At 35.0% G+C, this 57,671-nt stretch carries 41 protein-coding genes (2 of these 41 cut by a window edge); 25 read left to right on the top strand and 16 right to left on the bottom strand.

Translation table 11 applies throughout. The annotated features are described in order from the left end of the window. Positions 1–1,239: the 5' portion of a T9SS type A sorting domain-containing protein gene (locus GQ40_RS12305; protein ID WP_047548809.1), read on the bottom strand. 570 nt of this gene lie to the left of the window's left edge; only the first 1,239 of its 1,809 coding nucleotides appear in the window; the start codon lies at positions 1,237–1,239; the stop codon falls past the left edge of the window. 206 nt (positions 1,240–1,445) lie between these two features. Here GQ40_RS12305 and GQ40_RS12300 point away from each other — a divergent pair, with 206 nt between their 5' ends. Further along, positions 1,446–2,738, top strand: a complete 1,293-nt coding sequence (locus tag GQ40_RS12300; protein ID WP_047548806.1) for an aminopeptidase P family protein — start codon at positions 1,446–1,448, stop codon at positions 2,736–2,738. 42 nt (positions 2,739–2,780) lie between these two features. Here the strand turns inward: GQ40_RS12300 and brnQ are convergent, their stop codons facing one another. Together brnQ and GQ40_RS12290 are read right to left on the bottom strand one after the other, a co-directional pair. Continuing rightward, complete coding sequence (brnQ, locus tag GQ40_RS12295; RefSeq protein WP_047548804.1) at positions 2,781–4,076, bottom strand: branched-chain amino acid transport system II carrier protein; 1,296 nt, start codon at positions 4,074–4,076, stop codon at positions 2,781–2,783. After that, positions 4,077–5,627 carry a serine hydrolase gene (locus GQ40_RS12290; protein ID WP_047548801.1) on the bottom strand — a complete coding sequence of 517 codons (1,551 nt, stop codon included), beginning with the start codon at positions 5,625–5,627 and terminating at the stop codon, positions 4,077–4,079. A gap of 83 nt (positions 5,628–5,710) precedes the next feature. On the opposite strand from GQ40_RS12290, the gene GQ40_RS12285 reads away from it, so the two are divergent. The 3 genes from GQ40_RS12285 to GQ40_RS17470 all read left to right on the top strand — a co-directional run bounded on the left by GQ40_RS12285 (position 5,711) and on the right by GQ40_RS17470 (position 7,178). Then, positions 5,711–6,481: an alpha/beta hydrolase gene (locus GQ40_RS12285; protein ID WP_047548798.1), complete on the top strand. Its 771-nt coding sequence runs from the start codon at positions 5,711–5,713 to the stop codon at positions 6,479–6,481. Between the two features lie 66 nt (positions 6,482–6,547). Next, positions 6,548–6,817, top strand: a complete 270-nt coding sequence (locus tag GQ40_RS12280) for a hypothetical protein (protein ID WP_047548793.1) — start codon at positions 6,548–6,550, stop codon at positions 6,815–6,817. Between the two features lie 76 nt (positions 6,818–6,893). Further along, positions 6,894–7,178, top strand: coding sequence for a hypothetical protein (locus GQ40_RS17470; RefSeq protein ID WP_081990210.1), 285 nt, complete (start codon positions 6,894–6,896; stop codon positions 7,176–7,178). Positions 7,179–7,521: 343 nt separating this feature from the next. Here the strand turns inward: GQ40_RS17470 and thiL are convergent, their stop codons facing one another. Continuing rightward, positions 7,522–8,574, bottom strand: coding sequence for a thiamine-phosphate kinase (gene thiL / locus GQ40_RS12275; RefSeq protein ID WP_047548791.1), 1,053 nt, complete (start codon positions 8,572–8,574; stop codon positions 7,522–7,524). 162 nt (positions 8,575–8,736) lie between these two features. Here thiL and GQ40_RS12270 point away from each other — a divergent pair, with 162 nt between their 5' ends. The 6 genes from GQ40_RS12270 to sufD all read left to right on the top strand — a co-directional run bounded on the left by GQ40_RS12270 (position 8,737) and on the right by sufD (position 13,684). After that, entirely contained in the window at positions 8,737–8,976 is a 240-nt protein-coding gene (locus GQ40_RS12270; protein WP_047548789.1) for a hypothetical protein, read from the top strand. 159 nt (positions 8,977–9,135) lie between these two features. Then, positions 9,136–9,465: a HesB/IscA family protein gene (locus GQ40_RS12265; protein WP_047548784.1), complete on the top strand. Its 330-nt coding sequence runs from the start codon at positions 9,136–9,138 to the stop codon at positions 9,463–9,465. A 50-nt stretch (positions 9,466–9,515) separates the two neighbouring features. Beyond that, a complete protein-coding gene (gene sufB / locus GQ40_RS12260; RefSeq protein WP_047548782.1) occupies positions 9,516–10,964 on the top strand; it encodes a Fe-S cluster assembly protein SufB in 1,449 nt (482 codons plus the stop codon). A gap of 86 nt (positions 10,965–11,050) precedes the next feature. Then, on the top strand, positions 11,051–11,476 hold the full coding sequence (locus GQ40_RS12255; protein ID WP_047548781.1) for a hypothetical protein: 426 nt from the start codon (positions 11,051–11,053) through the stop codon (positions 11,474–11,476). Position 11,477: 1 nt separating this feature from the next. Next, positions 11,478–12,230, top strand: coding sequence for a Fe-S cluster assembly ATPase SufC (gene sufC / locus GQ40_RS12250; protein ID WP_047548778.1), 753 nt, complete (start codon positions 11,478–11,480; stop codon positions 12,228–12,230). 140 nt (positions 12,231–12,370) lie between these two features. After that, positions 12,371–13,684: a Fe-S cluster assembly protein SufD gene (gene sufD, locus GQ40_RS12245; RefSeq protein ID WP_047548775.1), complete on the top strand. Its 1,314-nt coding sequence runs from the start codon at positions 12,371–12,373 to the stop codon at positions 13,682–13,684. Here sufD and GQ40_RS12240 read toward each other — a convergent pair. The 3 genes from GQ40_RS12240 to GQ40_RS12225 all read right to left on the bottom strand — a co-directional run bounded on the left by GQ40_RS12240 (position 13,662) and on the right by GQ40_RS12225 (position 16,269). Continuing rightward, positions 13,662–15,317 (bottom strand): serine hydrolase domain-containing protein, encoded by a 1,656-nt coding sequence (locus GQ40_RS12240; protein WP_197052677.1) that lies wholly within the window; start codon positions 15,315–15,317, stop codon positions 13,662–13,664. The two genes, sufD and GQ40_RS12240, sit on opposite strands and share 23 nt — an antisense overlap. A 188-nt stretch (positions 15,318–15,505) precedes the next feature. Further along, complete coding sequence (locus GQ40_RS12230; RefSeq protein WP_047548766.1) at positions 15,506–15,934, bottom strand: hypothetical protein; 429 nt, start codon at positions 15,932–15,934, stop codon at positions 15,506–15,508. Next, positions 15,931–16,269: a PadR family transcriptional regulator gene (locus GQ40_RS12225; RefSeq protein ID WP_047548763.1), complete on the bottom strand. Its 339-nt coding sequence runs from the start codon at positions 16,267–16,269 to the stop codon at positions 15,931–15,933. The genes GQ40_RS12230 and GQ40_RS12225 overlap by 4 nt, the downstream gene beginning before the upstream one ends. Positions 16,270–16,377: 108 nt before the next feature. On the opposite strand from GQ40_RS12225, the gene GQ40_RS12220 reads away from it, so the two are divergent. The 7 genes from GQ40_RS12220 to GQ40_RS12190 all read left to right on the top strand — a co-directional run bounded on the left by GQ40_RS12220 (position 16,378) and on the right by GQ40_RS12190 (position 22,478). After that, positions 16,378–17,592: an aminotransferase class V-fold PLP-dependent enzyme gene (locus tag GQ40_RS12220; protein WP_047548760.1), complete on the top strand. Its 1,215-nt coding sequence runs from the start codon at positions 16,378–16,380 to the stop codon at positions 17,590–17,592. A gap of 53 nt (positions 17,593–17,645) precedes the next feature. After that, positions 17,646–18,146 carry a hypothetical protein gene (locus GQ40_RS12215; RefSeq protein WP_047548755.1) on the top strand — a complete coding sequence of 167 codons (501 nt, stop codon included), beginning with the start codon at positions 17,646–17,648 and terminating at the stop codon, positions 18,144–18,146. A 58-nt stretch (positions 18,147–18,204) separates the two neighbouring features. Further along, positions 18,205–18,627, top strand: coding sequence for a SufE family protein (locus tag GQ40_RS12210; RefSeq protein ID WP_047548753.1), 423 nt, complete (start codon positions 18,205–18,207; stop codon positions 18,625–18,627). Positions 18,628–18,671: 44 nt separating this feature from the next. After that, a complete protein-coding gene (locus tag GQ40_RS12205; RefSeq protein ID WP_047548750.1) occupies positions 18,672–18,998 on the top strand; it encodes a DUF59 domain-containing protein in 327 nt (108 codons plus the stop codon). 24 nt (positions 18,999–19,022) lie between these two features. After that, positions 19,023–20,858 carry an ABC transporter ATP-binding protein gene (locus tag GQ40_RS12200; protein ID WP_047548748.1) on the top strand — a complete coding sequence of 612 codons (1,836 nt, stop codon included), beginning with the start codon at positions 19,023–19,025 and terminating at the stop codon, positions 20,856–20,858. A 21-nt stretch (positions 20,859–20,879) separates the two neighbouring features. Next, positions 20,880–21,386 carry a DUF2480 family protein gene (locus GQ40_RS12195; RefSeq protein ID WP_047548746.1) on the top strand — a complete coding sequence of 169 codons (507 nt, stop codon included), beginning with the start codon at positions 20,880–20,882 and terminating at the stop codon, positions 21,384–21,386. A gap of 150 nt (positions 21,387–21,536) precedes the next feature. Then, positions 21,537–22,478, top strand: coding sequence for a DUF3078 domain-containing protein (locus GQ40_RS12190; protein ID WP_047548739.1), 942 nt, complete (start codon positions 21,537–21,539; stop codon positions 22,476–22,478). 78 nt (positions 22,479–22,556) lie between these two features. Here the strand turns inward: GQ40_RS12190 and hflX are convergent, their stop codons facing one another. Beyond that, entirely contained in the window at positions 22,557–23,768 is a 1,212-nt protein-coding gene (gene hflX, locus GQ40_RS12185) for a GTPase HflX (RefSeq protein WP_047548737.1), read from the bottom strand. A 72-nt stretch (positions 23,769–23,840) separates the two neighbouring features. Here hflX and GQ40_RS12180 point away from each other — a divergent pair, with 72 nt between their 5' ends. The 5 genes from GQ40_RS12180 to GQ40_RS17225 all read left to right on the top strand — a co-directional run bounded on the left by GQ40_RS12180 (position 23,841) and on the right by GQ40_RS17225 (position 38,184). Continuing rightward, the gene (locus GQ40_RS12180) at positions 23,841–24,806 is read left to right on the top strand and encodes an endonuclease/exonuclease/phosphatase family protein (protein ID WP_047548734.1); all 966 of its coding nucleotides are present in this window, start codon (positions 23,841–23,843) and stop codon (positions 24,804–24,806) included. Positions 24,807–25,013: 207 nt separating this feature from the next. Further along, positions 25,014–29,618: a gliding motility-associated C-terminal domain-containing protein gene (locus tag GQ40_RS12175; protein ID WP_047548731.1), complete on the top strand. Its 4,605-nt coding sequence runs from the start codon at positions 25,014–25,016 to the stop codon at positions 29,616–29,618. Between the two features lie 74 nt (positions 29,619–29,692). Beyond that, complete coding sequence (locus tag GQ40_RS12170) at positions 29,693–30,598, top strand: type IX secretion system membrane protein PorP/SprF (RefSeq protein WP_047548729.1); 906 nt, start codon at positions 29,693–29,695, stop codon at positions 30,596–30,598. 18 nt (positions 30,599–30,616) lie between these two features. Next, the gene (locus tag GQ40_RS12165; protein ID WP_047548726.1) at positions 30,617–32,530 is read left to right on the top strand and encodes an OmpA family protein; all 1,914 of its coding nucleotides are present in this window, start codon (positions 30,617–30,619) and stop codon (positions 32,528–32,530) included. Between the two features lie 107 nt (positions 32,531–32,637). Then, entirely contained in the window at positions 32,638–38,184 is a 5,547-nt protein-coding gene (locus GQ40_RS17225) for a choice-of-anchor L domain-containing protein (protein ID WP_052184247.1), read from the top strand. Positions 38,185–38,259: 75 nt separating this feature from the next. On the opposite strand, the gene GQ40_RS17465 is transcribed toward GQ40_RS17225, so the two are convergent. The 3 genes from GQ40_RS17465 to GQ40_RS12150 form a co-directional block, all read right to left on the bottom strand. Further along, positions 38,260–38,640 carry a hypothetical protein gene (locus tag GQ40_RS17465; RefSeq protein WP_081990209.1) on the bottom strand — a complete coding sequence of 127 codons (381 nt, stop codon included), beginning with the start codon at positions 38,638–38,640 and terminating at the stop codon, positions 38,260–38,262. A gap of 71 nt (positions 38,641–38,711) precedes the next feature. Then, complete coding sequence (locus GQ40_RS12155) at positions 38,712–40,106, bottom strand: DUF5689 domain-containing protein (RefSeq protein WP_231565572.1); 1,395 nt, start codon at positions 40,104–40,106, stop codon at positions 38,712–38,714. Positions 40,107–40,201: 95 nt separating this feature from the next. Next, complete coding sequence (locus GQ40_RS12150; protein ID WP_047548719.1) at positions 40,202–43,054, bottom strand: carboxypeptidase regulatory-like domain-containing protein; 2,853 nt, start codon at positions 43,052–43,054, stop codon at positions 40,202–40,204. 139 nt (positions 43,055–43,193) lie between these two features. Between GQ40_RS12150 and GQ40_RS12145 the strand changes: the two genes are divergently transcribed. Further along, complete coding sequence (locus GQ40_RS12145; RefSeq protein ID WP_047548718.1) at positions 43,194–44,264, top strand: endonuclease; 1,071 nt, start codon at positions 43,194–43,196, stop codon at positions 44,262–44,264. A gap of 61 nt (positions 44,265–44,325) precedes the next feature. Here the strand turns inward: GQ40_RS12145 and GQ40_RS12140 are convergent, their stop codons facing one another. After that, a complete protein-coding gene (locus tag GQ40_RS12140; protein WP_047548716.1) occupies positions 44,326–44,760 on the bottom strand; it encodes a hypothetical protein in 435 nt (144 codons plus the stop codon). 53 nt (positions 44,761–44,813) lie between these two features. After that, positions 44,814–47,165, bottom strand: a complete 2,352-nt coding sequence (pbpC, locus tag GQ40_RS12135) for a penicillin-binding protein 1C (RefSeq protein ID WP_047548714.1) — start codon at positions 47,163–47,165, stop codon at positions 44,814–44,816. 88 nt (positions 47,166–47,253) lie between these two features. Here pbpC and GQ40_RS17220 point away from each other — a divergent pair, with 88 nt between their 5' ends. Further along, positions 47,254–49,728, top strand: a complete 2,475-nt coding sequence (locus tag GQ40_RS17220; RefSeq protein WP_156115582.1) for a T9SS type B sorting domain-containing protein — start codon at positions 47,254–47,256, stop codon at positions 49,726–49,728. Positions 49,729–49,730: 2 nt separating this feature from the next. On the opposite strand, the gene GQ40_RS12125 is transcribed toward GQ40_RS17220, so the two are convergent. The 3 genes from GQ40_RS12125 to GQ40_RS12115 form a co-directional block, all read right to left on the bottom strand. Further along, on the bottom strand, positions 49,731–50,039 hold the full coding sequence (locus GQ40_RS12125) for an antibiotic biosynthesis monooxygenase family protein (RefSeq protein WP_047548711.1): 309 nt from the start codon (positions 50,037–50,039) through the stop codon (positions 49,731–49,733). Positions 50,040–50,138: 99 nt separating this feature from the next. Next, entirely contained in the window at positions 50,139–55,727 is a 5,589-nt protein-coding gene (locus tag GQ40_RS12120; RefSeq protein ID WP_047548708.1) for an alpha-2-macroglobulin family protein, read from the bottom strand. A 212-nt stretch (positions 55,728–55,939) separates the two neighbouring features. Further along, positions 55,940–57,034: an isoaspartyl peptidase/L-asparaginase family protein gene (locus GQ40_RS12115; protein ID WP_047548705.1), complete on the bottom strand. Its 1,095-nt coding sequence runs from the start codon at positions 57,032–57,034 to the stop codon at positions 55,940–55,942. A 118-nt stretch (positions 57,035–57,152) separates the two neighbouring features. On the opposite strand from GQ40_RS12115, the gene GQ40_RS12110 reads away from it, so the two are divergent. Continuing rightward, a protein-coding gene (locus GQ40_RS12110; RefSeq protein WP_047548702.1) for an aldehyde dehydrogenase family protein crosses the window boundary here: on the top strand, positions 57,153–57,671 show its start. Its footprint extends 1,035 nt past the window's final position; only the first 519 of its 1,554 coding nucleotides appear in the window; the start codon lies at positions 57,153–57,155; its stop codon lies beyond the right edge, outside the window.

The raw sequence follows: 57,671 nt of genomic DNA, 5'->3' as shown, positions 1-57,671 counted from the left end.
ATCCAATTCTGTAACTACAATATCAATTCCTCCTGGAGATGATGGGTTATTGCATGACCCAAAGCGTGACGTACATCTTCCTAACACACCATCTGGTAATTCTGACCCATTATCAAAACGAATAATGTTTATATCATCATCTGCAATAATATCTACTGTAGTAACTGCTCCAATTTCCCAATTGATACCTGTACTACAAACCCATGTATCAAAAGCTCTAACAAAAGAAGCATTTGCTGCAGTATTGTTATCAAATTCTGTATGCATTTGCCATGTGTAACCACCAGATCCATTTAAATCAAAATGTTGTGATTGAAAATCTGCTATTCCATTTCCTGGATTTATTTGAGAGTAAAAAACAGTAAGATTATTGGAGGAAGTTACAGTTGTAGATGTTGATGTCACCACTTGAATATCTCCGGTACCTGCTCTAGAAGGCACTTCTAAAACAATTTGAGAATCACTCCAGCTTTGAATTTGACTGTCTAAAGCAGTGTAGTATTGAGAACCTCCAGAGTTAGCATCCCTAAAATTAACGTTACCTTGAGTGTTTCCAAAACCAGCACCAGAAATTACGAGAATATCTCTCACACCTCCATTTACTATGGTTGGAGCAAAACTTGTGATCTCTATTGACCCTGTTGTATTTCTGTTTGCAATATTGGTATTGTAAATATCCAAGACATCAAAATTTGAAACTTTGATAAAATTAGGCGTATTTGATACTGCTTTAATAGCATTATAAAATGAAGTTGTAATTCCTTTTTTGTTTACAAAGGGATTAAAAACTTCATTTGACAGCAAATTATATTTATAAAAACCTTGTGATGATGCAAAAGGCATAAATTTATTTTGAGGTGATTGGTTTGTTATGGCTACGTTATTGTCTTTAAGCATGAACATACCAATGTCGCCAATATTTAAAGTAAGGCTTGGAGTAACAATTTCAGAATCATTGCCAACCGTTCCTCCCGGAGTTACTATTTCTATAGTTTCTGAAACATTTTCACCCTTAAAAATTTTGTAAACCTCAATCGTATTTACGGTATAGATATTATAGTGATTATTATCCCAAAAAGATGCTTTAGAGATTACCTTACCTTCAATTATCTCTGTGGAAGATTGAATTTGAGTATCAAAAGGAACTTCTATCATCAGCTCTTGAGCAGATGAATTTAAAGAAAATGCCATTGTAAAAAACAATGACAAAAACAGTGTAGATTTTATTATTTTTTTCATATTTTAAATTTGAAATATCGTCTAAAAAGTGTAATTCAACCGACAAATATAACAATTTATCGATAATTTGAAATAATTATTTAATCTAATTACCTTTACACTATAAAATAAGATCAATAGTTCAAGCATAATAAATTACTTCAAACAAAGAAAATTTTTAATCTTGAATAACATAATTTCTATAATTAAACACTAAAAATAGCTGAATGAAATATCACAAAATCAATAGCAATCTCTTTATTAAAAACCGCAAAAACTTTATGTCAAAAATGAAACCTAGCAGTCTAGCGGTTTTCAATTCTAACGACATTTATCCCATAAGTGCAGATAGTACAATGCCTTTTCAGCAGCATCGCGATATTTTTTATTTAAGTGGAGTGGATCAGGAGGAAAGTATTCTGGTATTATTCCCAGATTGTCCAAAAGAAAAACACAGGGAAATTCTATTTTTAAAAGAAACCAACGAGCATATCGCAGTTTGGGAAGGCGAGAAACTAACCAAAGAAGCAGCTCTGGAAACTAGCGGAATCAAAACCGTCTATTGGCTCAAAGACATGGAAAAAATCATGTTTGAACTCATGACACAGTGCGATACCGTCTATATAAATACCAACGAACATTACAGAGCATCTGTAGAGACTGAAACCCGGGAAGACCGTTTTACCAAATGGCTAAAAGATAAATATCCAGCTCACAGTGTCGCAAAAAGTAACCCCATTTTACAAAGGTTACGCTCTGTAAAAGATCCAATTGAGATTGAATTAATGCAAAAAGCGTGTGACATTACAGAGAAGGGATTTCGTCGCATACTAAACTTTGTAAAACCAGATGTGTGGGAATATAATCTTGAAGCCGAATTCATGCACGAATTTTTAAATAACCGCTCCAAAGGATTTGCTTATACACCAATAATTGGATCAGGTAAAAATGCCAATGTGTTGCATTATGTAGAAAACAACCAACAATGCAAAGCAGGCGAACTCATCTTAATTGATGCAGGTGCAGAATATGCAAACTACGCCAGTGATATGACGAGAACCATACCAGTATCTGGTCGTTTTTCAAAACGTCAACGAGAAGTTTATGATGCGGTGAATCGTGTAAAAAATGATGCCACTAAAATGTTGGTGCCTGGAACCGATTGGGCTGAGTATCACGTTGAGGTTGGAAAATTAATGACTTCGGAATTAATAGGACTTGGATTATTAGACAAAGCCGATGTACAAAACGAAGATAAAGATTGGCCAGCTTACAAGAAATATTTTATGCACGGAACATCTCATCACATAGGATTAGATACGCATGATTACGGAATTCTCACCGAACCTATGCAAGCCAACAACGTATTCACGGTAGAACCTGGAATTTATATTCCTGCGGAAGGTTTCGGGATTCGATTAGAAGACGATCTCGTGATTCAAGAAAAAGGAGAACCATTTAATTTAATGCGTAATATCCCAATTGAAGCTGAAGAAATTGAGGAGATTATGAATTCTTAGTAAACCTAAAAGTAATATAGATAAAGAGCCTAAAATTAATTTTTAGGCTTCTTGCATTTTATTTGGAATTAACCCAACGACCAAACAAGTCACTATAGAAGGCAAAACCCAGCCCAAATTATATTGAGCTAAAGGGATGAATTTTGTGATGCTTTGCAATCCTTCCGAAGGTCTAATAAAACCAATCACATCTGGAATACTAAATATGAGCGTTACAATCACAACTGCTCTAAATACCAACGGTGTTGAAAATTGTTTTGGTAACACATTGAGTAAAATAAGTATGATTGTTATTGGGTAAATGAATAACAGTACTGGTACTGCAACGATAATAATAGAGTTAAAATCCAATTGTCCAACGATCACACCAAGTAAGCTGGCTAAAATTGCTGTAACAATATATACGAGTTGAGAATTACCCAGCAAGCCCTTAAAATAATCTGCGGTTCCTGCAACAATACCAATTGCAGTCGTGAAACACGCTAGAGAAATTAAGATGCTTAATATGGTATTACCAAAAGCACCAAGCGAAGACAAATTAATTTTACGAAGTAAATTGGCACGTTGCATGTCACTTGGTAAGGTTTCGTTGATACTAATTTCTGAACCGTAGTAAGCACCAACCGAAATCAATCCTGTATAAATAACAAATAACCCAAATCCTGCAATCCAACCAGATTTGGCGATGAGCTTTCGTTTGTCTTCAAAACTTCCGTTGTGTCTTAAATTTATTGAAATTATTATCACTGCTCCAACAACGACTGCGCCAATGGCATCAAAGGTTTGATAGCCTTCGAGAATACCTTTAACGATTGGCGTTTCAAATTGTGAGGTGGATGTGGTCATTTCCGAAGAAAAAAGTCCGATGCCAATCACTAAAAGCAACATGATCACAATTAAGGGTGTCAGGAATTTACCAATGAATCCCAGTATTTTTGAGCGGTTGAGTACAAAAAGCAATACGAGTGAAAAATAAACTGTGCTCGTCCATATCGGGCTTGTGCCAAAAACGGGAAAGATGGCGATTTCATGAGTGGCAGCAGCTGTTCTTGGAGAAGGCAACGCTACTGCAATGACGTAAATTAAAATGCAATAAATGAGACTAAATTTTGGAGACACTTTTTTCCCAAAGTCATACAGGGTACCTTGTAATCGTGCATGTGCTAAAATCCCAATAATGGGAATGACGACCGCAGTAATCATAAAACCAATGGCTACCCAAAACCAATTTTCTCCAGCATTATAGCCTAAAAGTGGTGGTAGCAATAGGTTTCCTGCCCCAAAAAATAAAGAGAATAACCCAAAACTAGTGATGAAAAGTTCTTTTTTAGAATTCAATTAGTTGGTCTTTTTAAGATTGAGATCGTGAAAATCGAAACTAAAATCTGTTATTGGTGCAATGTAACTCATTGTTGCTCCCGTGGCATTTCCGGTTTCGTCGAATGAAAAATGAACAAAAACATCTGCATCGTAACTTCTATTATCCCATTTCGCTACAAACGTCGTTGTATTATAAGGTAATAGTCTGCCTTTAAGATTTGATGAGCGCTCGCTTTTTATGGTGTAATTGTCACCTTTGTTTGAAATAGTGATATTACCAAACCAATCGTCTGTGTAGGTTCCTGTAATTTGAGAGGGTTTAGGTAAGTATTTGTCTTTTTTAACGATTTCAACCTTAGTGTATACTGCTTTTTTGATGCTGTCGTTATAGGCAATATATGTTGTGTTTCTATCTCCATATTGTTGCAGCCAATTTCGGTCTTCATAACCTAGATAGCTGTCTTTTATAGTATTTGTGATGGTATTAAAGGCAGAGCCAACCATTTGATTGGTAAGTACCACAATAGCTAAATCTAAATCTGGGATCATTGTAAATTGGGTGACCGTACCTAATAGACCTCCAGTATGGTAAACTTGCTTATGGCCACCTTTTACATCTGTCAAAAACCAGCCTAATCCATAACCTCTAAAATTTGAGTCATACCAATCCCCTTTGCCAACTCTTAGAGGAGTCTGTAACTGCCAGAGCTCATGAAATTGTGCTTCACTCAATAAACGTTCTCCGTTTTTTGTAACAGCGTCATTCATTAAAAACTCTGCCCAAGTTAGCATATCTGGAACATTACTCACAATACCACCAGCAGGATTTGCAGTTGCACTCCAATCATGCGGAATTTGGATTACCTCACCATCTGCTCTAGTATGGGCATCTATGATATTTGTTTTATCGGTCACACGATCATAAGATGCTTTGCTATTGTTCATCCCAACCGGTTTCATAATTTTGGTCTCAATAAATTCCTCCCAAGACAAACCACTAACACGTTTTAAAACCTCGCCAGCAATAATGAACATATTATTGTTGTATTTAAATTCACTTCGGAAAGAACTCTCTGGTTCCAAATATTTCACATTTGAAATTACATCGTCAACATCAAAATCATTGCCTTCTGGAAAAAACATTAAATCGCCAGCACCCAATCCCATACCACTGCGATGAGTAACCAAATCCCTTACAGTAAACTCTTGAGTCACCCAAGGATCGTGTAATTGAAATTCTGGGATATGTTTACGAACTTTATCATCCCAATTAAGTTTTCCTTCATCTACCATCATTGCCAATGCAAAACAAGTAAAGCCTTTACTATTTGAAGCCACACCAACTAAGGTATTTTCGTTCATATCCTTTTTATTGGTTATTGATCGCACACCATAACCTTTGGCATAAACAATTTCTCCATCTTTTAAGATACCAACAGAAATTCCTGGCACATCAAAAGTTGTCAAAGTTTCCTTTATGAGATTATCTAATTCCTTTTCTGCTATCTGTGATTGCGCTATTGTAAAAGAAACAAGCGCTATAATTAAGAGGTGTTTTTTAATGAGCATATCAATTTTTTAGGCTATTCAATATTAATCAAATATAGCAAATACTTATTTGCACGCGTTAGACAAACTGTATCTTTGTAAACATGATTTTACATTACAAACATATTGACGTATACTACGAAGATGAAGGTCAAGGTGATGCCATCGTTTTGTTGCATGGTTTTTTGGAAAATTCTTCAATGTGGTCCAATATTAAACCTCATTTATTATCAAATCACAGAATAATATCAATAGATCTCTTGGGCCATGGTAAAACACCATGCTTAGGGTATATTCATACCATGAAGGATATGGCAGATATGGTATTGGTAGTGATAGAACATTTACAGTTAAAAACCTACAAGCTCATTGGGCACTCAATGGGAGGATATGTAGCTTTAAGTGTAGCAGAGAAAAATCCAAATGCGGTTTTGGGTTTGTGTTTAATGAATTCTACTTATGAGGCAGACGATAAAGAGCGAAAAGCATTGAGAAAGCGAGCTAATAAAATGGTCCAGAACAATTTTGAACAAATGGTACGCATGTCTTTTACAAATTTATTTTCTTCGGAAAGTAGGGAAAACCACAAAGATAAGATTGCAATTGCATTGAAAGAAGCTTTGGAAACACCGCTCCAAGGTTATATCGCAGCTCAGGAAGGCATGCGAGTTAGAGATAATAAATTTAATTTCTTAAAGGACTTAAAAGCAAAAAAACTAATAATAATAGCCAAGGACGATCCCGTTATTAGTGGTGAAGCTATAATAAGTGATACAAATGGAACAGATATACAATGTGAGGAAATAGCACATGGACATATGAGTTATATTGAAAATATATCAGAATTAACTTACTTATTTTTACGTTTTATCTAATAATAACATCTTTTTAACCCTAATTGATTATTTTTTAATAAGTTAGCTTTAGCAAATCTAACAACCATGAAAAATCCAACTACCACAAAGACCTCAAGTCCTTTAAAATTTTATTGTGATATTTTTGGGCATAATTATGAAATGACCAAAAAAGTGACATCACATGTTAAGGAATATACATGCAAATGCTGTAAGCGTCAATTGACAACAAATAGTAATGGAAAACTTACAGAGCTCACACCAAAATATCAAGAGATTAATAGAATTTTAGAAGACATTTATTCTAGGAGAATGTCACGTTTAAAGAACAAAACGCTCAGTTCATCGATATACTAGAGTAAAATCGTACGTTATTAATTGATTTTCATATATTTAGAAATCCTCTAAAATTAATAATTAATAGCGCAATAAATTGAAAAGTCTCTACTGCTCATTTTTTGGACATCAATACGAAGTCTCAAAAAAAGTCACCTATCATGTAAAAGAATACAAATGTATTCATTGTAACTCTCAAGTTACAACAAGCGGAAATGGTAATCTAATACCATTAACGCCAAAATTCCAAGAAATAAATTCTGTCTTATCTCGTATTCACAACAAAAGACTATCAAGAATTGAACAACGCAAACAGGAAAAAATAGAACACCAAATAGAAGATGAAGAATTCATTTTAAATTTCATCCCTCATTTTTCTTAATTCCCATATTAAATAGGGTTTATTTCCATGCCATATGTTGCTAATCTATACACTTAGCACAACTTTAACACCATAAGTTTTTAAGTTTTGTTGCTTTTGAGTACTATGGTATCGTACCTAAAAATTATGAAGTCTTGAAACATTTATTCTGTAAACTTTTTAACCATCAACTTGTTATCAAAGAAAACGTAACAAGCGTTGTCAAAGAATTTGAGTGCGTCAACTGCCAAAAGGAATTTACTACAAGTGATACAGGTGAAACGATACCCTTAACAAATAAGCGTAGAGAGATTAACAAGACTTTAAAACGACTTTACAAAAGGCGATTAAAATTCAAGAATGCCTATTCTTGATTATTTAAGGCATTCCAACCTTTTGCAATTATTGGTATAGCTTGTTCGCCACGAGTGATTAAGTGCATACCACGAGATTTATCGGTAATGTAACCAATAACGGTTAAGTTTGGGTTTCCTTTTATCTTCGGAAAATCCTTTTGTGAAACCGTCATCAACAATTCATAATCCTCACCACCATTTAGTGCAATAGTTGTACTGTCTATTTTAAATTCCTCACAAGTAGAAATCACTTCTGGATCTAAAGGGATTTTATTTTCATAAATCTCAACGCCTACATCACTTTGTTTACAGATGTGGATGATTTCCGAAGAAAGTCCATCGCTAATATCAATCATAGACGTTGGTCGCACATCTAATTTCTCAAGTAATTCTACGATGTCCTTTCTAGCTTCTGGTTTTAATTGTCGCTCAATGATATAAGTGTACATATCCAGATCTGGTTGGCTTTGCGGATTCACTTTAAACACTTCCTTTTCACGCTCTAAAACCTGCAATCCCATATAAGCTGCACCAATATCTCCAGTGACCACCAATAAATCGTTCGGCTTTGCTCCATTTCTATAAACCACTTTCTTTTTATCAACTTCACCAATTGCAGTAACCGAAATAATTAGTCCCGTTGTTGATGAGGTCGTATCACCGCCAACAACGTCGATATTATAAATATTTGCTGCAGTTTCAATTCCTGCATATAGTTCTTCTAAAGCTTCTAAAGGAAAACGATTTGATACAGCAATAGACACCGTGATTTGCGTAGCATGTGCATTCATTGCATAGACATCGCTCAAATTTACAACAACAGCCTTGTAGCCTAAATGCTTGAGTGGCACATACGATAAGTCAAAATGTACATTCTCTACCAATAAATCTGTTGTTACTACAATTTGCTTTGACTTAGCATCCAACACCGCAGCGTCGTCGCCAATGCCTTTGACCGTAGATTTATGTTTAATATCAAAATTTTTGGTAAGATGGTCAATAAGACCAAATTCTCCAAGTTGATCTAATGAGGTGCGTGATTGGTTTTTATCTTCTATCATAATGCAAAAATAGTTAGCTTTTTTAAAGCAGAGAATTGATTTAAGTTATTTTTAAGGTCTTCGGAAACATTAGAAAATGCATTTCAGCGAAAAAATTAGTATTTAGTCGGTAATTTTAAAAATTTATTTTAAATTAGTCATCCCAAATCATTGCAACCTACTATGAAAACGACAATCAACGACAAATTGTTATGTTCTGTTTTTGGACATAACTTAAAATACACTTCAAAAAAAGCAAAAAAAGCACATGTGTTGTCCTGTGCGACATGCCAATCTAAGCAATACGATAGCGATCTTGAAAATTTAAACATGTATCCGTTTGAAAATAAAGAAATTAGAACCGCTTTACAAGAGCTTTTTATTTTGCAAAGCCAATATTCCCGTAGGCACATTTCAGTATAAAAAAATATAACACAAATTATCTTCTTTGATTGATGCTGATTTTACGTTTGGCATTGCAATTTGTTATAGAGTCATATGCTAATATAATGTTATGTTGTATGGTAAAAATATAGTTATGTCGTATATTTGCAATCTATTTAGACAATATCTATATAACAAATGATAAAAGTATCAGAAACAGCTAAAAAGAAGGTCATTGAATTAATGAAAGATGATGGCTTCAACACAACTACCGACTTTGTTAGAGTGGGTGTTAAAAGTGGTGGATGCTCTGGTCTATCTTATGATTTAAAGTTTGATAATGAGCAAAAGGACGATGATAAGATTTTTGAAGACAATGGTGTAAAAATCATTGTTGATAAGAAAAGCTTTTTGTACCTTATTGGAACTACCTTAGAGTATTCGGGAGGTCTAAATGGTGCAGGGTTCGTTTTCAACAATCCTAATGCTAATAGAACTTGTGGTTGCGGAGAATCATTCTCGCTATAAATCCTTGCTAATCCTTCAAATAAAGAAGGAATTAAAACGTAAAAACAATTATGTCAAAATATACTGAAGATGATTTAAGGGAAGAATTAAAAACCAAAGAGTACGAATATGGTTTTTATACTGACATTGAATCTGAAACATTTCCAATTGGTTTAAATGAAGACATCGTTCGCGCTATTTCCAAAAAGAAACAAGAGCCAGAATGGATGACAGAGTGGCGATTGGAAGCTTTCAAGGCTTGGAAAGAGATGGCTGAGCCTGAATGGGCGAATGTAAAATATAAAAAACCAGATTTTCAAGCGATTGCCTATTATTCTGCTCCCACAAAAATAGATCCCAATAAAACTTTAGACGATGTCGATCCAGATTTGTTAGCGATGTACAAAAAGCTGGGTATTTCGGTTGATGAACAAAAAAAGATGAATAATGTGGCGATGGATATCGTTGTAGATTCCGTTTCTGTAGCAACAACCTTTAAAAAGACTTTAGGTGAAAAGGGAATCATTTTTATGAGTATTTCTGAAGCCATTAAAGAACATCCAGAATTAGTTAAAAAACACTTAGGTACCGTTGTTCCGCAGAAAGATAATTTCTACGCTGCATTAAACAGTGCAGTTTTTAGTGATGGTAGCTTTTGCTATATCCCAAAAGGTGTGCGTTGCCCAATGGAGCTTTCAACCTATTTTAGAATCAATCAAGCTGGAACTGGTCAATTTGAAAGAACATTGGTAGTTGCAGACGAAGGTAGTTATGTCTCCTACCTTGAAGGTTGTACAGCACCAAGTCGTGATGAAAATCAATTACACGCAGCAGTAGTAGAATTAATTGCTTTGGATGATGCAGAGATAAAATACTCTACAGTTCAAAACTGGTATCCAGGAAATGCCGAAGGTAAAGGCGGAGTTTACAATTTTGTAACTAAAAGAGGTTTGTGTGAGAAAAATGCAAAAATCTCTTGGACCCAAGTAGAAACAGGAAGTGCTGTTACTTGGAAATATCCATCATGTATTTTGAAAGGTGATAACTCTGTAGGTGAGTTTTATTCAATTGCTGTGACCAACAATCACCAGCAGGCAGATACAGGTACCAAAATGATTCACTTGGGTAAAAATACCAGATCAACAATTATATCAAAAGGAATTTCCGCAGGAAAATCCCAAAATTCATATAGAGGGTTAGTGCAAATAAGCTCACGAGCAGATAACGCTCGTAACTTTTCACAATGTGATAGTTTGTTAATGGGCAATGAATGTGGTGCACATACATTCCCGTATATAGAAGCAAAAAATAAATCGGCTCAAATAGAGCACGAGGCAACAACCAGTAAAATTGGTGAAGATCAAATTTTCTATTGTAATCAAAGGGGGATTGACACTGAAAAAGCAATCGCTTTAATCGTAAACGGATTCAGTAAAGAAGTACTTAACAAATTACCTATGGAATTTGCTGTAGAAGCACAAAAGCTGCTGGAGATTAGTTTAGAAGGCTCTGTAGGGTAAATTTTTATGTCTTCGGAAACAAGAATCTGAACATTTATAGATTTAAGTTTAATGAAATAGCACTTCCAATTTTAAGGAAGATAATTATGAAAAACACATTTATAATTTTAATGACACTTACCTTTCTTGTAGGTTGTAAAAATGATAAGACCACTGAAGAAAATGTGACTTCCAAAACTACTGTTTTAGAGGATGGCAAAACTGAAAAGCAAAGCGATGGTCTAATAGCCATTCAAGGTGAGTTTATTTATTATGCAGATGCAGCTGTCTTAAAAACATCAAATAAAATATTTGGTGTGGTCCTCAATGATAAAGTAAATGAATTACAAGATCAAGTCAAAGCTTATAAAAAAGAGGATACAGATATGGTTCCTGTTACCGTAAGAGGTCGCATATTCAAAAAAGATTCTAATGAAGAAGGCTGGGAAGATAAAATAGAAATAAAAGAAATTTTAAACGTTTCGCCACCTAAACCAGAGGCAAACGATGTTATAAAAATTGGAAACAAATAGTATGTTAGAAATAAAAGATTTGCACGCAAGTGTCGAAGATAAAAGTATTTTAAACGGTATCAACCTAAATGTAAAAGCTGGAGAGGTTCATGCTATCATGGGACCTAATGGCTCTGGAAAAAGTACGTTGGCATCTGTTATTGCAGGGAAAGAAGAGTATGAAGTAGATAAAGGACAGATTCTCTTAAACGGAGAAGATATCGAGGAATTATCTGCGGAAGAACGCGCACACAAAGGTGTATTCTTATCATTTCAATATCCTGTAGAGATTCCAGGAGTTAGTGTGACTAACTTTATGAAAACAGCTATCAACGAAACTAGAAAAGCTAAAGGATTGGAAGACATGCCCGCAAAGGATATGTTAAAAATGATCAGAGAGAAAGCAGAACTTTTAGAAATTGACCGTAAGTTCTTATCCCGATCACTTAACCAAGGATTTTCTGGAGGAGAGAAAAAGCGTAATGAAATTTTCCAAATGGCAATGTTAGAGCCAAAATTGGCAATTTTAGATGAAACCGATTCTGGACTTGATATTGATGCGTTGCGTATCGTTGCAAACGGAGTTAACAAGCTTAAAAGTAAGGATAATGCTGTTATTGTAATAACGCACTATCAACGTTTGTTAGATCATATCGTACCAGATTTTGTTCACGTATTGTACAATGGTAAAATTGTAAAATCTGGAGGTAAAGAATTAGCACATCAGCTAGAAGAAAAAGGTTACGATTGGATTAAAGAAGAAGTGAACGCTTAACAAGTTAAAAGTGTTTAGTTTTCTGTAAGCAGTGGCTTACTCCAATGAAAAAATGAAATAAAATGGTAATCATTTAAAAAGTTTTGGTTTATGATTAAGTAAACTTAAAACTGAAAGCTGATTACTGAAGATTGAAAAGAATGGAATTAAAAGATAAATTAGTATCGTCATTTATGGCTTTTGAAAATACAGTAGATGTAGATGCTCCTGTGCACGATTTACGTAATGAAGCGATAAAGATTTTTGAAGATCAAGGCTTTCCGTCAAAGCGTGATGAAAATTGGAAATACACATCTTTAAATAGCCTATTAAAAACAGATTACAGTGTTTTTCCGAAGCAAGAAAACGCCATAGAGTATAGAGATGTAAAAAAGTATTTTATCCACGATATAGATTGCTACAACTTAGTGTTTATAGATGGTAAATTCTCCTCAAACCTTTCACAAACAACACACGATAGTATTGATGTATGCTTGATGTCATCTGCATTGAACAAGCCAAAATATCAACTTATTACTGAGAACTATTTTAATAAAGTGGCTTCAAAAGATGGGATTTCATCTTTAAATACTGCATTCTCAAAAGAAGGTGCATATATTCATATTCCGAAGAACAAACTAGTAGAGAAACCAATTCAAATCATTAATTTCTCAACCGGAAATGAGTCTGCTTTAATGTTACAACCACGTAACCTAATTGTAGTAGATGAGAATTCACATGTGCAAATTATAGAACGTCACCAAAGTTTGACAGATAATCCTGTTTTAACAAATAGCGTTACCGAAATATTTGCCAATAAAAGAGCGATTGTAGATTACTATAAAATTCAAAATGATAAGCAAACTGCTTCATTAATTGACAATACGAGTATCAATCAAAAAAGAGAAAGTCATGTATCTGTACATACGTTTTCTTTTGGAGGAAAATTAACGAGAAATAATCTCAATTTCTACCAAAACGGTCAACACATGGATTCTACCTTAAATGGTGTGACCATTATTGGTGATAACCAACATGTAGATCACAATACATTGGTGCATCATATTGAGCCAAATTGTGAAAGCCATCAAGATTACAAAGGTATTTTTTCAGATAAATCTACAGGTGTGTTCAATGGTAAGGTTATCGTGAACAAAGAAGCACAAAAAACCAATGCGTTTCAATCTAATAATAACATTTTATTAAGCGATAAAGCCTCGATAAATAGCAAGCCTCAATTAGAGATCTTTGCAGATGATGTAAAATGCTCTCACGGTTGTACCATTGGTCAACTAGACGAAAGTGCTATGTTTTACATGCGCTCGCGTGGTATTCCAGAAAAAGAAGCAAAAGCCCTTTTAATGTTTGCGTTTAGTAATAACGTTTTAGATTCAGTAAAAATTCCTGAAATTAAGCAACGCATCACAAAGATTATTGCGAATAAATTGGGTGTTAGTCTTGGGTTTGATCTTTAGTAAACTCAATGTTGCTTACTTGTCCGTCACAGGATAAAAACATTCCTGTTATTTCAGAACTGTCTTTTGTTTTTACAAACTGATAGAGTGTTCTGTCTTTATTTCCAAATGCATCTATTTCAATAGGATACAAGGCTATAGCTGTATTATTTTTGTACGATAATTTTAATTGATCTTTGTCTATATAAAAATGATAAGTGGTTTGTAATTCTTCAGAATAAAATTCACCACAATAGTCTATTAAATTTTCAGGATTTGTGTTTATTAGGTTGGCACGTTTAAAGTAAAACGGAGTTCCTCCAAATGATATAACCATATCATAATGGGATGTTTTTTCAAAATTATATTTTACATTTTGAGCATCACGTCTCACAAATTCATTGGTGTTATTTTGTAGTAGCGGTATCTTGCTATTTCCCATAGATCCTTGAGCTTTAAGCGTATCGTTTTCTTCGGAAATTCGCATCGTCATATCGCTGTTGATTTCTCGGTAATCTCCAGTAAAGAGTATCAAATCTTGTGGTTCAAACGAAATTTTATCTTCTATCAAATTTGGTTTTATGTTTTCTTCGGAAACGAGCAGCAAGTCCAAAATTTCATAAGATATTGGAGTTGGGTTAATCGATTCCAAATTTGTGAGAATTACGATGCCAATCTTTTCTTTTGGAACGGTAATGATATGAGATTGATTTCCAAAGCCATATCCACTATGGCTCAATGTTTTATAACCTTTGTAATCGTCTACCATAATTCCTCTTGCATATTTGGCTTTTTGTTTACTGGTCAGTACTTCGGTTGTTTTAAGAAATTGAGCTAATGTTTTGAACTCAAGGATATCTCCATTAAGCATTCTCATCCAAATATTCATATCTTTTATATGGCTTCCCATACTTCCAGCGCCATAACTCAACTGATTTGATGAATTAAATACATAAGTATCTTTTTGTTTTTGATAACCAACAGCTTTGTTTTTAACAATTGTACCATGGGAAATCCTTACAAAAGTGTCCTTCATTCCTAACGGTTTAAGAATTTTATCTTTTAAATACTCATCGAGATTTTGGTTTGAAACCTGTTCAATAATTAAAGCTAAAAGATTGTAATTTGTATTTGAATATATGATTTTCTCACCAGGATGATTGTTGAGATTTTTTTGTCTTTTAACTAAATTAAGGACATAAGTATTATCATAATAATCATTATTATAATCAAAACCAGATAAAAACATGGTGGTATGATAATTTCTAATACCACTAGAATGGTTAAGTAGATGTTTGATTTTTATGGGTCTCCCGTAGTTTGGAAAATCTGGAAAAAACGAAGTGATATTATCTTCTAAACTTAGTTTAGAGTCTCTAATTAAAGACCAAATAGCAGCTGCGGTAAATTGTTTACTTATTGATCCTAAGCTAAAAATAGTAGAATCTGTATTTTTTATGTTGTAATCTAAATTCGCGACTCCAAAGCTTTTAGAATATACTATAGAGTCTTGTTTAATAACACGAATGGATAATCCTGGCTCATTATTAGTATCATAGATTTTTAAAATACTATCAATGGTTTTTCTTAGATTATTTTGAGCATTCGTAAATAAACTAAAACATATAGAAAATAGAACCCAAAAAATTTTCAAACCTTGCATTGCTTATATTTTTGATAAAAATAGGTTGGTATTAGTCCAAAATTTAAAAACAAGAAACCAACAAATACGATAATTCCTCTGTAAGGCCAAGTGAGAAATTCAAACATAGCTCCTATACCAAGTATAAAAAAGGTTATAAACCCTAGAATGTAAAATGATTTTTTCATTTGAAATTAAGTTTAAGAAAATTTAAGAATAGATTTTTTGTATTTCGCATAAAAATGAATAGGAAGTATGACCAATACCGAAACTAATATTGCCCCAAGTAACCAAGCATTAGCATAAGGCCATTGCATCATTTGAAACACCAAACTCATTACTAAAAGTAGAATTACCAAAAAGCCAAAGGAAAATTTTAGTCTATTAATATTTATTATCTGTTTAGCGAATTTTTGATAATTGGTTTCCAACTGTAAATTTTGAAAACTACTATAACCACCAAATTTCTGAAGTGCTTCTTGGTATATAGTATCAAAGTTTTCAGAGTTATTGTTTTCGATATAAGTGCAAATATGATCTAAAAGATCTTCTCTTAAACCCTGAGATTTGACGCCATAAAGTTTTAAGTTATTCTCTATAAAGTCTATATGTCGGTCTGTAAGTATCATGATTTTAAAATTTCAGAATTAAAAATAAGATGTAAAGTATCCATGAAATCATTGATTTCTTTAGTGACTTCTGTTACCTTTTCTTTGCCATCTTTTGTAACCTTGTAATATTTTCTAACGCGTTTTCCTATATAAACTTTCTCTGTTTCAAGTATCCCTTTGGCTTCGAGCTTATGAAGAATGGGATATAAGGCACCTTCAGAAATATCAATTTTCCCAAAAGTCATTTTTTTGACCTCTTGGGTAATCTCATAACCGTACATTTTATCTCTGCTACTTATCAATTTTAAAATGATAGGTTGTAATGTTCCTTTTGTGAGTTCTTTGCTATACATTTTACAAATATACATTTTATTTAAATGTATTTTAATAAAATATTAAAATATCTATAAGTTTCGATTTCTAAATGTCATTTTAGCTAAACATCTCGTAACTTTGCAATCATGATAGACGTAAAAAAAATAAGAAAAGACTTCCCAATCCTAAACCGAAAGGTTAACGGGAAACCCCTAATCTATTTCGATAATGCTGCAACCTCGCAAACGCCAAAACAGGTGATTGATGTTATTGTAGATTACTATTCAAATTACAATGCCAATATTCACAGAGGAGTTCATACTTTGAGTCAAGAAGCTACCGATTTATACGAGGCTGCAAGACTAAAAATACAAGCGCATTTTAATGCAAAACATAGCTATGAGATTATATTAACTTCGGGAACTACTCACGGTATCAATTTAATTGCAAGTAGTTTTTCTTCGGAATTAAAAAAAGGCGATGAAGTCTTGGTTTCTGCATTAGAACATCATAGCAATATTGTGCCATGGCAAATGTTGTGTGAGCGCACAGGAGCCATTTTAAAAGTCATTCCCATGAATCAAAATGGGGAACTGATTATGAGTGATTACGAAGCATTGCTTTCAGAAAAAACAAAATTGGTGTTTGTCAATCATATTTCAAATGCTTTAGGAACGATTAATCCTATCAAGAAAATGATAGCATTGGCACATCAAGTTGGTGCAGCAGTTTTGGTTGATGGAGCACAATCTTGTCCGCATTTAAAAACAGACGTCCAGGATTTAGATGTCGATTTTTATGTCACTTCTGCCCACAAAATGTGTGGACCAACAGGTATTGGTATGCTTTACGGAAAAGAAGAATGGCTCAACAAACTTCCTCCTTACCAAGGCGGTGGCGAAATGATAGATCAAGTAAGTTTTGAGAAAACAACTTATGCTGGTTTGCCACACAAATTTGAAGCTGGTACGCCAAATATTTGTGGAGGTATCGCTTTTGGCGCTGCTGTAGATTATATGAATGGTATTGGTTTTGAGAACATTGCAAAATATGAGCATGAGTTGTTGGAGTACGCTACAGAAGCATTATTAACTATAGAAGGACTAAAAATCTACGGAACAGCAAAAGAAAAAACATCGGTCATTTCTTTTAATTTAAAAGGTATTCATCCTTATGATATAGGCACCATATTAGATAAAATGGGAATTGCTGTTAGAACCGGTCACCACTGTGCACAACCTGTTATGGATTTTTATAAAATTCCAGGAACCGTTAGAGCGTCATTTGCATTTTACAATACAAAGGAAGAAATTGATGCTTTGGTTGAAGGTGTCAAGAAAGCTAAAATGATGTTGTCTTAAACTTTGGCTTCTTTTTTGTAATATTACTACAGTAATTATTAAAACCTAATATTATGAAACTTATGATATGTGTACTCATTATGCTCATTTCGGCAAAAGAATGTGATAAAGAAAATGCTCAATTAGCCACTCAAGATACTACAACAGAAGGGAACAATACAACAGTTATGTCTCAAAAAAGCATGCAAATCGATAGGAAAATTACGTATCAAGCTGTTTCAAGAGGTTTCTTTTTAAACGTTACTGTGCAGGGAGATTCTATCTCATTTTCAAATGAAAGAGATATGAAATCGGTAACTACTTATAAAATTCCGAAGGAAGAAAAAGAAGAACTAGTAAGTTTAATTTCGAGTATGGAAGAAACTACATTACCAGACTTAAAGGCACCTTCTAAAAAACACCAATTTGATGGCGCAGCAATCGCAACTGTAGAAGTAGAAAATGGTGAAAATAGTTATAAGACCGTTGCTTTTGATCATGGTACACCTCCAGAATCAATTAAACCAATAGTTGAAAAGATGTTATCAATTAAAACAATGATTGAGAAGCAGTAGAGATATCGTATCTTTGTTTTTTCTGAAAAACGAACCGTTTAAAAAGTTTAGAACGATAATGACAATTACAGAAATACAGGACGAAATAATAGACGAATTCTCATTTTTTGAAGATTGGGAAGAACGCTATCAATATATGATTGACCTTGGCAAGACATTGCCTCTAATTGATCCAGAATATAAAACCGAAGATAATATCATCAAAGGATGCCAAAGTAAAGTTTGGGTGCATGCAGAGATGAATGATAATAAAGTCATATTCACAGCAGATAGTGATGCGATTATCACAAAAGGAATTATCGCCATTTTAATCAGGGCATTTTCCAATCAACAACCCAAAGCAATAATTGAGAGCGATACAGATTTTATTGATAAAATCGGTTTGAAAGAACATTTATCACCTACACGAGCTAACGGTCTGGTGAGCATGATAAAAAAAATAAAAATGTATGCCATCGCATACCAAGCACAACTGAATTAAAATACTATTCAAAAGTTTTTCTTCGGAAAATAAAAAACACAACAATGAGCGATACAGCAATAGATACAAACCTTTTAGGTGAAAAAATAGTGAGAGTCTTAAAAACTATTTACGATCCCGAAATCCCAGTAGATATTTACGAACTTGGTCTTATTTACGATGTCTTTGTAAATGAAGATTACGAAGTAAAAATATTAATGACCTTAACAACCCCAAACTGTCCAGTAGCAGAAACTTTACCTTTAGAAGTGGAAGAGAAAGTAAAATCCCTTAATGACGTAAAAAACGCTGAGGTAGAGATTACATTTGATCCACCATGGACGCAAGATCTAATGAGTGAAGAAGCTAAATTAGAACTGGGAATGCTTTAATGATTTTTCAGATTATAATTTTTAATGCCTAGACAAAAACCTAAATCTATAACAGAGGGCAATAAAGTAAACCTCAAAGGTTCCTTTAAAGCACTAGTTTATATTCCGAGGTTTTTTAAGGAAATCTGGAACACCAACAAAAAGCTTTTTCTTGGATCTGCTTTTTGTCGTTTAATAGCTGCAGTTTTACCCGTAATGATCTTATGGGTTGGTAAAATTATCATAGATGAGATTGTATTACAGGCAAAGGCAGATATATCAGACCTATCTAAACTTTGGCTTTATGTAGGTATAGAGTTTGGTCTCATTATTCTTTCAGATTTAATAAGTCGTGCAATCTCATTAACAGACGGGCTTTTGGGAGATGCCTATTCTATAAATTCTTCAGTAAATATTATAAAAAAGACCAATAAGATTGATATTAGTCTTTTAGAGGATTCCGAATTTTACGATAAATTAGAACGAGCAAGAACACAAACCACAGGACGAGTAGGTTTAATGTCTAATGCACTTGGTGAAATCCAAAGTCTTATTTCTATTGCGACCTTGGTTGCTGGTCTTATTTATTTTGAGCCTTATTTAATTATACTTCTCGTCATTAGTATTATTCCATCATTTATAAATGAAATTTGGTTTAGCCAAAGACAATACTCACTTGCTAGAGGTTGGACAACAGAACGTCGCGAACTCGATTATCTAAGATACATTGGAGCCAATAATGAAACCGCAAAGGAGATTAAACTCTTTGGTCTCACAGATTTTATTGTGGACCGTTTCAAAAATCTCTCTCAAGAATATTATGACCTCAATAAAAATCTAGCAATAAAGCGTTCTGCTTTAGGATTTTTGTTTAATGTATTGGGAACTTTGAGCTATTATGGAGCTTATGTTTTTATAATCTATAGAGTTGTAACTGGCATGATCACATTAGGGGAACTTACGTTTTTATCGGGCTCTTTTAATAGGTTAACCAGAAATTTACAAGACTTCTTTTCTAAATTTACCAGAATTACAGAAAGCGCATTATACTTAAAAGACTATTTTGAATTTATAGATCTTTCAATACAACCAAAGCATATTGAAGACCAGCCAATACCAACGAAGATAAAAACGGGCTTTGTATTTAAAGACGTCTTTTTTTCTTACCCAGGATCTGATGTAAACATTTTAAAGGGAGCATCATTTAATTTAAGTGCAGGAGAAAAACTAGCTTTTGTTGGTCAAAACGGTGCAGGAAAAACAACCTTAACCAAACTTCTACTTCGGTTTTACGAGCCAACATCTGGAGAAATCCTATTGGATGGCGTTAATATTAACAGGTTCAATAAAGCAGAATATCAAGAATTTTTCGGAGTGATTTTTCAGGATTTCTTCAAATATGAATTTACTGCCAAAGAAAATATCGCCATTGGCAAAATAGATGAAATAGATAATCTTGAAAAAATTAAAAATGCTGCGGAATTGAGCTTGGCAAGTGAAGTCATTTCAGAATTAAAAAAAGGCTATAACCAACAGTTGGGTAAACGATTTGCCAAAGGTCAAGATCTGTCGGGAGGTCAATGGCAAAAAGTAGCGTTGGCAAGAGCTTACATGAAAGATGCCGAAGTAATGATACTAGACGAGCCAACATCTGCGTTGGATGCAAAAGCAGAAAGTGAGGTTTTTCAGCGATTTATTGCATTGACCAAAAACAAAACGAGTATCATCATTTCTCATAGATTTTCTACCGTTAGACAAGCAGATAGAATTCTTGTATTGGAAGAAGGTAAAGTTTTAGAAATAGGAACACACGAAGAATTAATGGTAAATGATTCTTTATATGCTGAGTTATTTGCTTTGCAGGCAGAAGGTTATCAATAAAAAATAAGTTAATTTTGTATTATGCAAGAAGAGATAATAAATAGAGTCGCATTAAGTAAGCTTATGGTAGTTGATTTGGAAGACTACTACCCAGATGGAGAACGTGTGAGCTTTGATATAAAAGATTGGTTATACGAGGGTTTTGTTTTAAGAGAAAAAGAGTTTAGACAATTGGTTAGTGATTATGATTGGTCTCAACATAATAATCAATTCGTAGCCTTAACGTGCTCTTCAGATGCCATAATTCCTGCTTGGGCTTATATGTTGTTGACTATAGAACTACAGCCATTTGCTAAAAAAGTTAATATTGGAGACTTAGAAGCTCTAGAAGCTTCAATTTATCAAGATATTATAAATAATCTAGATGTTGAGCCTTATCAAGATAAACCGTTAATCATCAAAGGCTGCGCGCACAAACCAGTGCCTTCAAATGCTTATATTATGTTATCAAGCAAGTTAAAGCCTGTTGCCAAATCAATAATGTATGGTGAGGCCTGTTCTTCGGTTCCGTTATTCAAAAGAAAATAAAAAATTTTACGTGTGACTTTTTAGAGAATGTGTGTCTTACTTTTTTGTGAGGCTCTATAAAGCATACATTTTATTTTAAATTTTTAGTCTTGAAAAAATGAATGAATTATATTTGCACGATTAATTAATAAACCCGAAATAATTAAAATTATGAATAAGAACATATGTTTAACTGCATTTTTGCTTTTATCAATAGCATTCGGTTTTTCCCAAACAAAGGAAGAATTGCAGGCCCAGAAAAAGGAAAAACAAGCAATTGCAGATGCAGCGCAAGCTGAGGCTAACGAATTGCAAGCTCAAATTGACGCGCTTCCAGGATGGAGAGTAGGCGCTTTTGGAGTTATTGGAGGTAGTTTGTCAAACTTTAACAACTGGTATTCTCAAGGTGTGCCTAATAACTCATCTGGAAATATTGGTTTAACTATAAATGGTTACGCAAACTTAATTGAAGATAAATTCTTTTGGAGAAACTCATTAAATACAAATTTAAGTTGGGTAAAATTAGATAATAAGGATACAGATTTAGATTCAGATGGTTTTGAACCAACTACAGACGTTTTTAACATTTCTTCTTTATACGGAAGAAAATTAAGCGAAAAACTAGCAGCTTCTGGTTTAGTGGAATACAGAACAACACTCTTAGATAACTTTAACGATCCTGGATATTTAGATGTTGGTATTGGTGGGACTTGGACGCCTATCGACAACTTAATAGTAGTAGTTCACCCGTTAAACTACAACTTTGTATTTGCAGATAATGACAATATTTTTGAATCTTCTTTAGGTGCTAAAATCGTTGCCGATTATACACGCCAAATTGGTAAGATTGGTTTTAAATCCAACCTATCTATGTTTCAAAGTTACAAGAGTGGTGATTTATCGAATGCAACTTGGACAAACTCTTTCAGCTATACGCTATGGAAAAGAATTGGTGTAGGTTTCGATTTTGCATTAAGAAGTAACAAACAAGAAGCTTTAAGTTATGCATTGGGTCAATTGCCAGCAGATTTTATGGGAGAAACGCCAACATTTGATACTGTTGATAATGAATTACAAACATATTACACTTTAGGTTTGACTTATAAGTTCTAAACCTATTTATGACTTTAAAAAGAAAAGCATCTTGATGATTTCAAGATGCTTTTTTTATTTTTTATTTTTCTTCGGAAATTACTCCTCTTCATTGTAATCTGGGTACAAAAAGTGATTATATGGGAAACGAGTGACATGGATCTCTCTCACTTCGTCATAAACACGTTTTTTAAATGTATCGATATTCTTTTTGTTCAATGCTGAGATGAACAGTGCATTTTTTCCAACCCGATTCATCCAAGTTTTTCTCCATTCTTCTAAAGTATAATGTTGCGAGGTTCGTTCTGTGATCAAATCATCATCATCAAGGGGCTCAGCCTCATAAGCATCAATTTTATTAAATACCATTATTGTTGGCTTATCTGAGCTATCGATCTCACCAAGAATTTTGTTTACAGATTCTATATGCTCCTCAAAATTAGGATGTGAGATATCTACGACGTGCAGTAATAAATCGGCTTCCCTAACTTCGTCCAAAGTACTTTTAAAGGATTCTACCAATTGAGTCGGCAATTTTCTAATAAATCCAACGGTATCTGTCAATAAAAAAGGAAGGTTTTGTATCACTACTTTTCTTACCGTAGTATCTAGCGTTGCAAATAATTTATTTTCCGCAAAAACATCGCTTTTACTAATCACATTCATTAAAGTGGATTTGCCCACGTTTGTATATCCAACTAAAGCAACTCTAACCATTTTTCCGCGATTACCGCGTTGCACAGCCATTTGCTTATCTATGGTCTTGATTTTTTCCTTTAGCAATGCAATTTTATCTCTAACGATACGTCTATCTGTTTCAATTTCGGTTTCACCAGGACCACGCATTCCAATACCACCTTTTTGTCTTTCTAGGTGAGTCCACATTCCTTTTAACCTTGGGAGCAGATATTCGCATTGGGCCAATTCAACCTGTGTTCTGGCATAACTTGTAGTTGCACGCTGAGCAAAAATATCAAGAATAAGATTAGTTCTATCTAGAACTTTACAACCTAATATCTTACTTATATTTCGTTCTTGTGCAGCAGAAAGTTCATCATCAAAAATTGCGGTTCCAACATTATTGTTTTCAATAAATTCTTGGACTTCCTTCATTTTACCAGACCCAATAAATGTTTTAGGGTTTGGCATATCCATCTTTTGAGTGTATCGTTTTAATACCTCTCCTCCAGCAGTGTAAGTCAAAAACTCTAGCTCGTCTAGATACTCTTTAGATTTTTCTTCATCTTGATCTTTGGTAATAACACCAATGAGTACAGTTTTTTCAAGCTCTATATCTTTTTTTTCAATCATAAATTTTAGTAAAATACAAAGTTACGTAATTGGAATGTATGTCTATTGTATTTTAAAACCTAAATTTGTTACGTGAATTCTTCAGAAATAAAAACAACATCCCACACAATAGCTTTCTACAACCTCGAAAATCTTTTCGATATAAATAATGATGCCAAAACATATGATACCGATTTTTTGCCTGGCTCTTCAAAGCGGTGGACCAAAAAAAGATATGATCGAAAACTCTTTAAATTAGGTGAGGTTATTTCAAAAATAGGATATGACAACACCCAAAAACCACCCGTAATAGTTGGTTTAGCAGAAATTGAGAATAAAAACGTTATTCAAGATTTAATCCAAAGTAAAGATTTAGAGTCATTTAACTATGGTTTTGTTCATTATAATTCTCAAGATGAGAGAGGGATTGACGTTGCGATGATTTACGACAAGACAAGATTTACAGTTGAACAATCTAAAACATATGCTGTTTTTCTAAAGGATCATATAGGTAAACAGGATTATACAAGAGATATTCTCTTGGTTTCTGGTAAACTTCATACTGAAAAAATACATGTCATAATAAATCATTGGCCTTCAAGAAGAGAAGGAGAATTAGAATCTTTGCATAAGCGATTAAAAGCATCTCAAAAAGTAGTAGAGATTGTGAATGAAATTAGAACAGAAAATCAAAACGCTAAAATTATTGTGATGGGAGATTTTAATGATAACCCAGGAAATGAGAGTGTGAAATATCTTTCAAATAATGCTGAGCTTTTTAACCCTATGGAAACTATGCTGTCTTACAGCAGAGGCAGCGTAAACCATAATTTCAAATGGAATCTTTTTGATCAAATTTTGTTTTCAAATAACTTTTTTGAAACAGGATATAACAAACTTAAGTTTGACGAGGCAAACATCTTTGATGAAAAATTCTTGACACAATATAAAGGTAAGTTCAAGGGACAACCATTTAGAACTTATGTTGGTAATAAATATAAGGGAGGATATAGTGATCATTTCCCAGTTTATATACAATTAATATGGAACGAAATCTAAGCTCTTAAAATTTTTTTCTTTTTGTCGGTAATTCTTGCTTTTTATCTATTATACTAATGTTAATAGTCTGTTAACTATCAATTTTTTTATCTTCGGTTAATTATACATGCTTTCTTAAAAACACCTACACATTGAAGCTTGTTATTTGTGCTTTAAAGGAGAATTTTAAGATATTAATTATCAATTGATTAAATAGTATTTACACATATGAAAAAATTTTTACTCTCGTTTTCATTCCTTTTCTTAATTCTTATTCACTGTGCAGAAGCACAAATTACAACTTATCCTTATGCCGAAGATTTTGAATCTGGTGATGGAGGTTGGACTGTCGATGCAGCAAATCCAGGAAGTTGGGCATTAGGAACACCAGCAGCAGCTATAATAAATTCAGCAGACTCAGGCGTGAACGCTTGGGTAACAAACCTAACAGGACCATATAGTGCCAGTGAAAATGGTATAGTTACAAGTCCTGTGTTTGATTTTTCTTCACTAACTGCACCATCCATAGAATTAAGTGTTTGGTGGAATTCAGAGTTCAGCTGGGACGGTATGGTCTTACAATCTTCAATAGACGGAGGCGCTTCTTGGCAAAACGTTGGAGCAGATGAAGATCCAAATAACTGGTATAATGACGATACTATTGCAGGAAACCCTGGAGGTCAACAAGAAGGATGGACAGGAAGAGGTACGACAGGATCTGGCGGATGGGTAATTGCTAGACACGCTTTAAATGGTTTAGGCGGAGAATCAAATGTGATTTTAAGAATTGCGTTTGGGTCTGATACATCCATACAAGATGAAGGTGTTGCTTTTGATACAGTTTCAATCTTTAATGTAACTTGTCCAGAGCCATCAGGTTTAACTTTAGGAACCATAACTGAAAATTCAGCAGAAATTAATTGGGTAGCAGGAGGAGCAGAAGACACTTGGGAAATTGCGGTTCAAACTGCAGGTACAGGAGTGCCAACAGGAGCAGGTGATGTCACAAATGTTAATGACCCATACAATGCAACGCCATTAACTCCTAGTACAGCTTACGAAGTTTACATAAGATCTAATTGTGGAGCAGATGGCTTTAGTAATTGGGTAGGTCCACTAAACTTTTCAACATTAAATGTACCACCACCACCTCCAGTAGGTGTAACTTGTGCTACAGGATCTTCATCTTTTATTTTTACTGAAAATTTTGACCAAGATCCTCCAGCAGGTTGGACAGGAACTGGATTTGACGGTACTGATGGAAATTGGGATATAACTGCAGCTGGCGCTAATTCCTTTGGTACGGGTCCAGCTAACGCATTTGATGGTGGTTCAGGATCTCATCTAGAATATGAGGCATCTGGCAGCGCAACTGCAATAGCATCTGCAATAAGTCCTGGCATCGATTTAACATCAGCTATAGATGGAGCAGAATTATCATTCTTTTTCCATGCCTTTGGTGAGGATATGGGAACTTTAAATGTAGGAATTTCTAACGATGCTACGGGTCCATTTACAAATGTGTTTTCTTGGGTAGGTGACCTGCAATTATCAGATGATGAAGCATGGGTTCCGGTTGGAGTTAATTTAGATGCTTATTTAGGTCAGGTTATATATTTAGAATTTAGTTATGGTGGAGCTGGAACTGGTTTTGAAGGAGATATAGCTGTTGATTTTATAAGAGTAGAATCTTGTGGTGATTTTTGTATTCCACCAAGTTCATTAGTTGTAGCTAATATTACAGGCACAACTGCAGATATAAGTTGGACACCAAATAATGGTGAAACTTCTTGGGAATACGTTGTCGTGCCAGCGGGATCAGGAGAACCAACAGGTCCTGGAACTACGACATCAACACCGTCTGCATCAATATCTGGACTAGATTTTGAAACCGAATATGAAGTTTGGGTAAGAGCAGATTGCGGTACATCATTTAGTATTTGGTCTGGACCAACAAATTTCACAACTACGATACAAACAAATTTTGACGTTGATTGTGCAGCAGGTCCAACCAATAGTTTTATTTGCTACGGAAATAATGACTCTGAGATATTTACATATACAAGTTCTGATGGTTCTCCTCTAAACCTTACTATTAACACAGGTGAAATTGAAGGAGCTCCTTTTGATTTCTTATTAGTCACTGATGGAAACGGAACAGTATTATATAATGATGAAGGTGATGATGGTCTTTTAGATGGCCTAACATTTCAATCTATTACAGATACAATAACAATTCAAATAACATCAGATACCTCTGTGAGTTGTGAGGCTGGTAGCTTTTGTTGCTCAGATGGTATAGATTATACAGTTTCTTGTGCAACATGTATAAATCCAACTGCAACATATCAAGTAGTTGATGATTGTGATGCAGGAGACCAATTTTTAATAAACGTTAATGTCACGAGTTTAGGTGATGCTACTTCGTTAACAATTTCAAACAATATAAACGGTGATACTACACCTGTAACCGCAATTGGAACTTATCAAATAGGTCCTTTTCCATTTTTGGTTGATGTTGTGGTTACAGTAAGTAACGATCAAGATGTGAATTGTGTAATCAATAGTAGTCCAATTCAATTATTAGCTTGTCCGCCAGAAAACGATAACCCGTGTGACGCAACAGTCGCAGTGGTTAATGGCGATCAATCGTGTGATTTAGTAACACCAGGAAGTTTAATAGAAGCAACCGATTCTGGTGTGCCAAGTGGAAGCTGTACCGGAAATCCAAACGATGATGTTTGGTTTCAATTTACAGCATTAAATGAGGTGCAGTTAATTTCAGTAATAAACATCTCTGGTGGAGGCTTTAATACAGACCACGCATTATATGAAGGTGATTGTGACAACTTAGTTGAGATAGAATGTACAGATGGTGTAGCAAGTGTAACTCCTGCGTTAGTAGTGGGTAACACATATTATGTTAGAGTATTTTCAGGAGGTATTAATCCAGAAACAACCACATTTGATCTTTGTATCAAAGAAGCGCCAACAAATATTATTTGTGAAAATGCAGAAAATTTCTGTGCTGAACCAGGTGGAGCTTTAACAACTTCCAATATTATAGGTATTCCAGATCCAACAGATATTGCTTGTTTAAGTTCGGCACCAAACCCTACTTGGAGCATTATCCAAATTGGAGATCCTGGTTTAATTGAAATCGAAATTTCTCAAGTAGATGAAGATGGAAACGGATTAGATGTTGATTTCGTGCTTTGGGGTCCTTTTGATGATTTAGAAGGCGCTTGTGATGGATTAGACCTAGGTTGTCCAGATCCTGCTGCTTGCCCAAATAATACAACAAGTCCAGATTTTTATCCCTTCGGAAATATAGTAGACTGTAGTTACTCATTTGTTTCCGTAGAAAATTTAACTATTGATGACGCTCAAACAGGAGAAATTTACCTTTTATTAGTAACAAACTTCTCTGATGATCCAGGAACAATATCTATAAGCCAAACAAATGATGGAGGTGAAACTGACGGAGATATAACTGCAGAAATTGAAGTAGATTTAGGAGAAGATCAAAACTTTTGTGGCTTCCCAGATTTTGAATTAAATGCAGATTCACCGTTTGCAGATACCTATGAGTGGTACGAAGATGGATTTATCATTGAAGGGGAAACAGGTCCAACAATTACAGTATCTACCTCAAGTACGTATACTGTAATAGCATACGACGAACAATGTGATTCTCAAGCTCAAGACTCTGTTACAGTTAATTTTGGAATGGAACCTACAGCAAACCTTGTAGACGATATTATTACATGTGATGATATCTCTGCAGATGAAGTTGAGGATTTTGATTTAGAAATACAGACACCAGGTGTGCTAGGAGCTCAATTGGCAACAGATTTTAATGTGACTTATCATTTGACCTTAGCAGATGCTCAGGCAGATACAGGAGCGTTAACATCTCCATATACCAACATTTCAAACCCGCAAACTATTTTTGTTAGAATAGAAGATGCAGATGCAGAGTTCTGTTTCGCGACAACTAGTTTTGATTTGATTATTTCTGGACCAACTCCTACTGCGACTAGTGTTCCAATTGAAGAGTGTGATGACGACACAGACGGTATTACATTATTTGATTTAGCTGCACATGATGATAATATCTTAAATGGTCAAAGTAGTACAGATTTTACAGTAAGTTACTATGAAACCGAAGCAGATGCTGAAGCTGGTACAGGAGCAATTGACACTTCAGTATTATATAGCAGCACTTCACAAACCATATATGCACGAGTTGAAAGCAATGTAGCATTTGATTGTTACGCTACAACACCATTTGAATTAATTGTAAAACCTTTGCCTAGTACATCCTTTACTACAGATTTTGAATACGAGGTGTGCCCTGATGCAACGGTTGAAATATTGATAACAGCTACAGCTAATAACTATAACGAATCTGATGTAACCATTAATTGGTATCAAGATGGAGGTCTTATAGCTGGTGAGAATAGCTTAACACTGCCAGTGTTAGAGGCTGGCTTGTATGAAATCGAAGTCACATTTAATGATGGTACACAATGTTCTAGTATTACAGCTCAAAATGTTATAGAATTAGAGAATTGTGTTATACCTCAAGGGATCTCGCCAAATGGAGACGGTATGAATGATACTTTTGATTTGAGTAGCTACGATGTTAGTAAACTTGAGATATTTAATCGTAATGGCACATTAGTATATTCTAAAGCCAATTATACAAATGAGTGGTATGGTCAAACAAATGACGGTGACGAACTACCGGTAGGAACATACTTCTATACTATGGAATATGAAGACGGAAAACAAAGAAGTGCTTGGGTATATATCCAAAGACTGAAATAGAACCAATTATTAATTAACAAATAAAAAGGGAATTCTTGAATTCTTGCAAACAACTAAAATTAAACAACTAACAAATGAAAAAATTTTATATCATTATTGTATTGCTCATAGCAACACAGGTGTATGGACAGCAGGATCCGCAGTATACACAGTACATGTATAATATGAATGTTATAAATCCAGCGTATGCAGGTTCTAAAGAGAACCTCTCCTTTGGGTTATTGTATCGTTCACAATGGGCAGGTATTGACGGTGCTCCAAAAACAGCAACCTTTTTTGGACACTCTCCAGTGGGTGAAAAGGTAGGATTGGGATTGTCTGTCATTTCCGACGAAGTAGGACCGGTAAAAGAAACCAATGCTTACGTAGATTTCTCATATACACTTCAATTGGGTGGAGAACATAGACTAGCATTTGGTATTAAAGCAGGTGCTACGTTTCATGATATAGGATTAACGGACCTTGATTTGATTGATGAGAATGATCCATTCTTTGCTCAAAACATCAGTACAACCACACCAAATATTGGAGCAGGTTTCTTTTATTATACAGACAAGTATTATATAGCAGGTTCTGTACCAAATATTTTAAACTCTGTTCATTTAGATGCCAATGGTAATAAGATTGGATCTGAAGAAGCACATTATTTCTTTACAGGTGGTTACGTATTCGATTTATCCCCTAATACAGAATTAAAACCTTCGTTTTTAGTTAAATCGGCATTTGGAGCACCAACGTCTTTTGATGTGAACCTTAATGCTAGGTTCTGGAAGAAATTTGAAATAGGAGCATCATACAGATTAGATGATTCTTTTTCAGGGTTGATAAATTTTGCAATTACCGATAACCTAAGAATTGGTTACGCCTATGACAATGTTACTTCAGATATTAAAAAGTATGCTCCAGCATCACACGAATTTTTATTATTATTTGACTTGAATTTCCCTAAAAAAGTTTCACGTTCACCAAGATATTTCTAAACAATTAAGCTAATCATTATGAAAAAAATATTAACACTTTTTACAATTGCAGCGTTAAGTACTTTTAGCTTAGTTGCTCAAGATGCCAGTACAAAAAAAGCAGACAAACATTTCAAAAGATTTGAATTTGTTGAGGCTGCAGAAGATTATGCAGACCTAGTTGAAGATGGTGAGGGTTCACCTTATGTTTACAGCCAACTTGCAGAATCCTATTATAATGTATTCAACACTCAAGAAGCTGAGCGTTGGTATGCCAAAGCTCTAGAAACTTCAGATAGCCCAGAGATGGTTTTCAAGTATTCACAAATGCTTAAAGCTAATGGAAAATATGAAGAATCAAATGCTCAAATGGCAAAGTTTGCTAAGATGAGACCTAGTGACGATAGAGCAATCGCCTACAATGAAAACCCAGATTATTTACCTAAAATTTTAGAAAAAGGAAAAAAATTCAATATTCAAAATTTAGGATTTAATACTGAGTATTCAGATTTTGGAGGAACACTCCAGGGAGGGAAATTATACATTACTTCCGCAAGAAACACATCCCGTAAAACATATGGATGGAACGAGGAACCTTTTTTAGACATCTATCAATTAGACAAAAATGACGATGGTACCTATCAAGCAGCAAGCTTAGTAGAAAATAAAGTAAACACGAAATATCATGAAGGTTTAGTATCATTTTCTCCAGATGGAAATACAATGTATTTTTCTAGAGAAAGTTTTTTCGAGAAGGAATTTGAGAAAGATTCAATCTCTAAATACAAATACAGTTTATTGCATTTGTTTAAAGCTACAAAAGATGGAGATCAATGGGGTAACGTAGAAGGTTTTTCAATCAATAGTGAAAATCATTCAATTAAAAACCCATCAGTTAGTCTAGACGGTAAAACATTATACTTTGCGTCAGATATGGCTGGAGGTTATGGTCTTTTTGATATTTACAAAGCTAGCATTAATACAGATGGTTCTTTAGGAGAGCCAGTTAATCTTGGTCAAAAAGTTAATACTCAAGGACAAGAGATGTTCCCATACATAAGCAGTAACAATACGCTTTATTTTTCCTCAAATGGTCACTTAGGTTTAGGTAATCTTGATGTTTTCTATACAAAAGAAGTTGATGGTAAAATGGCTCCAGTTAGAAATGTTGGAATTCCAGTAAACAGTAATGCAGATGATTTCGCTTTTTATTTAGATGAGGAATCAGAAGAAGGATATGTGTCTTCTAACAGAGAAGGTGGTATGGGAAGTGACGATATCTATGCAATCAAAAAACTTCAACCATTATGTGATGTTTTAATTTCAGGAACAGTTATGGATTCTAAAACAGGTAATCCAATAAATGCTGCATCGGTAACAATGTATGATGACCAAGGAAATATGGTGCTTTCTAAAGTGACCAACTCTGATGGTACTGTTGAATTTATTGTTGAATGCGGAAAATCTTCGGAATTGGAAGTAAAAATGGACGGTTATGAAAGTCAAAAAGTAACAGTTGATGCAACTGAAGACGACGAAGTAGAGGTAAGTATTTCTTTAAACCCAATTGAGGATATTGTTGGACCTGAAATGATTGAATTAGATCCTATCTATTTTGATTTTGATAAATCAAACATAACAGCACAAGCAGCTTTTGAATTAGATAAATTAGTTCAAATCATGAACAAATATCCAGAATTGGTTATAAAGGCGACTTCTCATACAGATAGTAGAGGAAGTGATTCTTATAATATGAGTTTATCAGACAGAAGAGCTAAAACAACAGTTCAATATGTAATTTCAAAAGGAATTGATAAATCAAGAATATCTGGAGAAGGTAAGGGCGAAAGTGAATTGAAAGTTGAATGTGGCTCTACTTGTACAGATGAAGAGCACCAACTAAATAGAAGATCTGAATTTATTATCGTAAGTGGAGGACCACAACCGCAATAAATTACCGTAAGCCTTAATTATTTAAGGCTTACGTTGTTTAATTATAGTTAGACTATAAAGAATTATAAAACATTATGATTAAGAAAAAGTAAGTAACACCCACACAAATGAAAAATATTACATTATTAATCGCACTATTATTTACCTGTTCTTGGGTTAGTGCACAAACGTATCTACAAGAAGATTTTAATACTGAAATCCCTGCAACTTGGACCATTACAGATGGTGGTGGAGCAACGGGAGATTCTTGGATGTCAGCCCAGCAAGGAGGAGGAAACAGTCTTGACGGTACAAATGGAGCCTTAGTTGATAGTGACGCTAACGGAAATGGAACAGAATTAATAGAAACATTGACTTCACCAACCTTTGATACAACTGGTGCAACAGCTTTATTTCTTGATTTCGATCAATATTATTTTGACTTGGCTGGAGGAGCAGATTCAGATATTGGAATAGTTGAAGTATTTGATGGTACAAACTGGATTGAAGTACTAAACCAAGATGCAAGTGCAGGTGGTTTTGATGCAGCAACAGATCAACAACATATTGATATTACTGCATATTCTAATGCAGCTATGCAAATAAGATTCATCTATGACGATGGTAATTCCTGGGCTTTTTACTGGCTTATTGATAATATACAGGTGTATAACTCTACCTGTAATTTCCCATCAGATATAACGGTTTCTGCAATAACTTCAACTTCTGCGGAAATTAGCTGGACAGCAGGTGGTGCAGAAATGGATTGGGAAGTTGCAGTTCAACCAGCAGGTTCTGGTGAGCCAACAGGTGCAGGAACAATGACAAATAACAATCCCTATACTATTGATACGTTATCGCCAGTTACAGAGTATGACGTTTATGTAAGAGCAGATTGCGATGCAGATGGCTTGAGTATTTGGGCAGGACCAGTTACATTTCAATCAGCATGTGATGTATTTACTCCGGAATATTTAGAGAATTTTGGAACTATTATCCCAGATTGTTGGGATGAAGCAGATAATGGAGATGCTACGACAGGTCCAGAAAATTTAGGAGCTGGAGCTTGGGGTCCAGATGGATTCTTAAACAATGGGTTTGCGGGAGCTTACAAAATCAATTTATGGCAAGCCAATAAAAGTGATTGGATATTAACACCACAATTTGACTTAACTGGAGGCCCATTTCAAGTAGATTTTGATTTTGGAATTATGGTATTTGGTAGTAACACCACTGCTGGAACTTTAGGTTCTGATGATTTTGTACAGTTATTAATCAGTAACGATAATGGTGCGACATGGACACCCTTAATAACATTTGACAGTACAAGTACAGTACCTGCAACAGGAACACAAGTGGTTCAAGACTTAACAGCATATTCGGGTCAAATCGTACAATTTGGAATTTTAGGTTCTGAAGGTACTGTAGATGACACAGCAGATAATGATGTTTTTGTTGACAATTTTAGAGTACGAGAAATTCCAACTTGCCCAGAGCCAACAGGTTTAACAGTAGATAATATTACTGCTTTTACAGCAGATATAAGCTGGACAGCAGGTGGTGCAGAAATGGATTGGGAAGTAGCAGTGCAACCAGTTGGGACAGGTCTTCCAACAGGTCCTGGAACCCCAACACAAGATAATCCTTACACAGCAATGACTTTAACAGCTGTTACAGAATATGAGGTTTGGGTAAGAGCAGATTGCATTGGAGAAGGCTTGAGTAGCTGGGTTGGTCCAGTGAATTTTGAAACGGGTTGTGATATATTCATCCCAGATTATTTAGAAACGTTTACAGATATTATTCCAGATTGTTGGGATGAAGCAGCAAATGGTGATGCGGCATCAGGGCCAACTGGTTTGGGAGCTGGTGATTGGGGTCCAGATGGATTCTTAAACAACGGTTTTGCTGGTGCTTATAAAATTAATTTATGGTTGGCAGCAAAGAGTGATTGGATATTATCACCACAGTTTGATTTAACTGGAGGGCCATTTCAAGTTGATTTCGATTTTGGTATTATGCAATTTGGAAGTACTACTACAGCAGGAACATTAGGTTCTGATGATACAGTACAATTATTGATAAGTAATGATAACGGTGCTACTTGGACAAGTCTTATCACATTTGATAATACAAGTACGGTGCCAGCTACAGGAACACAGGTTGTTTTCGATTTGACAGCTTATTCTGGACAAATAGTACAATTTGGTATTTTAGGTTCTGAAGGTACTGTGGATGATCCAGAAGATAATGATGTTTTTGTAGACAACTTTAGAGTAAGAGCAATTCCATCATGCCAAGAGCCAACAAATTTGGCGGTGTCGAATGTAACAGGTGATTCTGTAGATATTACATGGAATGCTGGTGGACCGGAAACAGATTGGGAATATGTAGTTATTCCTGCAGGATCTGGACCTCCAACAGGTTCAGGTACTTCAACAACTTTGACTGCGATTACAGAATCAGGTTTGGATTTTGATACAGATTATGAAGTTTGGGTAAGAGCAAATTGTGATGCCGAAGGTTTTAGTACTTGGGTTGGTCCTGTGGAATTCACAACTACTATTCAAACTGATTTTGAAGTAGATTGTACAGCAGGTATTTTACCAGGTTTCTTATGTTACGGTAATAACGATTCATTAATATTGACATACACAAGTGCTGATGGTACACCTCTTAATTTATCATTTTTAGCGGGAGAGGTTGAAGGTGCGCCATTTGATTTCTTAGTAGTTTATGATACAGATGGCTCAGAATTATATAATGACGAAGGTGATGATGGAGATATTTCAGGATTAACATTTCAATCTACTGGAGATACTATCTCTTTTCAAATAACTTCTGATATATCTGTAAGTTGTGACTCAGGTAGTTTCTGTTGTTCAGATGGGATAGATTTTACAGTGGCTTGTGCAACTTGTATTAATCCAGCAGCAACATACCAAATTATTGATGACTGTGATACTGGAGATCAATTCTTAGTAGATGTTAATGTGACCACATTAGGAGATGCTATTTCACTAACTATATCCAATAATGTTAATGGAGACACAACACCAGTAACCGCAACTGGTATTTATCAAGTTGGACCGTTTCCATTTGCTACAGACGTTATAATTACGTTAAGTAATGATCAAGATAGTAACTGTATTATCAACAGTTCTGCAATTAGATTAGAGGCTTGTCCTCCAGATAATGACAACCCGTGTGATGCAACAGTTGCTGCTGTAAATGCAGACGATAGTTGTGCTTTGATCACTTCTGGTACATTATTAGAAGCAACAGATTCTGGAATACCAGATGGAACATGTGGTGGAAATCCAGATGACGATGTTTGGTTTCAGTTTACTGCATTAGAAGAATTTCAAATTATTCAACTTACAAATATAGATGGCACTGGTTTTGGAATAAATCTAGATCACGCATTGTATGAAGGGACATGCGATGCTCCTGTAGAATTGTATTGTTCTGCAGATGATGCAAGTCTTACAACATCACTTACAGTTGGAAACACATATTACATTAGAGTATTTTCTGCAGGAGACGTAGGTGTAGATTACACATTTGATTTATGTATAAGACCAGGTTCTGGCAATGTATCTATTGACCAAACAACTTACACAATAGAACAATTGGTTGTTGATATTTTAATTGACAGCCCGTGTGCTCAAATATCAAATATAACCTCCTCAACTGGATCAGATTTTGGAGACGTTAATGGTATTGGCTATTTTTCTGCAGATGAAGGTAGTTTCCCTTTTGAAGATGGGATTTTATTAACATCTGGTAATGCAGCCTTAGCTGGAGGCCCAAACTTTAACGCAATGAGTGATGGTGGATTTGCTTGGGTAGGTGATACTGAACTTGACGATGCTGTTGGGATCAATTCTAACAATGCCTCTATTATAGAGTTTGATTTTGTGCCTTTATCTGATGATATTAGTTTTGATTTCATTATGGCTTCCGAAGAATATAATGGATCTACAGGAGGAACTTTTGAATGTACGTTCTCTGATGCCTTTGCATTTTTATTAACAGATCAAGCTGGTAATACAACAAATTTAGCGGTATTACCTGGTACGACTACGCCAATACTAGTAACCAATATTCACCCAGAAAATCCTGGTTGTCCAGCAATTAATGAAGAATTTTTTGGAGGGTATATTCCACAAAATTTACCTCCAATCTCTTTTGATGGTAGAACAACAGTATTTACAGCATTCTCACCGGTTAATATAGGAGAAACGTATCATATTAAATTAGTAATTGCAGATGCAAGTGATACAGCATTAGACTCTGGTGTATTCTTAAAAGCAGGAAGTTTTGATATTGGAGAGGTTGAGTTAGGTGCAGATATTACAGTAGCAGCTGGGACAGCAGCATGTGTTGGAGAACAAGTAATTTTAGAAACGCAAGCACTTACCGTTGATCACGTGTGGTTTAAAGATGGCTTCCAAATTGAAGGTGAAACTTCAAATACTTTGGTAGTGACTGAAGATGGTACTTATACTGCTCAAATTATATTTTCTCCTTCATGTATTATTTCTGACGAAATCTTAGTAGAATTTTTACCATCACCAGAGGTTAATACTCCTGATGATAACATAATTTGTTCTGCTACTGGTCAAGCTGTTTTTGATTTGAACTCTAATGACGCGTTTATTCTTGGGCCATCACAAAGTCCTGCAGATTTTACGGTAACGTATCACATTTCTCAAGATGATGCCGATAATGATGATGCAGAATTGACGTCGCCATATACAAATACAACTAATCCTGAAACTATTTTTGTAAGAGTAGAGAATAACGTTACTGGATGTTTTGATACAACTTCCTTTAATTTAGTAGTTGAGGATCCATCATTTACTATTCAAAGTGTAGATGTTATTGGTTGCGATAATGATGATGACGGAATAGCTGAGTTTGACATTGATTCAAACACAGCAAACGTTCTTGGAGATCTTGATCCTTCTCAATACGATGTAAGTTATTACTTAAACGAAGCTGATGCTATTGATGGATTAGATGAATTAGTTTCACCATATGAAAGTGCTGGAGGTCCTATCTTTGTAAGAGTTGAAACTGTAGGAAATCCAAACTGTTTTGTAGTAGGAACCTTCAATCTTGTATTTGGTCTTGACCCATCAACTAGTTTTACAACAGATTTCAACTATGAAGTTTGCCCAGATGCGGTTGTACCAATAATAATTGAGGCTACGCCTGAAAACTACGATACAACAGAAGTTTCTATTAGTTGGTTCTACGCTTTAGATGGTAGTGCAACACCAGAATTGATTTCTGGAGAAAATGGTTTAACATTACCTGTCTTAGATGGTGGTATCTATACTATTGAAGTAACTTTTAACGATACAGGGTGTACAACATCACAATCTCAGGAAGTTATTGAATTAGAGAGCTGCTTTATACCTCAAGGTATTTCTCCAAATGGAGATGGCTTGAACGATAGCTTTGATTTGAGTAACTTTAGAGTAACTCGTTTAGAAATCTTTAACCGTTACGGTACGTCTGTTTATCAAAAAACAAATTACATTGATGAATGGGTTGGACAAAGCGATAAAGGTGATGAGCTACCAGTTGGTACTTACTTCTACTCTGTAGAATTTGAAGATAAAGAAAGTGAAACCGGTTGGGTTTACTTACAAAAGGAACAATAATCAACCAATATTTATAATTAAAAGCCTCAAGCAAAATTTTGCTTGAGGCTTTTTTAGTTTATCAATGTTATAGGTTTAGATAAAATATAACATAGTAATGGATAGAATGATACTTGCAGCTAATAAAGACCACAATAAATAGATATTATATTCTTCTGAATTTTTCTTACTGTTGAGCTTTGCGTTTAAAATCTTCCGTTTTTTACCACTGTAATAGAACCAATTTCTAAAGATAATTACTATGCATAGGATTATAAAAAGTGTCCAAGCACTTTCCGAAGACACCCTAAAAGAGTTCATTTCATTTAAAAATGATGATAGAAAGATGCCTGATAACAACAATAAACTACATTGTAATGTGGAAATATAATATAAGGCTATTGTATTTGCCTTTTGTTTCTTTGTTGGTTTGTAGTGCTTAAATACATTAAAGAAAAGCGTGTCGAAAAAATCCATAAGCTAATAATTGTATGATATAAAAAAAGCCACACCTAATAGATGTGGCTTTAATATTTAGTTTGATTTTTTTATTGAGCGTCTATGGTAACAAAATCTAATTCGTAAGTACCATCAAAATCTGCCTCACCACTACCAACATATTTAAATGCGATATGGATTTGCCCAGATGCACAAGATAAATCTACGTTTCCAGACTCAAACCAGTCACCAAAGAAATCACTGTCTTGAGTTACGTAAGCATCTGAAACGATTCCCCAAGTTGCAGAAGTTACTCCAGCCTCGGTACCATCCCAGTCGTTAGAGAATAATACTTGCATTGTGCTTCCGTCTGAGAAACTGTTAGATGTTTCAAAGTTTAGGGTTACACCTGTGTTTGCATCTAAATCTATTTGAGGTGTAATTAACCAAGCTACAGTGCTCGCATCTCCAGAATTGAAAGATCCTACTCTTGCAGAAATCCCTTGAGATGCATTTGTACCAGATTGGGTATATGCTTCCCAACCTTCAGTACCAGCTTCAATATAGTTAGTCCATCCGTTTCCAGAGATCAATGAATTTATTGTTTGATCTTCAAAATCATCTTCAAATAAATTGTTAGATCCAGTTGTCGCAGCTAAACCACATGCTAATTCTATTGGATCACAACGTTCTGGATTGTCAAAATTGATATCTTCTGGAGAATTTACATTTACATTAAAAGCATCTCCAAAAAAGTTTTTAGAAAGAATTCCATTTAAAGATCCGCTCATTATAGGGAGTTGTAAAGCTTTAAAATCGGCAAATGTACTTGTACTAAAGATTGTACTATTTCCAGTATCACAGCTCTCTAAAAGACGTTCACCATCAAAATCATCAGACTCTTCAGCAGCAAATGTTTTTGGATCGTCACCTAAAACTTCATCTCTGTTGAATTGTACATTTTCCAATTTGATAAACAAGTTTGTTTTATCATTACTAAATTCGCTAATGGCTAACGGAAGGGGTATTAGTGTTCCTGTTTCCGCAGAACGAAATATTGTAGAGTCTTCTAGGAAAGAAGGAATTTTTTCAGCCTCATTATTAGAGTTTACTCCTATGGTTAACACACCATTAGAAATACCTGCAGTTAATCCGTCCAACTTGACGTAGATTTTTCTTCCAACTTCGTATCTTGTGAATAAAGGGTTAACATCAATTAAAATTCTTATTCCAGTTGTTGGGTTTTCTAATTTATCCTGTATAATTATCTCTTCAAAAAAGTTTCCACCTTCATCAGTTGAGATGACATAACCTTCCATATAATCACTGTTACTATCAAACTCAAAAGTTACTGTGTCATCTCCATCATCAATAGCTTGTTGCAACTGCCCAGCTACTGAACCAATGGTTACTATTGGCCCATCTAAGGTTGGCTCCTCAATGGTTACATCTGGTGTATCAAAATCATCATCTTGAACACAAGAACTAAATACTACTAAACTCATTAATAGTAGTAAGCTGTTTAATTTAATTGTTTTCATCATTTTAATTTTTATTTTTTCCTTCGGAAAGGGTTTTATTTTTATAGTCTATTTAATATTTAGAATCTTACGTAAAAGTTAAGGTAATATGTGGTTCCATATCCGAAGAAATAACGAGAACCAAAAACTTCTCCGTTAGGTCTTGATGTATCTTCTAAAACACGGTCATATGTTCCTAATCTAGATTGTTCAAATCCTCCTGTTCTATAAGTTTGGTCAAACACGTTGTTTATTGTAGCGAAAAAGCCAACAAAGTAATCGTCGATTTTCCAAGATTTTCCACCAACAACATTAACTAACGTATAACTATCAAATTGTTCTTGTTGTAAGAGGTCTCTAGCAATATCACTATCATAATCTACAATAGGTTGACCGTCATAATCTGTTGTGAAATTCGCAGATCTTCTCAAGCTACTAGCATCAACATAGGCATTTGAAAAGAAGTTGGTAGTTGCTCCAATCCACCAATAGTCTGGGTCACGATATTCAAATCCAATCTGAAATGCACGTTCTGGACCACCAGCAACATGTAAATCCTTTAAATTTGTTGTACCGTCTCCAAAACGAACTTCACCAGCAAAATCATCACTTGTTAAATACAAATCTGGATTGTTAGCAAATGTATATTGACCTACAGAGGCTGCCCCTTTTAATTTTATTGTTGGCGTCACTTGAGCTTCTAAACCAAATTCTAAACCAATATTTCTTCTTTCGATATTAGTAGTGATTTCTTGAACAAAAGCATCACCATTATCAATTCCCAGTCCTGCTAAATCCTCGGTATAATAGAAACCAATATCTGATCCATCTTTAAAACCTGAATAAAAACCAGTTAATCTAGCTTTTACAATAGGACTTCTATAAATATAACTAACATCTAATGCATTTATTTTCTCACTTTCAAGACCGGTTACCGTATTATTATTTTGTCTTGCATTACTAAATGAGTTTCTCATAGTTGGCGCTTTTGTAAAATAACTAGCATTAGCATCGATTAAATGACGCCCAGTAATTTTATAGGTTGCTCCAGCTTTAACGCCATAGTTTGAGAAGTTAAGTTTTTCACTTTTTCCAAAAGAAGAAGATCCCGGGAAGTTTCCGTTTTCATAGAGTCCATTTCTTTGGTAAGACGTTTGTGAAACATTTGCACCTACATAAAAATCTACTTTAGAATATTTAAATTGAGCTTGGGCAAATCCACTTACTACATTAGCATCCATTTCATAATTATATTTGTATCTATCACCTTCTTGCACTATTCTGTTTGGATTGTTAACATCACTTTGGGCAATATCTGCCAACGTTAGATTAGCTGCATTAGGAGATTCTTCTGCAAAGAAATCTACATCTAAAAACCCTGTGCCTCCTAAAAGATCTTTCAGTTCTGCAAAGTTTTCACTTTTGAGATTTCTATAGCTAAGATTTCCGTTTAGTCTAATGCGGTCTGTTAATTCTGTATCGAATATAGTATTGACACTAAATTGAGTGTCATCGTTTCTATCTTCTTGAATTGCGTAAATTGAATTGCCTCCTTGAGCTCTAACAATAGCGTTCCCAGAATAAAGTTCATCCCAGTCTAATTGACCATCATTTCTAAATTCTTGCTCTGCTAAATAAGCTTGTTGGTAATTATAAGCATTAAGGTTATCAAAACGTAATTGGTAGCTTGGTAAATTTTGATAGTAAGCTGGATCTGGGTTTCTTGCACCACCAATGTACGAACTCTGTCCGTTAAAATCTACGAAACGTGTACCACCATTGTCAATACGAGTATTCCCTACCTTACCAAATTGATACGCAACATTTGTATTCAATTTTGTTTTTGACGAAATATCCCAATAATGGTTTAACATTAAAATAGGCTCGTTGATTTCTCTGGTTCTCGAGTTTCTAATCTGACCGTTTTGAGCTCCCCAAAAAGGATTATAAGTGTTCCCCTTTAATTCAAAAACCTCCTGAGTAATAGCGGTAGAACGTCCTCTCCTATTTTGAGCATAAATACCTGTAAAGTTTAAGCTGTGATTTTCGTTAATTTGCTTTTCTACAGCTACAAAAAATGAATTAGCGTCATATAGAGTACCATCAACAAAGCCTTCTTCTCCAGATCTGCGAGATCCTAATACAGAATAAGACCAACCTCCTTTAAGTAATCCAGAGCTGTAACTTGCCATCACACGATCTGTATAGCTTCTATTAGCGTTAGCGTATGAAATACGTCCGCCACTTCTATATTGTGAAGCTCTCATAATGATGTTATTTGTACCAGCTAAATCACCAAAATTGTAATCGTTAGGAGTTGTTCCCATAGAGAATACTTGGTTACGCTGCATATCATTGAGTCCTCCCCAATTTCCCCATTGTGGTCGTCCCGTAAATTGCTTGTTCATTTCAATACCATTGATAAGTACTTTTCCATTAGCATTATCTAAACCTCTTGGTCTAAAAAACGTAGCACTAAAATCAAAAGCTGCTGCATTTAAGAATACATCTCTTGAAGACTGTAGTAAGCCAGAAATGTTATCGGTTAATCCATCGTCTTCACTGTTTAGATTGTCATCAGAAATCGAAATAATGAATAAATCCTTTTTGTCACTTGAATCATATTCAAGTGTCATACCGCTAATATCAACGGTTTTACCTTCGTTAACAACAATAGGATAACGTTTGGTATCGTAACCAACCTTTTCAATTTTTAAGACTTGTTCACCTAGAGGAACAATACCCGGAAATTGAAATTCACCGTTTGCATCTGTTTTAATAGATTGTCCGGTTTCTTCAATGGTGATAGTTACATCAGGAATAGGGTCTCCAGTCGTGGCATCTAGCACACTACCTTTTACAATAGTTTCTTGCGCAAATGATGTGAGCACGGAGAAAATTCCAAATAATAAAATAAAAAAACTTTTCTTCATACCTTATTTTAATGATTAATAGATGTTGCTTAACTAAATTTTAAGATTTAAAAGCGTGCAAATTTACATTATTTATAATAAATACATACTTTTGGCTTGACATTTGCAAACATCGTAACGATAACATAATATAAACACTATGAAACCAGTACATTTTTCTTTAGCGATTATCTGTTTTTTAATGACATTTACTAGCTTTTCACAAGAAGAAAAAAAAGAAAAACGCTTTAAAATACATACGGTAGCGTTTTACAATTTAGAGAATTTATTTGATACTATTAACGACACGACAAAGTTTGACGAAGCAAGTCCTATAATGGAAATGAAAGCAAATAGAGAGGCTGTCTATGTTAAAAAAGTTAAAAACATGGCAAGAGTAATTGCCGATATTGGTGCAGATGTTACAGGTAATACACCAGCAATTATTGGTGTTTGCGAAGTGGAGAATAGACAAGTACTGGTAGATGTTGTAAATGATCCATTATTGCTTCCAAAAGATTATGGAATCATTCATTACGAATCTCCAGATGCCAGAGGTATTGATGTCGCTTTGTTGTATCAAAAAGATTTATTTAAGCCAACAAGTCACAGTTCACATGAGGTTAAGATTTATGATGATAAAACTCGAGAACGAAAGCATACTAGAGACCAACTTTTAGTAAGTGGCGAGTTAGATGGAGAACCAATTCATGTAATTGTAAATCACTGGCCTTCAAGAAGTGGTGGTGAAGCTCGAAGCAGACCAAAACGTGTGGCAGCTGCAAAAGTGAGTAAGTATCTTGTTGATTCTATTCAGGTTAAAGACCCATATGCAAAAGTTTTTATCATGGGAGATTTAAATGATGATCCAACAAATGAAAGTGTAAAAGGGGTTATCAATGCACAAAGTGATAAAGATAAAGTAGAGCTAAAAGGGATATATAACCCTTATGAAGATATGTTTAAAAAGGATGGTTTTGGTACAACAGCATATAGAGATGCATGGAGTTTATTTGACCAAATCATGTTTACAAAACCTTTGGTAGAAAAAGATGATTATTCTTCATTTAGATTTTATAAAGCAGGGATTTACAACAAGCAATATTTAACTAATAAAAGAGGTAGATATAAAGGTTACCCATTACGTAGTTTCGCAGATGGTGGATTTACAGATGGATTTAGTGATCACTTCCCGGTTTACGTATTTTTAATTAGAGAAGTAGAAGACTAATATTAGAATTCAATAAAACAAAAAAAATGCGCTATTCTACAATAGCGCATTTTTTTTGTTTTTAAAACCACTGTGACCACGGTATTCTCGAAAGTACCAATAAAAAACCTAAGGTATAAAAAATAGAAAGCATCTTAAATTTAGGTCTTGAAGTTAGTTTCTTTTTATGTTTTGAATAGCCTATAGTAATAAATACCACAGCAAGAATCCCAACAAAAGGATGTTCTACAGCTAGGAGTCTGGAGAAATCATCTAATCCTCCCATCCCATTATTTGCAATATTTTTAAACCCATAAGGAGAAGTGAAATATAATACCAACCCAATCAACAATTGAATGTGCATTACAATTAAAGTAAATAGTGAAATTCTAAAATCTATAGCATGAAATTCTTTATTCCCAAAAAACTTAATCAACGCATTAAAAGTAGCTACAACAAGCATAAATAACACAAGATAAGCCCAATAAGAGTGAATCATTTTAACAACTTCGTACATCGTATTTTATTTAGTGATTAGTGGTGCAAATGTAATAATTAAAACCATAGATATTATTCTGAAATTGAAATCTGTCGCTCTGCCTCGTTACCAAATTCATCGACTACGGTTAAGATGTGGTTTCCTTTCTTCGGAAGAATAGCCAATTCATGGATATCTTTGGTTGTGCCAACGTAAGTTTCATCTACATACCAAAACACAGTAGAGTCTGGTTTGTAATGTGCTATTTTAAGGATAAGTTCATTGGTTTGTCCATCAAAATCCTTAGGAAGGAAAATGGTATTGTTTTTCTTCGGATAAATAAAATCAATAGCCACTTGAGTTTCTCCAGCACAATCCAACCTAAGTTTTGGCAAGGGCTTATAAAACGGGTTTTTACTCTTGTAATAATATGCCATCAATGGAGGAAGCACAAACCAAGGTTTATGTTTAATGTCACTTAAATCCTCGCAAGAAGAATTGACTTGATAAGTTTCGGTCTTATCCATATGCGCTAAAATATGATAGGGACAAGGTTCAGTCTTGAGTCCGCTCACTTGAATGTAATTCTCTTCTGTCTCATCACAAACAGTTGATGCGCGATAACCACTTTTTGAGCAAATACTCACTTCTTGCATTTCATCAAAAGGTTTTGAAAACCAATCGCTATTTGGTAAAACATCAAAAACATCAAATAGAATAGGAGCAGCAGTTTGTACGCCAACCAAACCTGGTCGTCCCTCACCATCTGCATTACCAACCCAAACACCAACCACATAATTTTTTGTGGTACCTATCGCCCACGCATCCCTAAAGCCAAAACTGGTTCCCGTTTTCCAGGCAATTTGTTTGGAGTCATCGTAAAACTCCCAGCTTTCATCACCTTCAGGTCTGTTAACTTTTTTTAAACTTTCATAAGTGAGGTAAATGGATGCAGCGTCATAAAGTGTTTTTTCAGCAGACTTCTCTCCAAAGTTTATCTTTTCCGAAGCAAAAAAAGTAGGCTCGACAAACTCATTGGTATAATATTCACTTGAGGTTTCAGAAAAATGATTGAGTGTTGATGACATGGATGCATAACTTTTGCATAAATCCCAAAGGTTGCTTTCGGCTCCTCCAAGAATGAGCGACAATCCATAATGATTGGCATTATACGTTATATCTTTAAGCTCTAGTTGCTTTAAATATTGATGAAAACGATCTAGCCCAAAACTTTGCAACATACGCACAGCTGGCACATTTAAGGAGCGAGACAATGCACGACTGGCAGGGACCACACCGTCATAGGTCTTATTAAAATTCTCTGGATTGTAACTTCCAAACTCACTAGGGATATCTGCAACCAGCGTATTGGGTAGCATGTCACCAGCATCCAGCATGGCAGCATATAGAAATGGTTTTAAAATACTACCTGTACTTCTTGGTTTGTCAATTATGTCAACATCTTTTTGATGAGCCCGATCTGTTGGTGTGTTGCCCACATATGCCAGAACTTCTCTGGTGTGGACATCCAAGACCAAAACAGCAGCATTATGTATTTCATTTTGCTTCAATATGTTATACTGATTTTTCACAATATGATTTATACGGTCTTGGAGCTTGCTATCAAGGGTGGTTTGGACGCGTTCTCCACGATTTGTTGTGGCGATTTTTTGCAGGAGATGGGGTGCGATTTGTGGCAATGCATAGGGTTTCTGCGGAAGTTCTTCGGAAATAGATAACTGATACGTCAAGCTGTCTATAATTTTGTTTTCAAGTAATTTTTTGAGTAGCCTATTCCTTTTTTCCAATAATCGTTCTTGATTTTTCCCTGGATAAATAAGACTTGGTGCATTTGGTAATACTGCTAGTGTTGCGCTTTCTGCCCATGAAAGTTGATGAGGGTCTCTATTAAAATAACGCCATGCTGCAGCATCCAAACCAACAACATTACCGCCAAAAGGTGCGTTACTGCTATAATATGCTAAAATATTTTGTTTAGAATCTCTAAGTTCTAGTCGAGTCGCTAAAACAATTTCCTTGATTTTTTCAAGATAGGTTCTAGATTGACCTTTACGGGATAATCTAATCACTTGTTGCGTTAAGGTACTGCCACCTCGTCTAACCTCTCCAGAGCTAACATTATCTTTGAGCGCTTTAAAAATAGAAATTGGGTTAAAACCTGGATGGTCATAGAAATACTCATCCTCAAACTGGACGATACAAATTTTAAATTTCTCTGGAATACTATCATTGTGTGGAAATCGCCATTGGCCATCACTAGCAATTTGCGCTCCTAAAAGCTGATTGGTTTTACTCGTAATTACAGTTGCAGTTGGATCTTTGAATAAATCCCTAGGTAAACAAAACACATAAACAGTTAATAGTACCAAAATTACTATTGATTTCTTTATATGCTTCTTAAAAAATGAAATTAACCTATACATTAACTATACAACATTGTATTAATTGGATTTCTATCTATTTTTTTAAATAAATATAACTAATTTGGGAGACTAACCCTTATTTTTAAACGTGAAAAACCTCTCCAATTGTATTAAATTTATCATAATATATTTGACATTTTTTTCTTCGGAAAATGTGTTTGCCCAATTAGGTTTTTGTGAGGGAAATTCAGGTGATCCAATTTTTACAGAGACCTTTGGTACAGGCACTACAGATTCTCCTTTACCAGCAGGAACGACAACCTACAATTATGCAAATGGAGGTGAACCTAATGATGGGCTTTACACCGTTAGCAGTAATACAAATTATTTTGATTGGTTTAGTGTACAGGACCATACTCCCGATGATACCAACGGAAGAATGCTTGTCGTAAATTCCGCATCAGCATCTGGAGAATTTTATAGAACAACTATTAATGGATTATGCGAAAACACCTCTTATGAGTTTTCATCTTGGATTTTAAACCTCACGCCTGCTAATGGGTTTTGTGGTGCTGGAGCAATACCTGTTAACGTAAGATTTGAAATTTGGGACAATACAGATACTAATTTATTGGCCTCAGGAAATACCGGAAATATTAATAGTACAAATACACCAATTTGGGATCAATATGCATTGGTTTTTCAAACAATAGTTGGCCAAACTTCAGTCATTTTGAAAATGATCAATAATGGCTCTGGAGGTTGCGGTAATGATTTAGCAATAGATGATATTGTATTTAAGAGTTGTGGTGATTTTATAATGGTTACTAATGATACCAATGATTCATCTATTACCTTATGTAGTTCTCAAACTCCATATTCAACTGTGTTAACAGCAAATCCCGATAATACTGTTTTTAGTAATCATTTCTATCAATGGCAAGAAAGTACAGATGAGATTAATTGGACAGACATACCAGGTGAAACTGCAGATAATTTAACTATTACTGCAAATTCCACAATGTATTACAGGGCTAAAGTGGCAGAGTTCGAGTCTAATCTTAATAATTTAGATTGTTTAACATTCTCTAATACATTTAACTTAATTATCAATCAAGCGCCTAATCCACCAACGATTGAATGTTGGGAAACTGCAACATTTAATGATGCCAGCTGCTCGTGGGAAGTCACAGGAATTCAACCTACTGAACCTACAGGCTTAGAATGTTGGGAAACCACTAATTTCAATACTACTAGTTGTAGTTGGGAAATTACAGGAACTCAACCAATAGAGCCAACAGGTCTTGAGTGCTGGGAAACTGCAACATTTAATGATACCAGCTGTTCGTGGGAAGTCACAGGAATTCAACCTACTGAACCTACAGGCTTAGAGTGTTGGGAAACCACAAATTTCAATACTACGACCTGTAGTTGGGAAATTACAGGAGTACAACCAATACAGCCAACAGGACTTGAATGTTGGGAAACTTCAACATTTAATGATACCAGCTGCTCGTGGGAAGTTACGGGAAATCAACCAGCACAACCTACAGGCTTAGAATGTTGGGAAACCACTAATTTCAATACTACTAGTTGTAGTTGGGAAATTACAGGAACTCAACCAGTACAGCCAACAGGTCTTGAATGTTGGGAAACCGCAACATTTAATGATACAAGTTGTTTATGGGAAGTTACGGGAAATCAACCAGCACAACCTACAGGCTTAGAATGTTGGGAAACCACAAATTTCAATTCTGCGAACTGTAGTTGGGAAATTACAGGAACTCAACCAGTACAGCCAACAGGTCTTGAGTGTTGGGAAACCGCAACATTTAATGATACAAGTTGTTCATGGGAAGTTTCAGGTGAACAACCTGAAGAACCTTTAAACCTTGAATGTTACCAAACTGCAACATTTAATAATGAGTCTTGTAGTTGGGAAATTTCCGGAGAACAAATAATAGAAATTATTGAGGAATTTCGTATTATCTGTGAAGATGAAGATGTTGTTTTACAGGCAGATACAACTATTTTTGATGCGAGTTATTTATGGGATAGTGGCGAAACCACAGCGTTTATTACTGTGAATTCACCGGGAACTTATAGTGTGTTATCTTCAGATGGTTGCGCTATAGTAGAAAAAACGATTATTGTAGAACAATCGGTAATTCCTATGTTAGGGACCATACAATCAGACGGAAGTAATATCATAGTGTTTACATCTAATAATACCGGTAATTTTTTGTATTCTTTAGATGGTGTGAATTATCAAACTAGTAATATTTTCTTTAATATCAATGGTGGTAATTATAGCGTTTATATCAAGTCGGCAGATTGTGATTTCGTGTTGATTTCGTCACATTTACATTTCTATATTCCAAAATTTATAACCCCAAATGACGATGGTGTAAACGATAGCTTTAGTCTGGGTAATCTTGAGTTTTACAATTCTTCGGAAGTTTATATTTTTGATCGCTTCGGAAAACTGCTCTTTTCAGCAAAAAACAGCTCTGTTAATTGGACGGGTAGATACAATGACAAACCACTACCAACATCTGATTATTGGTATTTGATTATGATTGAAGGCCAAGAATTTAGAGGTCATTTTACGCTCAAACGATAGTTCTAGTTAAAAAATTCATATTCGCGCTCTACCTTACAAATTCTAACTTTATACCAATGATACCAATTGGTTCTACCTTTTTGCTGGGCTACCAAATGATCGGTTTGTTGTTTCCAATTTTTAATGGCTTCTAAACTTTCCCAATAACTTACAGTAATTCCAATGTCGTTTCTTGCACTTTCCATCCCTAAAAATCCCTTTTGTTTTTTAGCAAGGTGTTCCATTTGTATTGCCATTTCGGTGTAGCCCTCGACGTCTTTGGTTTGTGTTGAGGTAAAAATTACTGCATAGTATAGGTTGTTCTTTTTCATTTAAATTATTTATTATCCTTCAATATTCAAATTTTTAAATGAGTTTGAATCTACCTTCCCTTTTTTTAAAGGGAAAGATTTCATAATAGCTTTCAACTATCACTTTTCAACCTCAATCCAACTTCCTTTATTTCTAACAAAGAAATCATTATCATACATCGCTTCTACTTGTGTGCCTGGGAGGTAATAGTTGCCTAAATATGCAGCATTTAGCATTACTGTAAATACTTTTTCGCCATCTTTTTGACCACTAGCTCCAAGATCGAAATAGAAATTAACCCGGTCATCACGAATATCTGTATATCTCGCTTGACTCGTTGTAGTATCACCATAATCTGTAAAACTTGTGTTTACAATTTCCCAACCAGACGGGAAAATTTGTGTTAGCGCCACATCGTGAACACGATTATCATCTTTGTTGCTCACCGTAATTCTTGCCACAACATCTTGACCTTGTTGTAATTTGTCCACATTTATACGGTTACCGTTGAGGTCTTGATAAATAACCGATACTCCCAAACCACGCTGCTCAACTAATTCTTCACCTAATGGCAACTGACCAGAATTTAAAACTCTTACATAAATGAGATTACCAATATTATTTTCAAGTGTTAACATATTTGAGCCATCTTTAACCGCAAGCTCTCTTTGAGCAATCGTGCTCTTGGTGCTTATCGTTTCCGTATTACCATTAAATGTGTAATTGAAGTTCATGTCCTTACCTCCATTTGCTTCAACCAACTTGGCCATTGCCAATAAACTGTAAGCAGTTGTTTGCGTACTCATCCATTGATTGCTGGACAAATCTTTAGCAATCTGCTCTGCAAGATCACGCGCTTTAGGGTTTTTCGTTATAATCATTGTTTCTAAAGCCATTGCTCGATTTCTATCGACAGAGCCATACGTATAATAATTATATTCTTGTGGCTTAAAGTTAATATTAGCGCGTTTTGAAAGTTCTTCACTAGCTTCTTTTTGTCCAGCCAACGCGTAAGCAGCTGCTAATCGCCATTTTGCCTCGTTTGAAATTTCGGTAAATTCTCGTAACCTGTTCATGGATGCTAAATCTGCATTTCCAGATAATGCCAAAGTGTATAATCTGTATGCTTGTGCCAAATCTGAATTATAATTTCTATAACTAGGTCTCCAATCTCTAGCAGCCTGTTTTTGGTAGCGTATCCAATTGCTTTTAAACGTTAATGGGAGTACAAATCCTTTCTTTTCTGCCTCTAACATAAAGTGTCCTGCATAGCTCGTTCCCCAATCGTTGGCGGTATTTTCACCAATCCAATAACTTAATCCGCCATTTGGTCTTTGGAAATTACCTAAACGATTGATTCCGTTTTCAATATTGGATTGTATTTCCTGTTTTTTCTCATATTTCAAATCAAAAATATCGGTTAAGAATAACTGCGGAAATACGCCAGACGTCGTTTGTTCAACACACCCATGAGGATAGCGAATTAAATACTCCAATCGTTTAGTAAAATCCATTGGCGGAAGCGTTGAAAACTCAACGATAGCGGTATTTGTTCCGGGAACGCCAAAGGTTGAAAAGTTTAAACTTTCCGAAGCATTAGCCTCTAATTTGGCATTCTCATATCGAGACGTTATTGGGTTAGGATTCGTCACATCCAACTCCACTTTGTACGTTGATTTTTCACCATTGCCAGTAGCAATTACTTCTACAGTATTGATTCCTTTTGCTTTTGAAACATCGAGCTTAAAGTATGCCATTTGCTCATCTGGTTTTGCAAAACTGAGTTGTTGAGTTGCATTGCCCACTACAGTGATCCCATCGCTTAATTTCAAACTAAGATTTACATTTTTGACATTAGGCTCCATAGCAAAAACCGTTACTGGAAGCGTTACTTTTTCTCCCGGACTTAATTTCCGCGGAAGCGTTGCCAATACCATCAATGGTTTTTTAACCTCAACCGTTTTGTCTGTGCTACCGTAGGCTTCGGTTTGATTATTTCCTGCAACAACCATTGTACGAACGGAACCTATATAATTTGGCAGCTTAATTTTGTGGGTTTTGTTCTGTCCAGCTTTCAATTCAAAAGGTCCTAAATAAGTGACTACTGGCTTAAAGCGGTTGGCTTTTTTGTTCTTACCTTTTGCAGCACTGCCATCACCACCAATCGCAAAGACTTGATCTATACTTCCAGAATAGGCACCAATTACATCATCAAAAATATCCCAGGTTTTTACGCCAAGTGCTTCACGTGAATAGAACTCATCCCATGCATTGGGCGTTTTAAAACGTGTTAAATCCAGCAAACCTTCTTCAACCATAGCCACAGTATAAGTCATGGCCTTATTATTTTTTTCTGAAACGACAATCTCAAAATCCTGTTCTGGTCTTAATACACTTGCCATTCTCAACTCTGGTTCTAGAATGGTTTTAGGATCTTCTACCAAAATTGGGATGACTCCATACAATCGTATGGGTAAATCATTGCTCGTTACAGCATGAGGTTGTAATAGTGAAATATTCACAAACACATTAGGAGCCATTTCCGAAGTAATAGGAATATCTATAGATGTTTCACCTTTTGAGGTTTTTACCCATTTGTAATCAATCACATCAGATCCGTTTTCTATACTCACCAACGCTCGACCTTCATTACCTGACGGGAATTTAATTTTAGCAGTTTCGCCAACCATATATTTATCCTTGTTACTAGCAAATACTAACATTTTTGCAGCTTCTTTGTCATCTCCTGTTGACATTCCAGACCAGTTTTTATAAAAATATGCTGTGCGTCCTGTTGCGTGACCACTTACAGGATCGTAAATTCTAATGAGGTAACGTCCTTTATCATTCTCTGGAATCTTGAGGGTGAAAGTTGTTTTGCCATTTGCTCCTGTAGATGCTTTCTGGTCTAAAACAGGTCTGTGATAGCTGCTCGACACGTAATTTGAAAGATTATCGTAAGAGGAATTCCACCACCAGCGCCATTCTACCTTATAAACCTTGATTTCAAGATTATCACGTTTTACAGGTTTTCCATCTTTATCAACGGTAGCAAGGTCAAATGTTTGATTGGTATCTGTAAAATAAGACCCGTAATAATTACCTTCAGGAGATTTTAAACCCACATAAGAGTCATAGGGAGAGTATGGCTTTGTGAATGCATCTAGAGAAAAATCGCCTCCATTTTCAAAAGCTCTCACCAAAAATTGGGCGGTGAGCATTCCTGGAGCGTTTTTACCGATGTCTAGTTTTGTGTTTATGCTTGCTTTTCCTTCTTCATCAAGATTACCTTCAAAAACGTTAAGCTCTTCAGTATTGAATTGTCGTGTAGGATCATTAAACACATAATCTTTATAGCCCTCAAAATTGGTGTTTGAGCTGCTAAATTTAGCTTTTACCTCTGCCTCAATATTTTTTGCTGGCGCACCATGTAACCATTTTACATCTAATGTTCCATCAAGAGGTGCTTTGCTGGAAAGAATGTTATTTTCAAAATCAATTTTTATTTTTAAACGGTTAGGTTTTACGGTTTCTATTTTAAGGGCTTTGTAAAATTGTGCGCCTCCAACCGATACTTTTGCGTTGTAGTTTCCTGTTTTTCCTTCCGAAGAAGTAGGAACTATAAATTTGTAAAAATTATTGATATGATCTTGAGTGATATTTTTATAAACCAGTTTTCCGTTTGGATCTGTCACTTCCATTTTTACAGGATGTCCTTTTGGGAGCTCGTTGGCTTTATCATTGAGCATAAAGGTTAGAAATAGTGAATCTCCAGGTCTCCAGACACCTCGCTCACCGTAGATATAGCCTTTTAGTCCGCGCTGTAATTTGTTTCCGGAGACATCAAACTTACTTAGAGAAAGCGAATTTCCGTCGGTAAGTCTTAAGTAACTCGTGTTTTTTCCTTTGGTCACAATAGCAAATGATGCATATTTATTGCCTTTGTAAGTTGCTAGACCTTCAGTATTTGTAAATAAAGAACCGATTTCTTGTTGCTGGAAATTAAATAATTTGATTGACGCGTTTGCCTCTGGATTGGTATTTAAAATATCGGTAACAGCAAAATAGTAGGTATTATCTGCGCCTTGCTTAACGATGACTCCTAGATTTGAAGCCAATAAATTTTGAGATACTATTTTGTTGTCGTCATAGTAGGCATCGTCACATGGGTTGTCTCGCTGTCTCCAATTGTAACTGTAATTTCGGTATCTATAGGTACGATTATCCCAATATTCTTCCTCTTTTAGATCTTCATCTTCGGTGGATGTTTCGGTATAATCTCCTTCATAATAGTAATCTTCCTCGTAATAATAGTCATCGTATTCGTCATCTTCATTTAGAGATCCGCTAGGGTTTGCCTCACAATCATAAAGCGAGTAGTTTTTAGAAAAACTAATCTCAACCCTGTAAATAGCTCCAGCATCTGCTTTAAAAAACTTAGATAAATCAATGCTGTAAGCTTTCCATTTACCAGAGTTTTCTGCAGCCGACTGTAATTGAATAGTTTGTTTTGCAATCCTGCGACCAACGCGTTTAATTTCATTTTGATCATTACTATTTAATGGATTGTCCTGTAAAAACTGGAGTACGTTATCCTCAAAAATCTTGATGACTCTTACATCTACAGCACCTAAGTTTACCGCTTCAAAATTGAACTTTAAATCATTAGAATTTGGTAGAATAGTACCATTACTAATGAGGCGAACCATAGGTTTTATTTCTTGAAATGATATCGCTTCAGAAAATGGCTTTTTCAACTTATAGCCTTCTTCATTTTGAATTCCTTGAAAGACATCAACTTGAATATTTCCAACCAATTTACTGTCTGGATACACTTTTAAAACATTGCCAACCACAACAAATTTTGGTTTCTGTACACCTTGAATCGTGACTAAACCATCAAAATTTTGTTTGTTTTTTATAGGATCTGAAAAATTGATATATAAAAACTGCTCAGGTGTTTTATAGGCCTCAACGTTTACAATTTTAAAATTATTGATTCCAGGAATTTGTATTTTGTTCTCACCTACGTTGTCGGCTTTTATGGACTTGCCATTCCATTTTATAAGTATTTCAGAATCGTCAACCAAACGATTGATGCTATCAATTCTGAATTCAAAATATTTTGAAGATTCATTAAGTTCGTTAAACTCTACATTAAGTTTTTTTCCGTTTTGGGACGCTTCAATTAATTGTTTAGCATCGGTTACAGAAATAACATCTGCAGATTTTAAAACCGCTTCTAAGTACTGCCAGTTTTTGCTATACGATTGTAAGGCATTGGTATTGATGCTAAAATTTGGAGTGATGGTCTTAAATTTGAATACATAATCTTCATAATCTTTAGGCATGTTTTTATAAATCTCGGCTAATTTGATCTTCACCGTATATTCGGTCGCAGGTTCTAGATATTCATCGGGTATAAATAATAATTTGTGGGTATTTGAAGCGACTAATTTACCATCAACGTGCGGAGAAATAGTTACAATGTCTTTTGTGATTTCCTGACCTTCTTTCCAATCGCTAACATCATTAGCAAGGTTTATACTTATAGGTTCAATTACCGATTGTAAGCCAGAAGACGTATAACTTATATAATCTCTATATTTAAAGAGGTTGTCTGTTTCTTGGGTAATTTCATCCTTTTTTTTACATGCAAAAAAGAAAGTGAGAATAATTAAAATTAGTGAGAGTGGCTTAAGATTCATGGCTAATAAATGTTTTTTGCGATTGTAATTTTAGATTGTAAACCATCAATTAGACAGCTTGCTACTATAAAATTAATGGATTCAAACGTTTTTGAGTCCCAAATATGTTATGTGTATGTCATAAAATAGAATTCGTAATTAGATGTTGAGAATTCGTTTTTTAGGATTGAACAGATTGTCGTGAAAACTGTTATTCACTACTGTTTGTTGTACTAATCTTCATTTTCTTTATAGATCCCAATCTCTAATTCTCCTTTGTCATTCATTGTAGCACGATACATGCCAGAAGTATTAAATTCCGCAACCATGTTTCCATTTTTATCAACCGCAACAATACCTCCATCACCACCAAGTTCTGGCACTTTTTTCTGGATGACTTCTTGAGCAGCCTCTTTAAGAGACAGTCCTTTGTATTGCATCAAGGCAGAAATGTCATGAGCTACCATGGCACGAATAAAATATTCTCCCCAACCTGTGCTCGAGACAGCGCAAGAATTATTATTGGCGTACGTTCCAGCACCAATAATTGGTGCATCTCCAACACGTCCATAACGTTTGTTGGTCATGCCACCTGTTGAGGTTCCTGCAGCCAGATTTCCATTTTTATCTAACGCAGCACAACCCACGGTTCCAAATTTTGAATCTTTAATTTCTGGGTCGTAAAAGGCTTGTTTGTTGTTTTGATCTTGTTCTGTTTTTTCTTTTTCTATAATGCGCTTTAGGGAATTAAATCTATTTTCAGTATAAAAGTAAGAAGGGTCTACGATGGTCAGTCCTTGTTCCTTTGCATAAGTTTCCGCTCCAGCACCAGCCATCATGACGTGTGGCGAATTATCCATAATGATACGCGCTAAATTGATTGGATTTCTCACGGTGGTTGTTCCTGCGGAAGCGCCTGCATTCAACGTTTTCCCATCCATAATTGACGCGTCGAGTTCATTGGTTTCAGCATTTGTAAAAACAGCACCTTTTCCCGCATTGAAAAGAGGCGAATCTTCCATTATGTTAATCGTTTTTTGAACTGCATCGAGACTGCTTCCGCCATTTTTCAAAATCTCATAGCCAACTCTAATGGCTTCTTCCAATTTGGCTTTATAAGCAGCTTCCTTTTCCGAAGTCATATTCTTTTTAAGAATGGTACCTGCACCACCATGTATTATAATGGCAAACTCTGCTTTGGGTTTTTCTTTTTCTTCGGAAATATCTCGTGTGATGTTCTCTACATTGTCATCTGGATTTGGAACGAGTTCTCCACAACTTAAGCACAGGGAAAATAGTAAAGCAAAAAGTACAGTATTTGAATTCATAACATTTCGTTTTTAAGTGCTTTAAAGTTACAGCATTCCTGAATTTGCATCAAGAAAAAATGATAAATTATTAGTAACTTCGCGAGATAATTTAATAAATCATAAAAATTAAGCAGATATGGAAGCAATTGCTACCGATTTCGGAATAAAAGAAGCATTAAGCCAATTAGGCGTTAAGGATGTAAATAATGGAACATCGACTGGGTCAAACAATTTCTCAAATGGTGAAACTATAGAATCCTACTCTCCGGTTGACGGTCAATTAATAGGAAAAGTAAAAACGACAACAAAAGCAGATTACGAGAAAGTGATGGATGCAGCAACAAAAGCATTCAAATCTTGGAGAGATGTGCCAGCTCCACAGCGAGGGGAAATCGTTCGTCAATTTGGAAATAAATTAAGAGACCTAAAAGAACCTTTAGGAAAATTGGTGTCTTACGAGATGGGGAAATCTCTACAAGAAGGGTACGGAGAGGTTCAAGAAATGATTGACATCTGTGACTTTGCTGTAGGATTGTCTCGCCAGTTAAATGGGCAAGTCATACCATCTGAACGTCCAGGACACGTTATGAGAGAGCAATGGCACCCAATTGGTGTTGTTGGTATTATTTCGGCATTCAACTTTCCTGTGGCAGTT

The sequence above is a fragment of the Psychroserpens sp. Hel_I_66 genome, assembly GCF_000799465.1.
Taxonomy (GTDB): Bacteria; Bacteroidota; Bacteroidia; order Flavobacteriales; family Flavobacteriaceae; genus Psychroserpens.
This window is presented reverse-complemented; position numbering and strand designations above follow the sequence as displayed.

Coding starts and splice junctions, on each gene's coding strand:
- GQ40_RS17465 (WP_081990209.1), bottom strand. CDS start 38,640: ATGGATTTTTTCGACACGCTTTTCTTTAATGTATTTAAGCACTACAAA.
- GQ40_RS12145 (WP_047548718.1), top strand. CDS start 43,194: ATGAAACCAGTACATTTTTCTTTAGCGATTATCTGTTTTTTAATGACA.
- GQ40_RS12150 (WP_047548719.1), bottom strand. CDS start 43,054: ATGAAGAAAAGTTTTTTTATTTTATTATTTGGAATTTTCTCCGTGCTC.
- hflX (WP_047548737.1), bottom strand. CDS start 23,768: ATGATTGAAAAAAAAGATATAGAGCTTGAAAAAACTGTACTCATTGGT.
- sufB (WP_047548782.1), top strand. CDS start 9,516: ATGTCAAAATATACTGAAGATGATTTAAGGGAAGAATTAAAAACCAAA.
- GQ40_RS12265 (WP_047548784.1), top strand. CDS start 9,136: ATGATAAAAGTATCAGAAACAGCTAAAAAGAAGGTCATTGAATTAATG.
- GQ40_RS12270 (WP_047548789.1), top strand. CDS start 8,737: ATGAAAACGACAATCAACGACAAATTGTTATGTTCTGTTTTTGGACAT.
- sufD (WP_047548775.1), top strand. CDS start 12,371: ATGGAATTAAAAGATAAATTAGTATCGTCATTTATGGCTTTTGAAAAT.
- GQ40_RS12175 (WP_047548731.1), top strand. CDS start 25,014: ATGAAAAAATTTTTACTCTCGTTTTCATTCCTTTTCTTAATTCTTATT.
- GQ40_RS12125 (WP_047548711.1), bottom strand. CDS start 50,039: ATGAAAAAGAACAACCTATACTATGCAGTAATTTTTACCTCAACACAA.
- GQ40_RS12230 (WP_047548766.1), bottom strand. CDS start 15,934: ATGATACTTACAGACCGACATATAGACTTTATAGAGAATAACTTAAAA.
- GQ40_RS12255 (WP_047548781.1), top strand. CDS start 11,051: ATGAAAAACACATTTATAATTTTAATGACACTTACCTTTCTTGTAGGT.
- GQ40_RS12215 (WP_047548755.1), top strand. CDS start 17,646: ATGAAACTTATGATATGTGTACTCATTATGCTCATTTCGGCAAAAGAA.
- GQ40_RS12285 (WP_047548798.1), top strand. CDS start 5,711: ATGATTTTACATTACAAACATATTGACGTATACTACGAAGATGAAGGT.
- GQ40_RS12115 (WP_047548705.1), bottom strand. CDS start 57,034: ATGAATTCAAATACTGTACTTTTTGCTTTACTATTTTCCCTGTGCTTA.
- GQ40_RS12120 (WP_047548708.1), bottom strand. CDS start 55,727: ATGAATCTTAAGCCACTCTCACTAATTTTAATTATTCTCACTTTCTTT.
- GQ40_RS12210 (WP_047548753.1), top strand. CDS start 18,205: ATGACAATTACAGAAATACAGGACGAAATAATAGACGAATTCTCATTT.
- GQ40_RS12195 (WP_047548746.1), top strand. CDS start 20,880: ATGCAAGAAGAGATAATAAATAGAGTCGCATTAAGTAAGCTTATGGTA.
- GQ40_RS12290 (WP_047548801.1), bottom strand. CDS start 5,627: ATGCTCATTAAAAAACACCTCTTAATTATAGCGCTTGTTTCTTTTACA.
- GQ40_RS17225 (WP_052184247.1), top strand. CDS start 32,638: ATGAAAAATATTACATTATTAATCGCACTATTATTTACCTGTTCTTGG.
- GQ40_RS12190 (WP_047548739.1), top strand. CDS start 21,537: ATGAATAAGAACATATGTTTAACTGCATTTTTGCTTTTATCAATAGCA.
- pbpC (WP_047548714.1), bottom strand. CDS start 47,165: ATGTATAGGTTAATTTCATTTTTTAAGAAGCATATAAAGAAATCAATA.
- GQ40_RS12140 (WP_047548716.1), bottom strand. CDS start 44,760: ATGTACGAAGTTGTTAAAATGATTCACTCTTATTGGGCTTATCTTGTG.
- GQ40_RS12170 (WP_047548729.1), top strand. CDS start 29,693: ATGAAAAAATTTTATATCATTATTGTATTGCTCATAGCAACACAGGTG.
- GQ40_RS12155 (WP_231565572.1), bottom strand. CDS start 40,106: ATGAGTTTAGTAGTATTTAGTTCTTGTGTTCAAGATGATGATTTTGAT.
- GQ40_RS12280 (WP_047548793.1), top strand. CDS start 6,548: ATGAAAAATCCAACTACCACAAAGACCTCAAGTCCTTTAAAATTTTAT.
- GQ40_RS12225 (WP_047548763.1), bottom strand. CDS start 16,269: ATGTATAGCAAAGAACTCACAAAAGGAACATTACAACCTATCATTTTA.
- GQ40_RS12220 (WP_047548760.1), top strand. CDS start 16,378: ATGATAGACGTAAAAAAAATAAGAAAAGACTTCCCAATCCTAAACCGA.
- GQ40_RS12165 (WP_047548726.1), top strand. CDS start 30,617: ATGAAAAAAATATTAACACTTTTTACAATTGCAGCGTTAAGTACTTTT.
- thiL (WP_047548791.1), bottom strand. CDS start 8,574: ATGATAGAAGATAAAAACCAATCACGCACCTCATTAGATCAACTTGGA.
- GQ40_RS12205 (WP_047548750.1), top strand. CDS start 18,672: ATGAGCGATACAGCAATAGATACAAACCTTTTAGGTGAAAAAATAGTG.
- sufC (WP_047548778.1), top strand. CDS start 11,478: ATGTTAGAAATAAAAGATTTGCACGCAAGTGTCGAAGATAAAAGTATT.
- GQ40_RS12200 (WP_047548748.1), top strand. CDS start 19,023: ATGCCTAGACAAAAACCTAAATCTATAACAGAGGGCAATAAAGTAAAC.
- GQ40_RS12300 (WP_047548806.1), top strand. CDS start 1,446: ATGAAATATCACAAAATCAATAGCAATCTCTTTATTAAAAACCGCAAA.